Here is a 57,471-nt window from a genome sequence, read left to right on the forward strand (position 1 = left end):
CCATGGCAGGACGAGAGGATCCTGGAAAGCGCCGTGGAGAAAGGTTTCGCCCACGTGAAGCTGAAGATCGGCCGGGACGCGGAAACGGAGGCCGCTTATCTGAAATCCAGCGCCGCGAAATACCCCCAGCTCCGCTGGCGCCTCGATGCCAACGAGGCCTTCGAGCCGGGGGAAGCCGCCGCTTTCCTGCTCGGCCTCCCCGAGGACCTACGCTGGAAGATCGACTTCGTGGAGGATCCTTGTCCCTACTCCACCACCACCTGGCCCGAGCTGCGGCAGCGCTGCAAGGTGCCGCTGGCCGTCGATTGCGAGGCCGCGCCCGTGACCGATGCCGCGCAGGTGATGGTGATCAAGCCGGCGGTCGATGAACCGTGGCTGCTGGCCGAGGCCGCCGCCTCGCGAGGGCAGCAGGTGGTGGTGACCAGCTCCATGGAACATCCGCTCGGGCAATGCTCCGCAGCGTGGGAGGCCGCCAAGCTCAACGTCCAGTTCCCCGGCCTGGTCGGCGTGTGCGGCCTGCAGACCCACCACCTTTTCACTCCCAGCGACTTCGCCGAGCGCCTCGGCCGGTGGTCGCCCGAGTTCAAGCCGCCAGGCGGCACCGGCCTCGGATTCGATGACCTCCTCGAGCGGCTGCCATGGAAGAAGCTCTCTTGATGGATCCCGCGTTCTGGGCCGCCACGACGGCCCACGCGCCGGGCGCGGAGTTTCCGGAGGTCGAGGGCGATCTTCCGGGTCTCGTCTATTTCCAGACCTCAGGATCCACCGGCGAACCGAAATGGATCGGCCTGACCCGCGAGGCGCTGCTGCTCTCCGCGGCGGTCGTCAACCGCCACCTCGGCGTCACCGGCGACGATACCTGGGGCCTGCTCCTGCCGCTCCACCACGTCGGCGGGTTCGGCGTGGTGGCCCGTGCCTTCGAGGCCGGGTGCCGCCTGTCACGGCTGCCCGGAAGGTGGGATCCCGTGACCGCTCTCGACTGGCTGACGCGGGAAAAAATCAGCCACTGCCCGATGGTTCCGGCCCAGGTTCATGACCTCGTGGCCGCCGGCTTGCGGGCGCCCGCGGAGCTGCGGACCATCGTTGTGGGTGGCGGATCGATGAGCGACGAGCTGGGCCGCTCCGCCCGCGGGCTCGGCTGGCCGGTGTTGGCGAGCTACGGCATGACCGAGGCCGGCTCGCAGATCGCGACGCAGTCCTTGGAACAACGACAGCTCCCGTTCCACGCCGCGCCCATTCCTCTGTTGCCCCACTGGCAGGCCTGCGGTGGTCCCGATGACCGGCTGGAGATCGAGGGCGCCGCGCTTTTTTCCGGCATGCTCACCCCGTCCGCTGGCCGCCTGCGCTACCAGCCGCGGGCGCCGGGCCGCTTCGCCACCACCGATCGGGTGCAGCTGGATGGCAGGGAAATCACCGTGCTCGGCCGGTCCGACCGGCGGGTCAAGGTGCTCGGCGAGCTGGTGGACCTCGATTCGATCGAGTCCCGCTTCGAGTCGTCCATTCTCGTCGCGCTGCCGGATCCGCGGCGAGGCTCGCGGCTTGTTCTCGTGACCTCGCTCGCCGCCTCCGGCGAGCAGGTGGCCGCCTTCAACCGGGAGGTCGCCGGGCCGTGGAGGATCGATGCCGTGCTCCACTGTGACGAGCTTCCCCGGACGCCCCTCGGCAAGCCCGACCGGCGGGCCGCCGGCCGGTTGGCCTCCGCGCGCTCGGCCTGCTGACCAGGATCGCCCGAGAGGGCTGGCATCCGCTGTGCTCAAGCGCTTTCCGGTGAACGAAACGACCTCTGAATTTCATTGCCAACGCCTTGCCCCGGGCAATACTTCAGAAGCCTTGAATATTTTGTTCAAACGTTTTTCGCGCCGTTGCGAAATCGCGGTGCCCGGGGGCGGTCCGGGTGGCCGTTCGCCTTCCACCGTCCACTCCTAAACCCCGAAACACCCCTGTTTCAATGATCCAGCCGATCGACGACTCCCAATCCAACCTTTTCGAAGAAATCAAAGGCAAACCGGGAGGCGCGACGCGAAAGGCGAGATCCAGGCGCCAGTCGGAGGCCGTGGAATTCGGGCTCCAGGCACCCTCCCAGGTGGTCAAGAACTTCGTTCTCGATACCAACGTCCTGATCCACGATCCCGGCTGCCTTTCCCGCTTCAAGGAGCACCATCTTTGCATTCCCGTCGACGTGCTGGCCGAGCTGGACCGCTTCAAGTCCGAGCAATCCGAACGCGGTGCCAACGCCCGCCGCGTGCACCGGCGGCTCACGGACCTTTTCTCCAGTTCGGATGCCATCACCACGGGCGTGCCGACCGAGGGCGGAGGCACCGTGCGGATGGTCATCTACGATCCCCTGAGCTGCCCGAAAAACTCGGAGATGCTCAATCACTTCCATCGCGTCTTTCCCGACAAGGAGCGGGTCGATCACCGCATCATGGCCGCCACGCTGCTCCTGATGCAGCATAATACGGCACCCGTCGTACTTGTGACGAAGGACATCAACCTCCAGCTCAAGGCCAGGGCGGTGGGCATCGAGTGCGAGGACTATCTCAACGACAAGGTCGATCCCCGCGAGGTGACGACCTACGACATCCGTCGTATCGAGGTCGATCCCTCCGAGCTTCAGCGCTTCGCCAGCTCGGGCGAGCTGGTGATCCCCCACGAAAGGCGGGTGGAGGTGGTGCTGAACCAGTACGTGCTGCTGGAGGCCGGCGAAAAGCAGACCATGCCCGCACGCCTGGCCAGCGAGGGCCGCTTGGTGCGGCTTCAGGTGCCGGACGCGCTGAAGATTCCCGACGGCGTGGCCCTGAAGCCGATGAACCTCGGCCAGCGTTGCCTCATTGATGCGCTGCTCAATCCCGAGATTTCGCTGGTGACCTGCTATGGCCATGCCGGCACCGGCAAGACGCTGATCGCGGTGGCGGCCGGGCTCCATGAAATGTTCAACCGCAAATACAACGGCCTGACCGTGAGCCGGCCGGTCGTCGCCATGGGCGAGCAGATGGGGTTCCTCCCCGGGACCCTTGAGGAGAAGATGCGGCCGTGGCTGCAGCCGATTCATGACGCCCTGGAGCTGCTGATGTGTCCGCCCTCTCCTTCCGGCCCGCGGCGCAAGCAGAAGCAGGTCGACTCCGGAGCCAAGAAGCCCTACGAGGTGCTGCTGGACCAGGGCATCATCGAGATCGAGGCGCTGGCCTACATTCGCGGCCGTTCGATTCCCAATCGCTTCTTCGTGCTCGATGAGGCGCAGCAGCTCACGCCGCAGGAAGCCAAGACGGTGGTCACCCGCATGTCGCGCGGCTCGAAGCTGGTGATGGTGGGCGACCCGGCCCAGATCGACAATCCGTATGTGGACAGCCGCAGCAACGGTCTCGTCTACACGCGCAACCGGCTCAAAGGGCAGCCTTTTGTGGCGCACGTCCCGCTGAGCCGGGGCGAGCGTTCGGAACTTGCCGAGGCGGGAGCCACGCTGATGTGAGCCGCCCGCTGGCGGTCGCGAGGGCGACGAAACGACACGAGCTTATCGTTTTCCGCAGAAAGAAAAAAAGAGCGGCCTCCCGACAGGAGGCCGCCTTTTGTTTGAGGGCGGGAGAAGATTCAGAGGTTCAAAGGCCGAACTCCTTGCGGTTCTTCGAGATGATGAAGGACGTCACGTCGGCAATCTGCTCGGGAGAGAGCATCTGGCCCCAGGCCTGCATGCGGGCGCCATTGTAGCCGGCGGCGTCGGCGGGGGTGCCCTCGTTGATCAGCTTGAAGATGTCCAGCGGTTCGGAGCCGTATTCCCAGACGCCGTCATCGAGCGGACGACCGGGCAGCGGGATTTTCTGGTCGCCGACCGCCATGGTGGCGCTGAGGTCCGCGGCATGGCAGGCGACGCAGTTGGTGGTGAAAATCGCCTCCCCGGCCGCCACCTTTTCCGGATCGGTGGCCCACTGGTTGATCAGGGTCTCGTTGTCGAGGTTGGCAAGCGTGCTGGCCAAGGCCGCGGACTTGTCGTCCTCAATCTGCTCCAGCCTGGAGGTGATCTTCTGCTGGTCGGTGCGGTAGGTGCCGGTGTGGTAGTAGAGCACCCAGTAGATCACGAACCAGGCGATGGCGAAGTAGAAGGTGAACAGCCACCAGTTGGGCAGCTTCTGGTCGAACTCCTGGATGCCGTCGTACTCGTGCTTGCGAAGGATGACCTCGCCCTTCTTGGAGGCGAAGTCCCCGCGCTTCGGTTCTTCGGATGGGGATGAATCGGACATGTTGGTGGAGGCGGATTAGGGTTTGTTGCCGGGTTGCTCGTCGAGGGGCAGGCTGGAAAGGCGCTCCCGTTCGGTCGGGCGGATCCGGAGGGCGCGGATGGTGCTCACGATGAAGACGGTGAACATGATGCCGAAGGCGATGACGGGCACGATGGTCATCCAGTCATCATAGATGATTCGCTTGAACATGATTGCGGGTCGGTTGGCGATTCCGGGGTGGGATCAGGGCTGGGCAATGGAGGCCGTTTCGCCCTTTCCGGCAGCAGCGGCGCGGACATTGCGATAGGAATCCGGATCCAGCGGCACCGGCTCCTTCTTACCTTCCTTCTCGACAATGCGGTAGGTGCCGAGCTTCTGGACGTAGGCGATCAGGGCGACGACTTCGCGCTCGGCGAGGTAGCCGGCGAGTTCGTCCCCGGACAGGTTTTCGGCGCCCTCGGGAGGCAGCACCTTGGCGGCGGCGAGGCTCTTGGCGATCTCGATGGCCTGGAACTTGGCGTTGTCCTGGATTTCCTCCGGCGACATCGGCGGGTAGGGCACGCCGACCTTGGACTGGATGGCGATCTTGCCCGGCAGCGACTTGATATCGGTCTTTTTCTCGAACAGCCACGGGTAGCATGGCATGTTAGACCCTTCCGAGGTCTGCCGAGGATTCATGAAATGGTTGTAGTGCCACACGTTATCGCGCTTGCCGGAGCGCATGTACTTCGCCCCTTGGACGAGGTCGCCTCCTTCATGGGCGAGATCCGGGCCGGTGCGCTTGGAACCCCACTGGAAAGGATGGTCGTAGAGGGATTCGCCGAGGTGCGAGTAGTCGTCGGTCTTGCCGGCGTGGGAATAGCGCATCACGTCCGGCAGCAGCGTGCGGATCATCTGCGAGTGGCAGTTGTAGCAGCCTTCGGAGACGTAAACATCGCGCCCTGCGAGCTCGAGCGGCGTGTAGAGCTCCTGCAGGCGGCCTTCGACGTTCTTTTCCCGGTTCACGATGAGCGAGGGAATGATCTGCACGGCACCGCCAATGGCGACGGCGAAGAAAACCAGCAGGGTGAAGGGCAGGTAGTTGTGGAGCAGGCGCTCGTGCCAGCTGATCCAGTTCTCCTTGTGCTTCTTGAAGGCGGTGATCGCCTTGATGGACGTCAGCACGGCCAGCACCAGGGCCACCTTGTCGCCGTGCGGCGGCAGGAAGAACCACATGCAGAGGAACACGAGACCGAGGATGATGTAGGACAGCGGGTCGTTGAAGATGGTCTTCGGCAGCGGCATGTCGTCCATTTTTTCCTCGGGAACCGCGACTTCCACGGTGTCGTCCTGAGGCTGGCCGGCGCGGGCGGTCTTCCAGATGTTCACGGCGCAGAGGACGAAGCCGAAGAGGAACAGGCTGCCGCCGATGGAGCGGAGGATGTACTCCGGCTGGATCGCCTTCAGCGTTTCCACGAACTCATACTTGAGGGTGGTGCCGCCTTCCGCGACTTCGCCGAGCATCAGGCCCTGCATCACGCCGGCCGTCCACATGGCGGCCACGTAGAGGAGGATGCCGACCAGGGCGACCCAGAAGTGGAGGTTGGCGAGGGCGACGGACCACAGCTTCGTCTTATAGAGGCGCGGGGCGAGCCAGTAGAACATGCCGGCGGCCATGAGGCCGTTCCAGCCGAGCGCCCCGGAGTGGACGTGGCCGATGGTCCAGTCCGTGTAGTGCGAGAGCTGGTTCACCGCGCGGATCGAGAGCAGCGGGCCTTCAAAGGTCGCCATGCCGTAGAAGGTCACGCCGGCGGCGAAGAACTTGATGACCGGATCGGTGCGGAGCTTGTTCCACGCCCCGCGGAGGGTCAGCAGACCGTTGAGCATGCCGCCCCAGGAGGGCGCCCACAGCATGAGGGAGAAAAGCATGCCGAGCATTTGCAGCCAGCGCGGCAGGGCGGTGTTCAGCAGGTGGTGCGGACCGGCCCAGATGTAGATGAAGACCAGCGACCAGAAGTGAATGATCGACAGGCGGTAACTGTAGACCGGGCGGTTGGCCGCCTTCGGCAAAAAGTAATACATGATCCCGAGGATCGGGGTCGTGAGGAAGAAGGCGACGGCGTTGTGGCCATACCACCACTGCACCAGCGCATCCTGCAAGCCGCCGAAGATCGGGTAGGAGTGGGTGAAGGAGGTGGGCAGCTGGAGGTTGTTGACGATGTAGAGCATCGCCACCGTCACGATGGTCGCGATGTAGAACCAGAGGGCGACGTAAAGGCTGGGCTCGTTGCGCTTCGCCAGCGTCCAGAAGAAATTGACCGCGAAGACAACCCAGATGAGCGCCACGGCGATGTCGATGGGCCAGATCAGCTCGGCGTATTCCTTGCTCTGGGTGAGGCCCAGCGGAAGGGTGACCGCGGCCGCCACGATGATCAGCTGCCAGCCCCAGAGGTGGATTTTCGTCAGCAGATCGGACGCCATGCGCACCTTGCACAGCCGCTGGGTGGAGTAGTAAACGCCGGCGAAGATCATGTTTCCGACGAAGGCGAAGATCACCGCGTTGGTGTGCAGCGGTCGCAGCCGGCCGAAGGTCAGGAACGAGACGCCGTCGGCATGGAAGGCGCCCGCGGTGAGCGCTTCGAGGAACTTGCCGTTCATTTGCCACCAGGAGAGCTGGGTGGCGCAGATGACGCCGACGAGCATGCCGACCAATCCCCAGAGGATTGAAAAGAACATGAACTGCCGGACCGACTTGTCGTCGTAGGTGATGGTGGTGGTGCTGCTGGCGGGGTTGCTCATGATGGGAGCGGGTTTAGTTTTCGTCTTCGAAAGGAAGGAGGCTGTCCCGTTCAGGGGAGGAGTTCCTGGAACGCCGGAACTCGCCGATGAAGCAGACCACGAAGATCCCGGCGAGGCAGGAACTGACGAGGATGGTCAAGGCGATGACGTTCATGGTGGGTCGAATCAGAGCGGCCGGGTGGTCCGGGGTCGCCGCGTGGATTGCGCGAGAATGCGCGGATCCTGCGCCAGGAGTCAGGCTGCCTGGAGGTGGTTGAACCACTCGAGGAAACTATCGGCCACCAGCGGCGCGAGACAGCGGGAGGGGAAGCCCGAGGGATCCAGGATGATGTGGTAGCCCTCGCCGCCGCTCTCCGGCAGGCCCAGGGCTGCCTTGAACCCACGGGGATCCCCGGCCAGCGCGATGAAGGCCCCGGCGTGGTTGATGACGATGTGGCCACGGCGGGCGAGGGCGACGAGCACCTCACCCACGTTCGCCGGATCGCCTGCCGGCGAAACGGTCGGCTCGCCGAGGCCGATCAGGCGGCGCTGGGCGGCATCGGCGGCGATGGTTTCGATCACCGCCGCATCGAGGGCGATCCAGTTTCCCCCTGAGGATTCGTCGAATTCGTTCAGGTGGCGTGCGATGGCGGCGGCGCAGGACGGGCGGGAGAGTTCGCCGGTATCGAGCAGGATGAAGGGGGCTCCCTCGCTGACGTCGGCAAGAAGCCAGTGATGGAAATCGGTGAGAGTGGTGACGGGCATGGACGCGGGTTTCGAGATTGTGCCGGATGCTCGGTTTCCAAGATCGATCGCGCTCCGCGTGGGGTGTGCAAGAGTGCGCGGATTCTGGCGTCCGGCCGCGGGGGCCCGCACTTTTCACCCCCCATCGAATTCAGCGCGGAAAAACTCGCCGGCTTCCTCGCCGTGCTCGGGAGACATCGGCGGCCCGCTGCCGGGCCCGAAGCCGCCGGACCACGAGGCCGTAGTTGCCGGGGGTCCCGCCGCTGAAACCCCTGACTTTCAGAATACGGGCCCGGCGTCTCCCGCCGTGTAGACGAGGGTGAAACGGTCCTGCGTTTTTCAGCGCCGCTGCCAGAGCGTGACCTGCGAGGAGGTCCACTGGAACTTCCTCGCGGTCTCCCGGATGAGGAAGGGCTCGTCGGCGGTTTCGAGCAGCTCGAAGTCCGCGTCGAGCTCCCGGTGGAGCCAGTCGAGAGTCGGGCCATCCGGCCAGTTCTCCATCGGGGTGAACTCGCCGAGCCACGTGCAGGGCGTGGCCAGCATCAGCTCTCCGCCGGGGAAAACGAGGCCCGGCAGCCGGCGGAGCAGCTTGTCGGGATCCGGCAGGCGACACAGGAGGTTGGCGGCGTGGACGCGGTCGAAGCGGCCGAGGTCGTCGCGCAGGTTCATGGCATCGCCCTGCTCGAAGGTGACGCGCGCGGGATGCACGCCGTCCGGCAGGCTCGCCATGAGTTCGGTGGAAACGCGGCCTTCGTCGAGGCGGCGGTAGGGAGCCGGGCCGGATCGGAGCGCTTTGGCGACGTCGATGAAGGCGTGGGAGAAATCGATGCCCAGCACCGAATCGCAAGTACGAGACATCTCGTAGCTCGAACGACCGACGGCACACCCGAGATCCAGGCCGCGGCCGCCGTTTCCGCGGAAGCGGGCGCAGGTCCTGGCGGGGAAACCGAGCGCCTCCCTCATGCCGGCGGGAGCCGAGGGAGGCAGGATTTCCTCCGGGCTTCCGTAGTGGAAGAGGAGGTACTCGGAGACCAGCTTCTCCGATTCGTAGGGGTTGGGAGGCATGATGGCTTGGCGGATGAAATCCGCCGCCACGGATCAGTCCCGGCCTTCGGCGAGGGCGTCCATGATGTAGCGCGACGGGCGGAAGTTCTCGATGATGATCTCCTGCTTGCCGCCGCGGTTCATGCGGACTTCCTTGACGTTGAAGTTGGGCGTCTTGTGGGGCGCGAAGAGGATGTCGTCGTGGGTCGAGTTCTCGTGCTTTTTGAACATCTCCGGCACGATGTCGCCACCGAGGTGGTCATCGCGGCCGGTGGCGAGGTGGCAGGTGCCGAGCACCTTCTCGTCCTGAATGTCGGCGCCGGAAACGGGCAGCACCTGGGTGCCGAAACCGAGCTCGCCGAGGGTGCCGGTCATCGGGTCGTCGGCCAGGCGCGCGTTGTGGGCGTCAATGGTCGCCTGGTCGCCCTCGATCAACTCGGACTTGATGATGTTGCGGTCCTTCACGGTCAGGACGCCGAGCGTGCCGTCCTCGTATTTCATCGGGAAATGGCCGTGGGCGTCGCTGGGCACGAAATACACCTCGCCGGCGGGCAGGTTGGCGACGTCCGGCGCCTTGCCCTTGCACAGGCCGTGGGACTTCTGCGCTTCCTGCTGCGCCAGCCCGAGCCAGGCGGTGAGGATGCGGCCGTCTTCGAGCTCGAAATCGATCTCCACGTCGTCGGCCTTGGTCATGGCAAGCCGGATGCGCTCGGCGTCCGCGGAGACCTCGTCGTAGTTCACCGCGAGGCCCGAGTTGAGAATGATGTCGTTGAGGCCGTGGAGCGTCGCGCCACGGAAGCCGAACTCCTTGCATTTCGCGGTCAGCGGCGCGGTGGCCGACCAGGTGGAGATGCAGAGGATGATGTCATAGTTCGGATAGATGTCGGCATCGAGGGAAAGCTGGTGACCCTGCGTGTCCCAGACTTCGTCCTCGAGATCGAGGTTCGAGCCGTGGGTCGTCTTGTAGGCGAAAAAATCACCGCCGGTCATGCCGAGGGCGTCCATCGCGCCGCCGTGAAGGGCTTGATGGACGGCCTCGTAGGCTTTGTTCTGCACCGGAAACTCCGGCTTGCCGACGAAGGCCATGTCCTTGATCTCGGCGGCCGGGTCATCGAAGTCGGTCAGAATGCACACGCGGCAGCCGGCGGTCGGCTCGAACACGGTGCCGAGGAGGCGGACGACGTCGAAAGGCGGGAACTGGCGGTTTTCCGGGTGAAGGAGGATTTCCTCCGAAAGGTAGTCCGGCAGGGCGGGGCTGGCAGTGCTCATGAGGAGTCAAACTAGAGGTGCGGGAAGGCCACGCAAGCGGAGTTTTGCGCAGATCCTGCCATGTTGGGGGAACGTTGAGGGGAGATGTGGTTTTGCAATTGTGCTGCGAAGTGAAGCCTGCGATGAGCCGGGATGATGAAGCGATACTGGTGGGTGATTCCCGTGTTGGCGGTGGTCGGAGGTTCGATCGGATTGTTGGCCGCGGGAGTGGTGACCTACGTGATGCCGAAGATGTATGAATCAAGGTCGGTGCTGCAGGTGAGACCGGTGCCGATCGGCGGCGTCGCAGGAAGCGTGAACATGGCGACGGAATTCGAAATCATCGACTCGGTGGAAATCCTGGATGAGGTCGCTCGCAGGCTTGATCTGGCGAACCACTGGAACCTGACCGCGGACGAGGTGCGTGAGTTGCTGCGTGACCGGATCGAGCCAAGCCACATCAAAGGCACCGACCTGGTCGAGATCAAGGTGCGGGCATCCAATCCGCAGGATGCGCGGGCTGTCGCAGCGGCGGTGAGCGAGGCTTACCGTACTTGGAAAATGAGCCTGGCAAAGCAGCGTGTCGATGGCCGGCTGGACGAAATGAGGGCCGCTCTCGAGGCTCAGGAGAAAATCGTGGAGGAGAAGCGCCGGGCCCTGGACCGCGAGGGTGGTGATTCCGGATTGGTTCGTCCTCTGAGGAAGAGCTTTGACCCGCCCCAAGCGGGACTCGACGCGGCGCAGGAATTCGAGGCGGCTCAGGAGGAACTGGAGCGCCTCAAGATCGAGCAAATCGGCAAGCAGATGCAGAAGAGAATCTCGGAAGATCCGGTGATCGTTCATGAGGAGCCGGTGGAATCGACCGTTCCCGTGAGCCCGAATGTGGCACTGAACCTGGTGATTGGCACCGTCGCGGGAATGGTGGGTGGGGCGACGCTGGGGGTGCTAATGTCGCTGCTGCTGGATAAACGGCGCGGAGTTGCCTAAAGAGCAAGGCTGCGGCTGCATGTAGTTCCCCCTTCAGGGGGTTGCGGAGCCCGGGCGAAGAACTCTGGCAGCGCAACCCCCTGAAGGGGGAACTACATGCAGCCGGTGGCGCGCTTTTGCGGCGGTTCCGAGGCTTGTGGGGCGCGGAGCCCGGGCGAAGAACTCTGGCAGCGCGGCCCCCTGAAGGGGGAACTACATGCAGCCGGTGGCGCGCTTTTTGGAGATGCTCCGAAGCTTGTGGGGTTGCGGAGCCCGGGCGAAGAACTCTGGCAGCGCAACCCCCTGAAGGGGGAACTACGTGCAGCCGCCAGCGCGCTTTTTGGGGATGCTCGCGGCTTGTGGGGGTCGGAGTCCGGGCAACACCCTTGGGCAGTGCCGCCCCTTGCAGGGCGGACAACCTGCAGCCGGCGGCGGGCTTCAGAGCTTCTCCGCGGCTTCGTTGAGCAGGCGCTCGGTGGTTTCCCAGTCGATGCACTTGTCGGTGATCGACTGGCCGCGGACGAGCTGACCGGGAGGCTGGGGAAATCTCTGGTTGCCGCAGACGAGGTTGCTTTCAAGCATCGCGCCGATGATCGAGGTGTCGCCCCCGGCGCGCTGGCGCACGATGTCCTCAAACACCGCCGGCATCCTGCTGTCGTCCTTGTCGCAGTTGGCGTGGGAGGCATCGATCATGATCGCCGGGGCGAGCTTCGCGGCCTCCAGGGCGGCGCGCGCCTTGGCGACCGAGTCGGCGTCGTAGTTGGGCCCGTTTTCCCCGCCGCGCAGGATGACGTGGCAGCCGGGGTTGCCGGTGGTGGTCACGGCCGAGGCCACGCCCTGCTCCGACACACCGAGAAAAGTCTGCGGCTTGCTCGAGGCCTTGACCGCGTTGATCGCCGCCACCAGGTCGCCGGAGGTGCCATTCTTGAAACCGACCGGCATCGAAAGCCCGGAGGCCATCTGGCGGTGGGTCTGGCTCTCGGTGGTGCGGGCCCCGATCGCCGACCAGCAGATCAGATCGGCGATGTATTGCGGCGTGATCGGATCGAGCAGCTCGGTGGCGGTGGGCAGGCCGAGGTCGATCACCTGGCGCAGGAAAGTCCGGGCCTGCCTCAGCCCTTCGGGGATGTTGTCGGTGCCATCGAGCGCGGGATCCATGATCAGGCCCTTCCAGCCCACGGTGGTCCGCGGTTTCTCGAAATACACGCGCATCACCAGGTAGAGCTTGTCCTTCAGGCGTTCGGCCAGCGCGGCGAGACGTTGGGCGTATTCGTAGCCGGCCTTGGTGTCGTGGATCGAACACGGTCCCACCACCACCATCAGCCGCGGGTCGGAGCCGAACAGGATCGAGTGGATCGATTCCCTCGACGCGGCCACGAAGTCCGCCTGCTTCTCGCTGCGCGGGATTTCCGACAGCAGCAGGGCGGGCGCGGGCAGCGGGATGTTGCGGGCGACGTGGAGGTCGGTGACGCGGGTGCTCATGGGGATGAGCTTGGAGCCGCGGCGGCGGGCAGGCAAGGAGTGAGGAAACGGGAGTGCGTCACCCGCCACGCGCCTCAGTAAAGGAACTTGCCGAACTCGTAGGGCTTGCCGGCATCGGCGGCTTCCATGATGCCGCGGATCACGCGGATGTCGCGGCGGCCCATCTCGCCGGGCACCTTGCTCGCCTCGCCCTTGAGGATGGCCAGCGCCTGGCCGTCGATCTGGAGCGCCTGCTGGTTGACGTGCGGGAAGTCCATCGGGCCCTCCGGCGTGCTGCCCTTCTGGCCGCCGTAGCCGTACACCGGGGAAAGCTCGATCATGCCCTGATCGGTTTCCACCTTGAGCCAATTACCAGACTTTCCGTAGCTCGCCATGCCGGCGGCCTTGCGTCCGCCCTCGAATTCCAGCTCCCACTCGTAGGTTTCCGGGACCTCGGTGAAGATGTCCTTGCGCTCGGTGCTGTGGTTCGCCGTCACGCGCAGCGGCCGCGCCTGGGCGGAGTAGAGCTGGCCCTGCACGCAGTAGACGCCGAGGTCGTAGAGCGCGCCCTGGATGCCGAGTTCCTTGCCGATGCGCCACTTGTTGAGCCCGGTGAAGTTCGTCATCCGCGAGGCGTTGGTGGCGGAGATCGATTTCCAGTCGCCGAATTCCTTCGTTTTCATCGCCTCAATGAGCCGCAGGTTGTAGGGCTCCCAGTGCAGGCGGTAGCCGATCTGCAGGGTCACGTCGTTCTTCTCCGCGGCCTCGATCATGCGGGTGCAGTCCTCGACCGTCGGGGCCATCGGTTTCTCGGAAATGACGTGCTTCCCCGCCTTCGCGGCGCGGATGGAAAACTCGTCGTGCAGGCCGGTCGGCGTGACGACATACACGATGTCGATGTCCTTGTTGTCGGCGATCTCGTCGAAGTTGTCGTAGTTGTAAACGTTGCCATCGGGGATGGCATATTTCTCCTGCCAGGTCGGGACTTTCTCCGGCGAGCCGGTGACGATGCCGGTGAGCCGGGCGTGCTTCGTTTCCTGCAAGGCGGGCGCGAGCTGGTGGGTGGCGTAGTCGCCCAGGCCGAGCAGAGCGATGCCGAGCTTGCGGTCGCCCGACTCCTGGGCACGGAGCGGAAGATAAGGCGCGAGCGCGGTGGCGGCTCCGAGGCGGGCGAAGGTGCGGCGGGAGATCGAGGTCATGGGAAAAAGCGGGGTTCGGGAGATGCAAACGGCCCAAGGTAGCCCGATCTTCCTCACGGGAAAGCAGTTCTTGGGAAAGTCCGTGGTCAAAAAAGGAGCGGCGTGCCTGCGGCCGCCGACCCTCCGAGCCCGCCTCCCTCGCGAAGCCGGCACCACCACGGGTCTGTGAAGCTCAAGAATTTCCGTCCTCAGTAGCGGGTAGCGGGTAGCGGGTAGCGGGTAGCGGGTAGCGGGTAGCGGGTAGTGGGTAGTGGGTAGCGGGTAGTGGGTAGTGGGTAGCGGGTAGCGGGTAGCGGTGAGCAGTGAGCAGCGACCACGGACCAAGGACCAAGGACCAAGGACCAAGGACCACGGACCACGGACCAAGCACCCAGCACCAAGCACCAAGCACCAAGCACCAAGCACCAAGCACCAAGCACCAAGCACCAAGCACCAAGCACCAAGCACCACTTTCTCCTTGGCCGCACCGGGGTGGTTCCGTGAGGGTCGGCCCATGCGGTTTGCGGTCCTGGGGAGCGGCAGCGGAGGCAATGCCACGGTCATCGAGGCCGGCGGCGTGCGCGTGCTGGTCGATGCCGGGCTTTCCGCCAAACAGATCTGCCTGCGGCTGAAGGCCGTCGGGATCGCGCCGGAGTCGCTCGACGCCATCCTGCTGACCCACGAGCACGGCGACCACGTGCGCGGCCTGCGGGTGCTCATGAAGGCCCTCCGCACGCCCGTCTATGCCACCGCCTCGACCTCCCACGTGGTGCGCGAGGGGCTGGACGGGATCCGCTGGAAGATTTTCGAAAGCGGCGGCCGGTTCGCCATCGGCGGGCTGGAGGTGGAGAGCTTCGCGGTGCCGCACGACGCGGTCGAGCCCGTCGGCTACGTCTTTCGCGCGGCGGAGCGCTCCTTCGGGCTGGTCAGCGATACCGGCCACATCACGGAAATGATGCTCCGCCGGCTGCGCGGCGTGGAGAGCCTGTTCGTCGAGGCGAACTACGATGACGCCCTGCTCGAGGCCGACCTGAAGCGCCCGTGGAGCACCAAGCAGCGGATCTCCTCGAAGCACGGCCACCTGTCGAATGCCCAGGTGGCGGAGTTCGTCGGCGGGCTGGTGGCGGATGGCCTGAAGCGGGTCGTGCTCGGCCACCTCAGCCGCGATTGCAACACGCCCGAGACGGCCATTTCCGCGCTGGCGGCCTGCGGGCTGCCGGTCTGCTGCGCCGGCCAGGACGAGCCCTGCGGCTGGCACGAGGAAATGCCGGCCTGCGGCATCGAGTTCGCGGCCGACGAGCTGTTCGGCGGGCTGCCGGCGGCCTGACTTCCGGAGCCGGCGGCCTCCTTATTGGCGATAGGGAGCCAGCGCGGCGTAACCGTCTCCGGTGAGTTCCAGGATATAGCCAGTCGGCATGAAGAACGCCTTCACCTGGCGCTCGCGGGCGATCCGGATGTTCTTGGATTGGAGAAACGCGCGCACCGTCCGGTAATGACTGTCTCCGAGAGAAGTCTTGTTTCCGCCCGCCGTGGTGGAGGGGAGCATCACGAACAAGGTGCCCCCGTTCGGTGTCGCAGCGATTTTGTATTCGGTCTCACCGATCCGATACTTCTGAGTGGGCTGGTTGATGAAGCGGTTGTATCCCCGCGTGAAACCGAGCTGCTGGATCGGTTGCGGAGGGCTGAGAGGAAGGTCGGCGAGCCGCTCGGGAGAGGATCCGCTGGCTTTTGCGTAGCCGGTTGCCGGTGCCGGGGTGGATGCCCGCCCGCCTGAGCCCGCCTTTTTGTCCAGCTCGGCCATGATGCTTTCAGCGGCGAGCACGGCCGCCGCCCGATACCCCTCGCGAATGCTGGCGGGATTCGCCGCGAACTCGTCGAGGGTCTTCTGGAAGTTCGGACTGGCGGCCGCGATCGAGCCGTAGGCGGAGGCGCCGCCGGTGGATGCGAGCCTCCATGAACCGTAGATCGAAGGGCTGACCAGCACCTCGGATCCGCGTTTGCCGCAGCGGACGAAGCCGTGGCGGGTGATGGTGACCTCGATCCGGTTCGGAGAAACGGATTTCACCCGTGGTCCGAAAAACGGGTGCTTTTTGAGGCGTGGTTCCACCTCCTTGGTCACCAGGGTCCCGACGTTCCCCGGGACGGACTTCGCCACGCGGTCGAATGCCGCGGCATACTTCTTCTCGAAGTTCGACTGCTGCACCGCGTTGACGCCTTCCGCCAGCAGGGAAACCCCGGCATTGACGCCGGCTCCGGTGGAAAATCCCGCACCGGGCATCACCACCAGCGGTGCCTGGGCTCCTTCGTGACCGCGCGGCTTTTGATAAGCATCCGCTTTCACCACGGGTCCTGCCACGGCGATGCTGCCAAGCGCTGCCTTCTGTGAGTCAGACCATTTCGAGGAGTTCGTGCAAGACACCCCACTCAAAAGCACGACGACCGTGAGCCATTTCATGCATGTCTCATCGCATGAGCGGCAAAGCGGTCAAGGCCGTGAAACGTCAGTCATTCGCCGGGCCGAACTTGCCAGCGAGGCCAAGTTAGAAAGAGAGAGAGGAGGGGGCGGCGCGTGCGATGATCCATGGACTCACCGGGGAAAAGGTGAGTGTCAGGCATCACAGGCCGAGCGCATTCCATCTCTCCCACCCCATCCCGCCGCATCAAATGCGAGATGCACCATTTCATGCTTTCCAGCTCCGCAGTGGATGTTAGATGTTCTACGTATAGGAGAAGGGAATGGATTTCCACACCACCACGCTCGGATCCCGCAGGGCCTCCCGCATCACGCGGGCGGCACCCCTGGCACCTCCGGACCCCTCGTCGCCCCACCCGACCCCCCCTCGTGCCTGCACGAACCCTCGGCCGCCGCGCCGACTCCGCCCTCGTGCCTGCACGAGCCCCCCAACGCCCCGCCGACCGCACCCTCGTGCCTGCACGGACCCATGGTGCGCCCTCCGACGGCACCCTCGTGCGCCCCAAACGCCCCGCTGGACGCCAAAACGGCCCGGAATCCCCGAGCGTGGCACGCATTTCCGCCCCCGGACGCCCCGCCACCCGACCCCACCGACTCCTCTCTCCCCCCCTGACTCAGCAACATCGAACCACCAACATCATGCCATTCCGCAGACTACCTGACTCCGTCGCCACCTCCCGCGCCGCCCTTGAGACCGCCCGGCAGAAATACCTCGCCACCGCCGCGCCCCAGCGCCTCCTCACCGAGGCGCAGTTCGCGGACCACCTCGATCCCGCCACGCCCGCCGCCGGAGCGCCCGGCAGCACCCTCTACCGCCTCATCAAGGAAGCCGGGGAAGCCACCGCCGCCCTCGCCGCCCAGACCCCCGTCACCCGCGAGACCGAGCAGGCGCGCGCCTCCCTCGGCCTCCATATCTCCCACTTCATCCAGAACCTCAACAACGCCATCCTCCGCGGCGATCTCCCCTCGGAAACCCGCACCCTCTTCCAGCTCCCCCTCGAGGACGAGCGCGTCCCCCTCCTCGTCACCGATGCCGACCTGCTGCTCTGGTCCGATCACATCGCCGCCGGCGAAAACGCCCGCGCCCTCGCCGGAGGTGAGCCCCTCACCTGGCCCAGCGCCGCCCGCATCGCCCAGCTCCGCGATCAGCTCAGCCAGCTCATCGATACCCAATCCACCGCCAAGGACCTGACCGATGCCGAGCAGACCGACGTCCAGCTCCTCATGCCCGCCGTCACCGCCGCCATCAAAGACCTCTGGGACACCATCGAGTTCAACCTCCGCCACGAGCCCGATGCCCCCAGTCTCCGCCGCCGGGCCCGCGAATGGGGAGTCCACTACGCCACCCGCCCCGGCGAAGCACCCGACCCCGACGGACCTCAAGAACCCGACGGACCTCAAGAACCCGCCGTCTCCTGAGGCAAGAAAACCGCCCCTCCTCCCGAGCGCCCGTCCCGCGCCCGGCGAAGGGGGGGCCAAACGATCCCGCCTCCCCGGCGAAAGGTAGCGGAGGGAAAGGGACCAGGATGGATGGGATGGATGGGATGATGGATGGGATGATGGATGGGATGATGGATGGGATGGTTTCTTTATGGGATGGAGAGGACGAAGCCACTCGTATGTCTGACAGACCCGAATGGCGCGGAATGAAGCTCCGATGCGGCCCCGATGCGGCTCCGATGCGGCTCCGATGCGACTCCGATGCGGCTTCTTCCGTCCCGAAGGGACTTGGGAGATTAGCCGGTGGTGACAACCACCGGACCCCAACGGCCCAAGAAATTCAGCCCCGGCAGGGGCATCGGAAAGGGGTGCATCGCCAACGGTTTCCCTCCCCCCTCCCGGGCCTTGGGAGATGATGGAACGCGTTTCTTCCGCCACCGGCACATCTCCAGCGCCCCTCAGGAGTTATGAAAAGCCACCGAACATCCCGTGCCACTCCTGGCAGACCCGAATGGCGCGGAATGAACCTCCGATGCGACTCCGATGCGACTCCGATGCGACTCCGATGCGACTCCGATGCGACTCCGATGCGGCCCCGATGCGACTCCGATGCGGCCCCGATGCGGCCCCGATGCGGCTTCTTCCGTCCCGAAGGGACTTGGGAGATTAGCCGGTGGTGACAACCACCGGACCCCAACGGCCCAAGAAATTCAGCCCCGGCAGGGGCATCGGAAGGGGGGTGCATCGCCAACGGTTTCCGCCACCGCTTCGGGCTTGGTTGATGATGGAACGCTTTCCTTACGCCCCCGGCTAACGTCCAGAGCCCCGGGGTCATGAAAAACCACCGAAAATCGCTTGAGTCCCGTGCCATTCAGGTCCGAGGGGATTCGCGGTCTGACGACGGCATCATTCAGCGAGCAGGTGTGGCACGGGTGGGCGGGTGCCAGCGTGAAATCAGGGTTGGACTGGAGGTCGCTGGGTCGCGGGTCGTGAGGGCCTCGGAGCATCCGGAATGAGGAGGTGGGCTGCGGTGGCCCTGCCCGGCGGTCGATGCCCGCCGCCCCGATGCCGCCGTGCCCGCATTTTCCTTACTCTTTCTCGCTCCAAACACCTGGATGAAGACATAGAACGCCGGGTGAAGATGAGGCCGAAGAAGGTGACGCCGATCATGCCGGCGCACGTTTCTCGGCTTCGATTTCCACTGGAAACGAAGCCGGCGCCACCGTCGGCACGTCCGCGTGAGACGGACGACCAGCAAGAAGAAGTTCCGCGCGACCCTGCGCGACCAGGTCGCGACGCTGTCCCGCAAGCTGCAAGGGCACTGGAAGGACTTGATCGGCAACTCGGTGCGGCTGTGGCAACTGCTGCATCACGTCCGGCGCTTGGCCTTCAAATGGTGGAACCGCCGCAGCCAGCGGCGCAGCTTCACCTGGGCGGAGTTTGCCGAGGCATGGGAGCGGTGGAAGATGCCGCGGCCGAAGATCGTGGAACCCCCATTGCCCTGAAGCTGGCGGGAGGCTCGACAAGTCGAGAGAGCATGAGTAAACGATGAAGTCCGAAACAGAAACCAACGGCGTCGCGGAATCGAAGCGCGTCCATCCGAGGAGCCCGGTGCGGTCATTCCGCACGCCGGGATCTGCGAGGGGGGCGCCGGATGACCGGCGTCCCTACCTCAATGACAGGAAATGAAGAAGCCGATCGCCATTGTCGTAGCGCTGATGATTCTGACGATGATCATCGGTTTCGAGCGTATCGGCAGGGTTCTGCAGTTCGTGATATCGGACGGCCGCACCGAGCGGGTGAGGAGGTCCGGAGTGAGTGCCGAGGAGGAGATCAGGGATTCGCGGGCCACCGATTCCGCAACATTTCGAGAGGCCGACCGGAGTTTCTCAACGGATCACTCTCAAACTTCGGAGTTGCCCGATTCAATGAAGGAACAGGTTACCCGGGGCAGCAACCATTCAAGGAGCAACCATATCGGGATTGATGTCACCGGTCGACTTTCCCCGTTTCACTACATCCGATCATCCGAGATTACAGGGACTACCGAGATCACCTCCGCTGAGATCCAGCTGCTCCAACAAGCGGTGAGAATTCTAGGAGATGGACTGGAGCCCAGTGCGCTCATCCTCGATGCAGATGCCCTCACAACATCGGACATACCATTTTCTCTCGTAGTGCGGGAAGAATTCGACCTGACTGACCAAGCCAAGCAAATATACGAGCGGCTTCAGGCAGAGGGCTGGGTATCGCCGAACACCGGAGAAGCCGAGAAAGTCGACCAAGTTGGAGCAGCCGAGCGTTGACGGAGGTCTTGTCGCGCAGCGGTTTGTCTGGCAGGGACTCGATTGAAAACAGGGCTGGCCGCCGCAGCTACCCGGGACGGCTGAGTGCCGAACGACTCCATTTGGCGGGACCGCAAGCCTGAGCCATTGAGCGAGAACCTATCCGGCTACGGGTTACGGAGAATGACTGACGAGCACCGGGTGGTCTCCAAGGTGGCGTGAGGGAAATGGGCCAGGATGGATGGGCTTTTTCAGGATGGAGTGGATGAAGCCACCCGCATGGCTCAGACCCCATCGCTCGCTCTTCATATGGGCGGCATTTTCCCTTCATCATCCGGTTCATCCCTCAAATCCCATCCATCCTGATCCCGCGCTCCCGGATGCCCGAGTGGGAGGAGATGGTCGGTGGTGGCCGAGAGGGAGAAGGGTAGCCGCGGAAGACGAGTCGGGGCCGCCGGGTCTGCGGAACGTGGGCGTCCCGCCTTCGATGAGGGGAGGCTTGCCACGGGGGCTTGGTTGGCGAGATTGGGGACGTGGCGGATGCGCGCGAGGACCGATGGACGTTGGCGGAGTTGATCGACTTCGAGGCGGCGGTGTCGGCGTGGGATGGGAAGAGACCGCGGCGGGTGGCGAAGAAGTCGCGGGCGGCGGCGATGAAGTCGTGGTTCGTGGAGCAGGAAACGGCGGGTGTCGGACGGCGGTTTCTGGGCGCGCTGGGCGGGATCGGGTTTCTGCTGATGGTGCTGCTGGCCACCTCCGGCGCGGGTGCGGTGTGGGGCGTGCTGGACCTGGAAACGAAAGGGGTGAACGTGGTCTGGATGCTCGGCGTGACGCTGGTGGTGCCGTGGCTTTTCATGCTGCTGGCGATCCTGCTGTGGCTGATGCGCGGGCGGATCCCCGGCGGCGGCGTGGTGGCATGGATTGCGGAGCGGATGTCGCTGAGGTTTCTCAACCAGGAGACGCGCGAAGCGATCGAGCGGGTCCGGCGCAGCGGCGAGCTGGCGCGGGTGATCGGGTGGCGGCTTGCGTCGCTCACGCAGAGGGTCGCGGCTTCGTTCCACGCGGGGGCGATCGCCGGGCTGGCGACGATGGTGCTGGTCAAGCGGGTCGGGTTTTTCTGGGAATCGACGACCCAGGTGGCGATGCGCGGATTTCTCGAGGATGCGGTGGAAGTACTATCGTTGCCGTGGAAATGGGCGCTGCCGGAGCTGGTGCCGGACGTGGCGGCCTCGGAGGTGACGCGCGGCTGGATGGAGGGGGGGCTCGGCTGGTGGCCGTTCTCGATGCTGGTCCTGCTGGTGTGGGGGGTATTTCCCCGGCTGGTGCTCTCGACGTGGGCGCGGGTGAACGAGGCGCGGGCGCTGAAAAGCCTGACTTTTCAAGCACCGGCACATCGCAAGCTGTGGCGGGCGATGACCGAGGTGACGCGAGGCGAGGAGCCGAAGGGACCGGTCGACGGCGCCTTGGTGATCGCCCTCGGCGCGGAGCCGGAGCATGAGGCGCTGCGGCCGTTCTTGCTGCGCAAGCTGCGGGTGAATCCGACCGGCTGGGAAACTCTGGGCGTGATGGACGAAGGCCGCGAGGAGGCGGCGCGGGCCGCGCTGGCGAAGGCGCCGGCGGGGATCGTGCTGGTGGCGGAGGCGTGGTCGCTGGCGCCACGGCTGCTCGAGAAGGCGCTGGCGGAAATCGGCCGGGTGGCGGAGGGGCGCCGGGTGGCGCTGGTGGTGGGAAATCCCGAGCCCGGCGGCATGAAGGAGCCGACCGAGGCGGAGCGGGTGGAATGGGAGCGCTTCATCGATGGCCGCAAGGCTGGCGAAGCGCCGGAGCTGTGGTTTTTTGAGGCACCATGAACGACGACTGGTGGAACCCCGAGATCCCGTCCTTCGTGGTGGTTGGCCGCGTCAACGCGGGCAAGACCTCGACGCTGGCGACGCTGCTGGAGGTGGACAACGACGCGGTGCTGCGCATTTCGGCGACGCCGGGGGAAACCACGGGCGTGCAGGCGCTGCCGGTGGAGTACGACGGCGAGGAGTGGGTCCGTTTCCTCGACACGCCGGGTTTCCAGCAGCCGGTGGAGGCGATGCGCGAGATCGAAAAGATCGCCGGCGACCGCGTGCCGGGGCCGGACGATGTGAAGGAGTTCGTGGAGACCTGCGGCGCGCATTTTCCCGACGAGGTGCGGCTGCTCGAACCGGTGGTTCGCGGCGCGGGGATCCTGTATGTGGTGGATCCCACGAAGCCGCTGCGCGACTCGTTCCTGGCGGAGATCGAGATCCTGCGCTGGAGCGGCCGCCCGCGGCTGGCCTTGATGAACCCGCAGGAGCAGGGCGGCGGCTACGAGACTGAGTGGCGCGAGCGGCTGGGCACGGCCTTCAACCTGACGCGGACCTTCGACGCCCATGCGGCGAGGTACGATGAACGTCGTAAGTTGATGCTGGCGCTGCTGCAGATCGAGGAGCGGCACGCGGAGCGGATCGAGCGGGTCCTGCAGGCGATGGATGCGGAATGGGACCAGCGGCGCGAGGACGCGGCGGAGGCCCTGGTGGATTTCCTGGAAAAGGCGCTGACGCTGCGCGCTCGCGATGGCCTGGACGAGCGCGACCTGGGCGTGCCGGCCCGGCGCGAGCGCAAGATGGAGGCGCTGGTGGAGGAGTATTTCACGAAGCTGGCGAAGCTGGAGCGCGAGTGCCTCGACCGCTGGCTGAAGACGTACCGGCACCACCTGCTGCAGGCGGACATCGATCCGGTGCGGCATCGCGGGCTGGACCTGGAGCAGGAGGAGACGTGGCGGAAGTTCGGCCTGAACCGGTGGCAGCTCGCCGCGGCGGGGGCCGGCATCGGCGCGGCGGCGGGCGCGGCTTTCGATCTCGGCGTGGGCGTGCACAGTCTGGGTGCCGGGACGGTGATCGGGGCGCTGGGCGGCGGGGCGGCGGCCTTTTTGAAAGGCGGGGCGCTGCCGGAGCTGAAGGTGAGCGGGCTGGGCAAGCTGGGCTTCAAGTCGGGTGAGGGCCGTACTTTGGTGGTCGGTCCGCCGAGCAGTCCGAACTTTCCGTGGGTGTTGCTCGACTCGATGCTGGTGCGCTACGCGAGCATCCTCGAGCGGGCGCACGGGCGTCGCGACGCGGCGAAGATCCAGGTGGCGGAGGGCGACAGCCGGGTGCGGGAGTTTCCGCGCGAGCGGCGGAGCTTGTTGCAGAAGTGGTTCACCTCGTGCCTGAAGGGGAAGGTGGATCGGGGCCTGGAGCCGGAGGTTTTCGCCGCGGTGGTGGAGGCGCTGGGCGAGTAGAGGGGATAGGGGAGCCGGGTGATCGCTGCGGATCGGGCGGTCGAGCCCGAGTGGCCCGGAGGGGCGATGGAGATTAGCCGGTGCGGGTTTCAGGACGAATACGTCGAGATGTTGACGCGGCGCGGGGTGAAATCCGATGAGCGGTATCTCGGGTGATTCGGGTTCCGCCGCCCCTCCGGGGCGGGGTCTGGCGCTCGTGGAGTTCCGGTGGCTTGCGCCACCGACTGATTTCCGATGCCCCTTTTGGGGCGTGAGCGTCCGAGTGGCTGCTGAGGTGCGTGTCGATTCGGATCAACTTTCGGGGCCTCCGCACCGATCAGCTACCATAGAGGGCGTCGATGAGGCTGGTGGCGCGGTGGCCGGGCATGACGCTGAGCTCCATCTGGTTCATCACGTAGGCGAAGCTGAGGCCGTTTTCAGGATCGGCGAAGGCGTGGCTGCCGCCCGCGCCGGGGTGTCCGAAGGCCTTGGTGGCCGGGCCGTAGAGGTGGCGGTGCTTGCGGCCGATGTCGTCGAGCGGATCGAGCTGGCAGCCGCAGGAAAAGGCGGTCGGCTTGAGCAGGACGAGATCGTCGCCATCGACGATGCGGGTGGCGAGGGCGGCGCGGATGCTTTCACTGAACGGCCCGGGGATGCGGCCGGAGATGATCTGATAGAACTTCGCCAGCGCCGAGGCGGTGCCGATACCGCCCATGGCGGGGAAGCCCGCGGACCAGGCTTTCGGGTCGTTCATTTCCCGCACCGAACGGACATCCTTCGGTGAAGCGAAGGCGCGGTGGGTGAGACTGCCCTGGTCCTGGAACGCCTGGTAAAAGCCTTCCTTGAAGTCGGCGGGCGAGGCTTTTCCCGGATAGAGGGTGGCGACGCGGCGGTGCTGGCTGTGCGGCAGGCCGATCCAGAAATCGAGGTCGAGCGGGCGGGCGACGCGGGATGTCCAGAACCAGGCGAGCGGGCCGCCGGTGAGGCGTCGGACGGGTTCGTCCATGAGCGCGCCGAAGGTCCGCGGGTGGTAGCCATGGCCCTCGCCCGGCACCCAGGCGGGGGTCTGCGCCTCGATTGCGGCGACGATTTCCTCGTGCTTCCACAAGCTGGCGCGCTGGTCGAGGGCGGCGAGTCCGCACTGGTGCGAGAGCAGCTCGGCGAAGGTCGCGGTGGGGAGGGGGAAGCCTGGCCAGACTTCGCCGACGGGGGTGTCCGGGCCGAGGCCGTGCTGATCCAGTGCCAGCAGGAGGGTGGCGGCGGCGGGTGCCTTGGTGGCGGAGTAGACGGGAACCAGCGTGCGGGTGGTCCAGGGTCGACGGCGCTCGGCCTCGAACCATCCGCCGGCCTCGGAGATGATTTCCTCGCCCTCGATCCATACGGAAACGGAAGCTCCGAGCTCGCCGCGGGACTCGAAATTCTCCGCGAACTCGCTGAGGAGGGCTCCGAATCCTGCGGGTGAAATCATGGCGCGCCGAGGCTTCAGGCGGCGGAGGGAGACTGCAATATCCAATATTCAACAAGGCGCACCCCGGGACCCTGCCGGGCCTAGGGCAGCTGGCCGAGGGTGGCGAGGTCCTCGTCTTTTTCCGCCATCTGCCGGAACTGGCCGTCCATCTGGAACGCGCGGCGGAGGTGCGAGCGCGCGGGGCCCTTCTCGCCGAGGACGGCGTGGTAGCAGGCGATGTTGTAGTGGAAAAGCGGGTCCTCAATGAGGCAGGTCGGGCCGGTCATGAGCCAGTTGCGCGCGGCGGCGGTGTCGCCCGTCTCGTGCAGGCAGTAGGCGGCGTGGATGAAAAACCGGGGCTCCTTCGGCTCGCGCAGGCAGAGCAATCGACCCGTGTCGGCGCCGGCGTTCCAGTGGCCGGCCTTCATTTCGGCAACGAGTTTCAGCTCCAGTGCCTGGCGGCGCATGCGCTCGCTGCCATCGAGCCGGGACAACTCGGCGAGGGCTTCCTCGGGCGAACCGAGTTCCAGCCAGCCGAGGGCGGACGTCAGGATCCGGACGAACTCCATCGGTCGCAAACTACCCGACGCGCCGGGTCAGGGCAAACCTTCGTTCGCGGGGCAGGATGGATGCGATTCATGCGGACGGCAGCCATGCACTCGGATAGCTCACGTGCCATAAGGCCAGCCCGTGGGGGGGCGCGATCAGGCCGGACCTGGCTTCGGGGGGGAGTTTTTCCGGTTCGAGAAGGCGCGCGACGTCGGAGGGGCCCCCTTTCCCCGTGCCGACCTGGACGAGCAGGCCGACGAGGGCACGGCACATTTTGTAGAGGAAACGATCGCCCTCGAGGGTGATGTGCAGCGCGGGTCCGTCGCCTTGGAAACCGAGTCGGCGCAGGGTGGTGATGGGGTTCTTGAGCTCGCCGGGGCAGGTGACGGTGAAGGCGCGGAAATCGTGAGTGCCGGTGAGCTGCGCGGCGGCGGCGCGCATGGCGGCGAGGTCGAGCTGCTGCGGGACGTGCCAGCTGTCATGGCGGCGCAACGGGTGGTGCGCGGGATGGTTCCAGAGGGTGTAGCTGTAGGTCTTGCCGGTGGCGTCGTGGCGGGCGTGGAAGGCATCGGAAACGGACTCGGCGCGGGTGACGCGGATGTCGGCAGGGAGGAAATGGTTGAGGGCGACGGGGAGCCGGGCGGGCGGGACCGGCATTTGCCTGGACTCGAAATGCGCCGGCATGTCGTGGGCGTGGACGCCGGTGTCGGTGCGGCTGGCACCCTCGACGCGGATGTTTTCCCGCAGGATCCCGAACAGGGCCCGCTCGACCTGGTCCTGCACGCCGCGGCCGCTGGGCTGCGATTGCCAGCCGTGGTAGCCGGTGCCGTCGTAGGCGAGGTGGAGGAGGGTTTTCATGGGGTCCGGGTGGGTTTTTTGAACCACGGATTTCGGGATTTTGGGATCGATGTTCACCCTTGCTACCGGCTGCTTGCTACCTGCTACTCGCCCCATGCGCTTGCGGGTGAAGGCGACGCCGAATGCGAAGAAGAGCGAGGTGCTCGGCTGGGAGGAGGACCCGACCGCGGGCCGGGTGCTGCGGGTGAGGATCGCGGCGCCGCCGGTGGAGGGGAAGGCGAATGCGGCGCTGGAGAAGTTCCTGGCGCAGTGGCTGGGCGTTTCCCGCTCGCAAGTGCGGCTGGAGAAGGGCGGGACGAGCCGGGTGAAGTGCTTCGAGGTGCCGGATGAGGTGGCGGAGAAGTTGGAACGCGCCGGCTGAAGCCAGCGCTCCGATCACGCGCGGCTCAGGGTCATCACGCACTCGAGGTGGCGGGTGTGAGGGAAAAGGTCGAAGGGCTGCACTTTTTCCAGCTGGAAACCGCCGGCTTGGAGCAGGGCGAGATCGCGCACCTGGGTGGCGGGGTTGCAGGAAACATAGACCACGCGGGCGGGACGGAAGGCGATGAGCTGGTCGATGAATTCCTGCGAGCAGCCTTTGCGCGGCGGGTCGATGAGGATGGCCGTCTGGTCGGCGGGGAACTCGATGCCGTCGAAGATCGCCTCGGCCGAGGCAGCGAGGAAGGTGGCGTTGGTGATGCCGTTCTGCTGCGCGTTGCGGCGTGCCCAGTCGGCGGAGGTCTCGCTGACCTCGACGCCGGCGACTTTTTCGAAATGCGGCGCGAGCGTCAGCGCGAACAGGCCGGAGCCGCAGTAGGCATCGACTAGGAATCTAGTATTTCCCTTCCGCGCCTCGGCGGCGGCGTAGCCGGTGAAGTCGGGGAGGAGGTAGGGGTTGTTCTGGAAGAAATCGCCGGCGAGGAAGTCGAAGGAGAGCTCGCCGACGTGTTCGGTGGCGACGGCGTTGGGGTTGGTCTCGACGCGGCCTTCGGTGGCGCGCAGGAGCAGCGTGGCGCCGCGCTTGAAGGTCTTGGCGCGGCGGCGGGCGTCGTCGCGGACGGCGGGGAGGGCGGCGTTGATTTCCTCCATGGCGATCGGGCACTGCGGGACGTCGATCTGGCCGGAGCGGCGGGCGTTGGGGAGGAAGCCGATGGCATCGATCACGCCGTTGCGCGGCTTGGCGAAGTGGGGGGTGATCTTGGAGCGGTAGTTCCAGATCCGCGGCGAAGGATGGCAGGGCTCGACCGGGTGATCGATGCCGGCCATGTGCTTCAGCAGCTCGCCGACCTGACGGGTTTTCCAGGCGAGCTGGGCCTCGTAGGTGAGATGCTGGTATTGGCAGCCGCCGCACTCGCCGAAAAGCGGGCAGCCGGGCTGGGCGCGGTCGGCGGAGGGCTCTAGAACTTCGAGCGGGTCGGCGCGGGAGTGGTTCTTGTCGTTTCGGAAAATCCGGGCGCGGACCTTCTCGCCGGGCAGGGTGAAGGGGACGAAGACGACCCATTTTTCTCCGTGATCGGGCAGCGGGACGCGGGCGATGCCGTCGCCGAGGTTGGTGAGGGACTCGATTTCGAGTTCGAGTTCCTGGTGATACTCGAAGGGATGGGCGTGGAATTTTTTCGGCGGGCGCGGCATGGAGGAAGTGGGAGGGAACAACGAAACGGTCGAAAGGGACGAAATTTGAAGAGGTGGGGAACCCGCGCTGGATCAGTCGTCGGTTTCGCCGGTTTCGTGGTTCTGAAATCAGGGCAGCTTGAAGTTCGGGCACTGCTCGAGGAACCGGCGGGGGTTCTCGAAGAGCACGCGATCGACCGCGGCGGCATCGTGGCCGCGGCGCTTCATGGCAAGCCCGCATTTCGCGACGGCGAGCGGGTCGGAGACGCCCCAATCGCAGGCGGAGTTCAGCCACAGGCGCTCGCTTTCGTGGGTCTCGAGAATGTCGATGGCGCGGTCGGGCGTGCACTTGCTCTCGGGGTAGAGCGTCATGCCGGCCCAGTAGCCGGCGTCGAGGACGAGGTCGACGGTGTGCTCCTCGACGTGGTCGATGATGACTTTGCCGCGGTCGAGCTGCGGGTAGTCGGCCAGCGCGTCGAGGATGAGGCGCGTGCCCTTGAGCTTGTCCTCGAGGTGGGGCGTGTGGATGAGGATGGCGAGGTCGCGCTCGGCGGCGAGCCGGACGTGCTCGTGGAAGATGGCCAGCTCGTTGCGGGTGTTTTTGTTCAGGCCGATCTCACCGATGCCGAGCACGGTCGGTGCGTCGAGGAACTCGGGGATGATGGCCATCACCTCGCGCGCGAAGCCGGCGTCCTCGGCCTCCTTCGGGTTGATGCAAAGCCAGCAGAAATGCGGAATCCCGAACTTGGCGGCGCGCTTCGGTTCGTAATCGGTGAGCTGGCGGTAGTAGTCGTAAAAACCTTGCGGCGACGAACGGTCGAAGCCGGCCCAGAAGGCGGGCTCGCAGATCGCCTCGCAGCCGGCCAGGGCGAGCTTTTGGTAGTCGTCGGTGGTCCGACTGACCATGTGGGCGTGGGGTTCGATGTATCTCATGGCGACTTCGGACGGTCAGACGACGGGCATCAGACTTGAGGGGCGCCAAAGGCACCCTGGATGGTGGCGGCTTCGATGGGCTCCGGTGTTTGATCGGAGAGGGCTTCGAGGACGGCGCGGGCGCGGTTGGGTTTTTCCGAAAGGAGGATCGGCAGGGCCTCGCGGAAGGCGGCGAGGCGGAAATCGGGCTCGCCCTCGTGGCGCTCGATCCGGTCGAGAAAGGCGGCGAGGTCGATGAGCTTGCAGCGCGCGTCCATGAACTGGAGGTCGAGGAGGTCTCGCTTCGTCGGCATGGCCGGACTCTGGCGCGGGAAAGGCCGGATGCCCAATGAGAAACACGGCAGCAGGGGAAGCTCCCGGCTTTTCCGAAGGGGCGGGGCGAGGGCCGCCGGGCCTTGGTAGTTAGGAGATTCGGCTTGCAAGCAAGGGCTTTCCGCATTACGCCCACGGCGATCAGTCATCCGGCAACCGAACGGAGTGGGTGGAATACCCACTCTTTTTCGTCTCCGGATCACGCTTTTCGACGCCTCCAGCAGCCATGACCAACGACATCGTCGCTCTCATCGACTACTACGAGAAGGAAAAGGGCATCGACCGCGATAAGGTCGTGGCCGCGCTCGAGTATGCCTTCATTTCCGCCTACCGGAAGATGGTTCCCGGTGCCGACGCCATCGAGACGCTGCGGGCGGACGTCAACACGAAGAAAGGCGAGACGAAGATTTTCGCGACCCTGAACGTGGTCACCGACGAGGACTACGCGGACAAGTTCAACGAGGTCCCGATGAAGCTGGCCAGCCAGCGCAATCCCGACGCCCAGCCGGGCGACGAGATGGAGTTCAACGTGACGCCGAAGGACTTCGGCCGGATCGCCGTCCAGACCGCCAAGCAGACCATGATGCAGCGTCTGCGCCAGGCCGAGAAGGAGATGATCTACGAGGAGTTCAAGGATCGCGCCGGCGACATCGTCTCCGGCACCGTTCGTCGCTTCGATCGCAACGATGTGCTCATCGACCTCGGCAAGTTCGAGGGCGTCATGCCCTCGCGCGAGCGGGTCCAGACGGAGGAATACAACATCGGCGACCGCATCCGCCTCTACGTCGTGGCCGTGGAAAACGAAGGCCGCGGCCCCGAGATCATCCTTTCCCGCAGCCATCCGAACTTCGTGCGCCGCCTGTTCGAGGCGGAGGTGAACGAGATTTCCGATCACACCGTGGAAATCCGCGGCATCGCCCGCGAGGCCGGCTACCGCACCAAGGTCGCCGTTTGGAGCAATGACCCGAAGGTCGATCCCGTCGGAGCCTGCGTCGGCATGAAGGGCGCCCGCGTGAAAAACATCGTCCGCGAACTCAACAACGAGAAGGTCGACATCATCCGCTGGAGCGAAGACCCCGAGGAATTCGTCCGCGAGGCGCTCAAGCCCGCGCTTCTCCGCACGGTCAAGATCGACGAGGGCGCGCGCCAGGTGATGGTCACGGTGGATGAGGAAGACCTCAGCAAGGCCATCGGCCGCCGCGGTCAGAACGCCCGCCTTTCCTCCCGCCTGATGGGCTGGGACGTGCAGGTCCGCAAGGACGAGAGCAAGAAGGAGGAGTTCGAAGCCAAGGTCGGCGCCGCCGCGCACTCGGTGGCCGAGCAGCTGGGCATCGATGACGACCTCGCCGACAAGCTTTTCCGCGCCGGCGGCACCTCGGTCGATATGGTGGTCGATATGCCGGTTGAATACATCGTCCCGATGCTCGAAGTTACTCCCGCGCGGGCGAAGGAGATCCTGATCCGTGCTCACGAGGCCGCCGGGCGCCCGGTGCCCGCCGAGCTGTCGAGGGCTGACGCCGCTCCGACCGAAACCGCCGAGGAGGTGGTGGAAGTGCCGGCTGCCGACGACACTGAAACCGAGACCACCGAGGGCTGACCTGGTCACGCCCGACCGCATCCAAGAATTCCGTTTTGCCTTTAAGAACGACCGAAAGCCACCGAATGCCTGACGAAAGCGAAAGCAAAAAACCAAAGCGCAACAAACCCGTTCTCGATCTGATCGACGAGAAAAAGGGACAGTCGCGCCGTGAACGGCAGCGCGCCGAGGCTTCGCAGAAGAAAACCGTCGAGGACGCGAAAAAGGAGGCTTACGACCCGTTCGCCGAGGAGAAGAAACCGAAGGTCCGCAAAACCGAGCAGTCGGGGAAAGCGGTGCTGCCTTCGATTTCCAAGCTGCTGGAGGAAGAGGACCCGGCAATGGTGAAGATCCCGGCCGCCAAGCCGGCCGAGCCGCCCACGCCGCCGCCGGCGGACCCCGGATCCATGCCCCAAGGCGAGCCCGGTGACGACAAGGTGATCAGCGTCAAGCCGCCGATCATCGTCAGCGACCTTGCCGCCATGATGGGCCTGAAGCCCTTCCAACTGCTGGCCGACCTCATCAAGCTGCAGGTTTTCGTGGCTCCGCACCAAGCGATCGAGCCGGACATCGCCGCGCAGGTCTGTGAGCAGCACGGCTTCACCTTCGAGCGCGAAAAGCGGGAGAAGGGCGGCGGCGTCCACAAGCAAGAGGAGGTCATCGCCGAACCCGAGGCCCCGGCCGACGAGCCCGAAGACCAGCTCAAGCTTCGGCCGCCGATCATCACGATCATGGGCCACGTCGATCACGGCAAAACGACCCTGCTCGACCGCATCCGCGACTCGCGCATTACGGCCAGCGAGGCTGGCGGCATCACCCAGCACATCGGTGCCTACAAGATCGAGCACGATGGCAAGCCGGTGACCTTCCTCGATACGCCGGGCCACGCGATCTTCTCCGCCATGCGCGCCCGCGGCGCCGACATCACCGACATCGTGGTGCTCGTGGTGGCCGCCAACGATGGCCTGATGCCGCAGACGCTCGAGGCCATCGACCACGCCAAGAAGGCGAACAAGACGGTCATCGTCGCCATCAACAAGTGCGACCTCGAGTCCGCCAATCCCATGCACGTCAAGACGCAGCTCGCCGAACGCGGGTTGCAGACGACCGACTTCGGCGGCGACGTCGAGTGTCTGGAAATCTCCGCCCTCAAGGGCACCGGAGTGGATGACCTGCTCGACCTCCTTGCGCTGCAAGCCGAAGTGCTGGAGCTCAAGGCCAATCCCAAGGGCCACGCCCGTGCCTCCATCATCGAGGCAAAATACCAGCAGGGCCGTGGAGCGGTGGCTTCGGTCATCGTCGAGTCCGGCACCCTGAAGACCGGCAAACCTTTCATCTGCGGCCCCTTCGCCGGCAAGGTGAAGGCGCTGATCAACGATCGCGGAGAAACCATCAAGGAAGCCACCCCCGGCACCCCGGTGGAAGTCATCGGTTTCGAGGAACTGCCCCGCGTCGGCGACTCGCTGGTCGAAATGGAGAGCGATCGGGATGCCAAGAAGCTCGCTGCCGAGCGCCAGGACGAATTGCGCGCCGAGCGCCTGAAGGTTCCGCAGAAGAGCCGCATGGAGGACCTTCTGGCCCACGCCAACGAAGGCAGCTCCAAGGCGGTGCTTCGTTTGATCCTCAAGACCGACGTGCAGGGCTCGGTCGAAGCGATCCGCAACGCCGTGATGGACATCGAGTCCGACAAGGTCGATGTCAACTTCCTCTCCGCCGCCGCCGGGCCGATCACCGAGGGCGACATCCAGCTCGCCAGTTCGTCGGATGCGGTCGTGATCGGCTTCAACGTCAAGACCGAAGCCAAGGCCGCCAGGATGTCGAAGGCCGAGGGCGTGCAGATCAAACTCTACTCGGTCGTCTACGAACTGATCGATCAGGTTCGCGAGGCCATGCTCGGCCTGCTCGAACCGGAGACCCGCGAGAAGATCATGGGCCACGCCGAGGTGAAGCAGGTGTTCAAGGTCCTCAAGGGCAAGGCCGCCGGCTGCTACGTCAAGGACGGCAAGGTGCACCGCAAAGCTCATGCGCGGGTCATCCGCGATGGCGTGCCGATCTTCGACGGCAAGATGTCCACCTTGCGCCGCTTCCAGGACGAGGTGCAGGAGGTCAAGAACGGCATCGAGTGCGGCATCCGCCTCGGCGAATTCAACGAGTACCTCGAAGGCGACATCATCGAGTGCTACGAACTCGAAAAGATCGCGCAGACGCTCTGAAGGGACACAAGACGGGAAGACACAAGACACAAGACTTGAGTCTCGCCCGCGATCACCAAGGTGCCTCCGCCCCTTTTCCAGTCTTGAGTCTTGTGTCTTGAAGTCTTTCGTCTTGTCCCCATGTCCCTCCGCCTGACCCGAGTCAACGAGCTGCTGAAGCGCGAGATCGGCACTGTGATCCAGCGCGATTACGAGTGGCACGGCGCGCTGGTGACGGTGAGCGGCGTCGAAGTCACGCAGGACCTGAAGGAAGGCAAGGTGTGGATCAGCGTTCTCGGCGGAAACGTCACCAAGGTGATGGAAAAACTCGCCGTCGAGCGGGGTGCGATCCAGAAGAAGGTGATGAAGCGGGTGGTGCTGAAATCCACGCCGGTGCTGAGCTTCCGCCACGACGCTTCCGCCGAGCGCGGCGTGGAAATCGTCAACCTGCTGGAAGAGGTCGACAAGCTCCCCAAGGCACCGGAAGGCGACGAGGAGGAATGACGGTCATGCTGCGTTGACCCCCGCGGAACGGGGCGTTAGGGCTGGGGAATGAATTCCAGCCTCCTTGCAACCGCGCTGGGCCCGCTCCCGATGCTGGTGGCCTACTGGGTGGCGGTGATTTTTTTCGGCAAATCGAGGAAGGATCCGGCATGGGCCTGCATGATGGTGGGCGTGGTGATGACCACCCTTTCGATCTTCGGCTGGCCGGTGCTGATCTACGTGATGGACCGGGGGGGAGGCCCTCGGCCTTGGATCATCGGGCTCGCCCAGGGAGTCTCGATGCTTGGAAGTCTCCTCCTCGCCGCCGGAATCGCCATGCGGGCGGTGAAGCTTTCCCGCGGATCGGACCGGGTGAGGGAGCTGGAACTCATCATCGAGGCACAGAACGACGAGCTGGCGCGGCAGCAACGGGGAGCGTGACAGCTGGCTTCGGGATTGCCGGGCGGCGGGCACCGGCTACGGTCCGGGCATGCCGATCGCTGATTTCGCCAATGCCTACGTATGCGACCTCCACGCCTACGAGCCGGGCAAACCGATTGATGAAACCGCGCGCGAGCTGGGGCTCGATCCGGCGACCATCATCAAGCTGGCCTCGAACGAAAATCCGCTCGGCCCCTCGCCCAAGGCGAAGGCTGCGATGCTCGGGGCGATCGATGGCATCCACATCTACCCTGACGGCGGCGGCTACCGGTTGCGCGAGGCCATCGCCCGGCGGCAGGGTCTGGAAATCGACAACATCGTTCTCGGCAACGGCTCCAACGAGATCATCGAGCTGCTCTGCCATTCGTTTCTCAATCCACAGGCGGAGCTGATCGCGGCCGAACACGCGTTCGTGGTCTACCAGCTGATGGCCACCTTGTTCGGCGCCAGGTATGTGGAGGTGCCGGATCCGGGATTCGTCCACGACCTCGATGCCATGGCGGATGCCATCACGCCGGACACGCGGCTCGTGTTCATCGCCAATCCGAACAACCCGACCGGGACGATGGTCGAGGAAAGCGCCATCGACCGCTTCATGGAGCGCGTGCCGGAGCATGTCGTCGTCTGCTTCGACGAGGCCTACTTCGAGTTCGTCGAGGACGCGCCGGACACGCTCAAATATGTGCGGGAAAACCGCAACGTCTGCGTGTTGCGGACCTGCTCGAAGATTCACGGCCTCGCCGGTCTGCGGATCGGCTACGGGCTGGCTTCGGAGAAAGTGGCGCGGATCCTCCAGAAGGCGCGCCAGCCCTTCAACGCGAACGCCATGGCCCAGGCGGCCGCGCTGGCCGCGCTGGCGGACGACGAGCACGTGAAGAAGACCCGCGAGCTGAACCAGGCCGGCCTCGAATTCTGGCAGGGAGCCTTCGAGGAACGCGGGCTCCGCTACGTCCCGAGCCGGGCCAATTTCGTGCTCGTCGAGGTGGGCGATGGCGACGCCTTGTTTCGTGAAATGCTGGCCCGGGGGGTGATCGTCCGCGCCATGCGCAGCTACAAGCTGCCGGAGTGGGTCAGGATTTCCACCGGCACCCGGGAGCAAAACCAGCGGGGGCTGGCGATGTTCGATGAAGCCCTCGCGGCGATCCGAGGAACCGCGGAGACGCCGGCTTGAGATGGTCGTTCGTATAAGTTAAACTTCTTTTCGCATGCCGAACGACACCCCACCTCCCGGTCAGCGCGAGTTCCGCTGCGACCACTGCCACGGCAAGATCCACATTCCGGTGGACTTCCCGCCGACCACCGGCCCCTGCCCGCACTGCGGTCAGGTCATCACCTCTCCTGCTCCCGTCCCGGCCGCGCCGCCTCCACCGGCCAAACCGGCCGTGGAAGCCGCGCCCGCGGTGGCTGCCGCGCCGCCGGCGCCAGCCGCGGAGACCCCGGTGAAAGCTTCGCCGCCGGAGGCCGAAGCGACTCCGACGATGGCATCCGAGGAGCTGCCGGAGCGGACGGACAAGAAGGCGCCCGCTCCGAAGCGCGGCAACCGAAGTCTTTTGATCGGCGCCACCGTGATCCTTTTCCTGCTCCTTGCCGGGCTCGTCCTGACCTGGTTTCTGATCAACCCGTCGACCGCGAAGCAGGGCGAGCCCTCCTTCGCGGTCACGCCGGAGAAGCAGGAGGAATACTACCTCGAAAAGGGCTGGGAAGACGATGCCCGCCAGGTGCTTGGCAATTTCCTCGCGGCGGATACCCCGGTCGAGCGTGCCAAGTATGCGATCCGGGGCGACGAATTGCTGCCGGAAATGGAGAAGTTCTATGCCGGGCAGAAAATCGACGACTCCGACACGCCGGTCGAGGCGTTCTCGGTTTTTCCCCTGACGATCGACGACCGCAAGCGCGGGATCTTCATGTTGGTTTACGACCAGCCGCCGGCTTTCGAGATGAGCGAGTTCTTCGTCCCCGTGGTGCCCCTGGCGGTGCAGTACAAGGTGAAGGAGCCGGACTTGCTGGTGGCGGCCTTGGGGCGGGCGACGAATTTTGCCTCGCAGCCGCTCAAGGTGCAGGCCGTCTTCAAGCGCACGGACAGCGGTTTGAAGGTCGATTGGGAAACCTTCGTGCAGACGAAATACCGGCGGTTCCGTGAGTTTCTCGAGCTGCCCCAGTCCGGCCACAGCGAGGTGTTCCGCGTGATCGTGACCGAAACCGTGCCGGAGAACCGCGAGGTGCCCGCCGGACACCGGGTCTACCTGGTGGTCGATCCGGCCTACCGCAACGACGACCTGGCGCGCGTCATGGTGCCGGTGGATTCCGAGATCGGGCGCGCGCTTTCGATCCTGAACTGGCGCGGGACCAATGGAGGCCGGGCCACCTCCCGCACGGCGACGCTGGAACTCGGCTGGTCGGAGGACGAAGCGCCGCAGCTCGAGATCGAGCGCTTCATTTGCTGGGAGTTTCTCGGGGTGGGGGGCGAAGCCCTGCCCGGCGGAGGTGCGAGAAATGGTGGAAAGTGACACCATCGCGGCGCTCGCCACTCCCGGTGGCACCGGAGCCGTGGCCTTGATCCGGGTCTCCGGTCCGAAGGCGTGGGAGGTGGTGGAAACCGCCTGCGGCCGGGATTTCGGCGAAGCCCGCAGGGCGGTGCTGCGGAGTGTCCGCGACGAGGCGGGCCAGGTGATCGACCAGACGCTCGTCACGCCGTTTCGCGGCCCGGCGAGCTTCACGGGCGAGGATACCGTGGAGGTGGCGACCCATGGCGGCCGGCTGGTGACGCGCCGCGTGCTGGAGCGCCTGCTCAACTGTGGGGCGCGACCGGCGCGGCCCGGCGAATTCACCGAGCGGGCCTTCTTTCATGGCAAGCTTGATCTGACCCAGGCTGAGGCGGTGATGGACCTCATCTCGGCGCAGAGCGACCTCGCCCTGCGTGCCGCGCATGAGCAGCTGGAAGGCCGCCTCGGGCGACGCACCGAGGGACTGCGCGATGAATTGCTGGGGGTGGTGGCCCAGGTCGAGGCGTGGATCGATTTTCCCGAGGACGACATCGATCCCGAGACCGGCGCCGCGCTCGATGCACGGCTGGAGGCGGTGGCCGGGGGCATCCGCACGCTGCTGGCCACGGCCGACCAAGGCCGCATCCTGCGCGAGGGCCTGCGCACCGTGATCTGCGGGCTGCCGAACGCCGGCAAGTCGAGCCTGCTCAACCAGCTCCTCGGCGAGGAGCGGGCGATTGTCAGCCACACCGCGGGCACCACGCGGGATACCATCGAGGAAGCGTTGGTGGTGGATGGCGTGCCGCTGCGGCTGGTCGATACCGCCGGGCTGCGCCTGGCAGGCGATGAGATCGAGGAGGAAGGCATCCGGCGGACGCGGCGCGAGGCCGGCCGCGCGGACCTTTTGATCGTGGTGGCCGATGCCAGCCTGCCACCCCAGGAAGCGTGGCCGGACGCCCTCCCCGCGGTGACCCGCGAGCTGCGCGTGCTCAACAAGGTCGATCTCGGCGAGCACCCCGGCTGGGCCGACTTCGAGGCGGACCGGATTTCCTGCAGCGATGGCTCGGGCATCGCGCGGCTGCGCACCCACATCCGCGAAATGGCGGAACTCGGCGAGGCGGATTGGGGCGAGCACGCGGTGGCGATCAACGCCCGTCATCGCGGCTGCCTGCGGATCGCCGCCGATGCGCTGGAGCGCGGCCGCGAGGCGCTGGCTTCCGGCATGGCGGCGGAAATGGCGGCCATGGAGCTGCGCGAGGCGCTCGAGGCCTTGGGCGAAATTGCCGGACGGGTGGACACCGAGGAGATTCTGGGCGAGATCTTCAGCCGCTTTTGCATCGGGAAATGAACATCGTGGTGCTGACCGGCGCCGGGATCTCCGCCGAATCGGGCATCCCCGTGTTCCGCGGGGCCGACGGTCTGTGGGAAGGCCACCGGGTCGAGGATGTCGCCACCCCGGAGGGCTTCGCGCGCGATCCCCAGCGCGTTCACGAATTCTACAACCGCCGCCGCGCGAAACTGCTCGAGGTCGAGCCCAATGCCGCCCACCGGGCGCTCGGCCGGCTGGCCCTCGGCTGGCGGCGGGGCCAGGTCACGGTGGTGACCCAGAACATCGACGACCTCCACGAGCGCGGCGGCTCGCCGGAGGTGATTCACATGCACGGCGAGCTGCTCAAGGCCCGCTGCACCCACTGCGGCGTGGTCACCGCCTGCCGGGAGGATCTTTCACGGGCCTCGATCTGCGCAAGCTGCGGCGGCATCGACTGCCTGCGCCCACATGTCGTCTGGTTCGGGGAAATCCCGTTTCACCTGGGCCGCATCGAGCGCGAACTGGATCGCGCGGACCTGTTCGTGGCGATCGGGACTTCCGGCCGGGTCTATCCGGCGGCGGGCTTCGTCAGCGCCGCCCGCGCCGCGGGCGCCCGCACGCTGGAAATCAATCTCGAACCCGGCGGCACCTCGCCCGACTTCATGGAGCATCGCTCGGGCGCGGCGGGCACGCTGGTGCCGGAGTGGGTGGAGGAGCTTCTCGCCCACGGCGGCGCATGATTCCCTTGAAATCCACCGTCAGCTGCCAAAGCTTCCGCACCATCATGAGGCCTCTCCACGTTCCATTCCTCCTGCTGCTTGGAGCGCTCGCCCATGGGGCCTCGATCCAGCGCGCCAGCCCGGTGAGCGATGCCACGCTGATCGCCGATCTCGCCAGCGAGTCCTATCCCGTCCGCGTGACCGCCACCCGCGAGCTTTGGGAGCGCGGAAAGGAAGTGCTGCCGATGCTCGAAAACGCGGCCCGCAGCATCAATCCCGAGTCTGCCGCCCGGGCCCGCGACCTGATTCGCAAGATCCGCATCGGCCTCACGACGGACAGCCAGCCGCGCCTCATCGGTCTGATCGAGGCCTACGACCAGGCGAGCCCGGCGGAGCGGCGCAAGATCGTGACCACCATCCGGCGGGACGGTGCCTATCTCCCGCTCCTCAAGCTCTATGCGCTCGAGGGCGACGAGGCGACGCTGCGGGCGATCGCGCCGGAGATGCAGGGTGTGGCGATCGCCGCCGCCCGCCAGCTGATGATGAATGGCAAACCGGAGCCGGAGGAGGTGAAAAAAATCCTCGAACTGGGCCGCGTGGAGCCCGACCAGCTGATGGCGCTGGCCGATTTCCACCGGGTCCATGGCAGCCTCGAAAAGGAACTCAAGCGGGCCCGTGCGAACCGCCGCGAGTCGGGATACCTGTGGCGTTCCTACCTGCTCGCCGCCGCCGGGCGGCCGGCCGAGGCCGCGAAGGAAGCGGAGGCCGGCGGTTATCCGGAAGCGGCCGCCCGCTGGCAATTGCTCGCCGGCGATCCTGTGCCATGGCTGGTCCGGGCGGAGACCCCCGTCCACCAAATCGTCCCGGAGGCCCTCGAATCCTACCGCGAGGCCGTCCGCGGGCTGTGGGAGGGAAAACCGGTCCCGCAAAACCTGGTGAGCGGGCTTTCCGACGGTGTCACCGGCAACCTCGACGACGAAAGCTGGCACACGGTGGCGATCCTTTACGCCCTCGGAGCCCGCCAGGAGGGCGACGAGGCCTACCGGAAGCTCACCCCCACCCAGGCGTTCGTCTACTTCGACAACTCGGAACGGATCGATGACGCACTGCGGCTGCTCTCGATCAATCCCCGCAAGCCGGACTTCGCCGGTTGGGTCGGGGCGCGGTTCGAAAAAATGATCGACGACCCGGATGACTCCGACGTGGCCCGCGATGAGTTGAAAATCATCGGCAGCTTCATGGAGCGGCGCGGCCTGATCGATCTGACCACCGAGTTGTTCGTGCCCGGCCTGATCCGGCTCTCGGATCGGGACCCGGAGTGGTACTGCGAGCTGCTGGCCGGATTTTTCATGCCCGATCTGGAAGAGGGAAGCGGCCCGATCACGGAGGCGGTCCTGCGCGCGGCCGCTACCTTCGCCGAGGGCGACGAAGGCCGCCTGTCCATGATCCGGGCCTCGCTGCTGGGCGAGGACCCCATGGCGGTGGAGACATGGAGTCTGATCGACAGGCAGATGCCGGCCGCCTCCTTGATCGATCGATTGCGCCTATCCGCCACCTTGCTGGGCAAGGTGCCGGACTCCCGTGGCGAGGCCAAGGGCTGGTGGGACCGCCAGCTGGCCGATCTGCCCGAGGCGGGCGACCGAAACGACATCCTGCGCTGGACGTTGATGCTTCGGCTGACCATGGCCGTGCCGGATGCGCGGCGCTTCCTCGAAGTCGATCGGATCTGTGAACAGGCCGGAATCAAGCCCGGGGCGGGGGACGAGCTGCTGGAGGACGTCCAGCTCGATGGCATGCGCCTCCAGTGCTATGAGCTGACCGGGCAGTGGGAGAAGGTGCTGGAAAGCTATCGCTCCCACTTCGAATCGACGCCCGATTCGGTTTTGCAACTGGCCCTCATCGCAAGCGCCTGTCGCAAGACCGGGGACCTGGACGAGGCCCGGCGGCTCGAGCGGCGGATGTCCGAGCTGGTGCTTGGCGAGTCCCACCTGATGGTCCAGATCGGCACCATTTATGCCCGCGAGGGCGAACTGGAGATCGCGCGCGAATGGCGCCGGCGGGCGGCGATGATGGCGGTTCAGGACGATGCCTTCATCGAAACCTGCGATGATCTCGACGATGAGGCCAAATACGAGGGAGACTGGAAACTGTCCGCCTCCATCGGTGAGGCCGTCATGTTCTATGCCGTCATGAAGGGCGACATGGCCTTCCGGGACCCGGCGATCCTGCTCCGTGGCCGCGCGGCGATCGAGGTCTCCCGTGGGCTGGCGGAAATCGATGCCGGACATCGTGAACAAGGCATCGCCCACCTCAAGCGCTGGGAGGATGTGGTCTATGATGATCCGGCGATGGCCGACCATTTTTTCGCCGCCTTCCGCAAACGCGGCCTTCAAACGCTGCACGACGAGTGGTTTGGACGGGCTTGGAAGCGCTATCACTCCGTTCTCGCGGATTACCCGGACAGCGTGAACACCCTCAACTCCGCCGCCTGGATCGCCGCCCGCGCCTGCCGGAAACTCGATGACGCGGAGCGCTCCAGCAGCCGCGCCGTCCAGCTCGACCCGGACAACTGGATGTATCTCGACACCCAGGCGGAAGTCTGGTTTGCCCGCCATGACCGGGAACAGGCGGTCAAGTGGTCCGACCGGTCGGCCTCGAAGTTCAATTACATCACCGACGTGGCGGAGCTGTTCCGCCAGAATCAACGCTTTCACGAAGGACCCTTTCCTCCGCCCTGATTCCGGGCTTGCCCGTGGGCGGCGGGTCGGGGCATATCGCGGTGCACCACCACCGGAGGGGTGGCAGAGTGGTCGAATGCGCCGGTCTTGAAAACCGGAGACGGGAAACTGTCCGTGGGTTCGAATCCCACCCCCTCCGCCATCACCGCTTCACGGTGTCCGGACCGGCTCGATTTCTTCGGCCGTGAACCGGATGCCGGCGTGGTAGGCCTCGCCATCACGACTGGTTCCAAGCAGGGCGCTGCCGCCGGATTTGAGCCGCCAGAGGTGCGAGCCGAGGAAGGCTCCGTCGCCAAGGTCGGCCATTTTCGGATAGTCGGCGCCTTGCAGGGGCTCGCCGTGGAGTTCGGTCAGCAGCGCGATCATTTCCTGCCACGTCTCATGCAGCTTGCCCGCGTAGGTCCCCGCTCCGCAGTCCTCGGTCTGGAGAATGATCTCGCTGAGCTTTCCCTTTCCGTCCCAGTCGAAAAACAGCAAGCAGGAGAGCCCGCCCACCTTCTCCCGGGTCCGGAAGGCGCCGTTGAGCCCGATGCGGGCAAGGAAAGTCGCGTCCACGGTCGGCTCCACCAAGCGGCTCTTCAAAAGCTTGGCCCGGACCTGGTCGCGGTCGTCGCCAAAACGGAGCGTGTCGAAGGTGGCACCGGGAGGCGGCAGGTCGGGCTCGGCTTGGGCCGCGATCCAAGCCCGGTCGTCGGGGTGGAGCCGGGTTTTGGCCACAGTGAACTCCTTACCGTCGGTGCGGCGGATGGTCACCTCGGTGTCGTTCTGGGTGATCAACTCTCCTTCGAAGGTGGCATCGGAGTCCGCGCTCTTCCAGATCCGGGGCTCGGCCTGAAGGGTGAGAATGGCGAGAAAAGGCGTGAGGAAATGGAGGAATCTCATGGAAGGGGAGCGGGCCATGCCGGACGGACGCAAGGTCATGCCGGGAAGAAACCTTCCACGGGTCCGGGAGTTTCGCCAGCGCGGGAATTTGTCCGTCGGGGGAAGAATTGTGACGCCGAAGTTGCCGCGTTTTTTCCCAAGCACCCGGATGCCTGGGCCAAAAAAATCCCGACAGCGGGCGCTGTCGGGATTATGGAAAACCTGGATGGCCGCGGCTTCAGTAGCGCTGGGTGCGGCTGTGGCGGTAGTAAACCTCGAAGCCGAGATCCGGCGGGAACTCCGACAGGCCGTCGTGCGGGTTCATCTCGATGCGGTTGTCGGTGCCGCAGCGCTCATAGGGCGGCTTGAAGGTGCCGCGGTAGGTCGGGCAGGTGAAGGTGAACAGCTCGTAGAAGCCATAGCCGAGGCGGCGGAGGGCGCGATGGCCGCCATCGACCGCACCGTAGGACCAGCCAGCCTTGCGGCCGTAGTCATCGGTCTTGCGGACGATTTGCTCGGGGATCTCCATGAAGCCGTAGAGGATGTTACCAAGGGCGCGGCCGAGCTTACGGGTCGAGGTGTAGGTCGAGCCCGGAGGTGCTTGAATGTCGGCGGACGCCATGCCGGTCAGGGCAAGGGCGACGGAGGCGAGTACAAGGAGTTTTTTCATCTGCTGGAGAAAGTCTTGGACAGGCGGCCGCGGGTTGGCAACGGGAAAGTTCGTTTTCACGGCCCGGAATTCGGCCTTGAGGAAAAAAGTCCGCGCAAAATCGTGGCCACCTCGCGGGCCGAGTGATGGCGCAGGAATTCTTCGTGGCGACCGGAGACGCTGTAGATTTCAAAGGGAACCGGCGGCTTCCAGCCGAGGTTCGGATCGCGCGGCAGCCAGCCCTCGTCGAGGGCGCGGATCAGGACCAGCCGCTCGGCCGCAGGCAGGCGGGGGGTGTGGCGGTGGAGCGCCTCCCAGTGCCGGATCGCCCGCTCCTGCGAATCGTCGTCGAGCACATCGAGATCGAGGACGCCGCGGAGGTCGGGGATGGATTTGTCGCGGTGGACCAGCCGGTCGACCTTGGAGGAGGCGGCGCGTTGCTTCATTTTCAGCCGCCGCATCATGGTTGCGGGATCGCGACGGAAAAGGCTGCCGAGGCGCGTCGGCAGGCGTTTCAGGATCCGCTGCCAGTTCGACCAGCGGCGCCACCACTGGCTCCCGCCGTTGGCGCTGGGCGGGCTGGCCTCGAGCAGGGCCAGCAGCTCGATGGTCTCGCCGGCTTCGGTGAGCTGCGCGGCGATCTCGGCGGCGACATTTCCGCCGAAACAGAAGCCCGCGAGGCGGTAGGGTCCGTGGGGCTGGACCGAGCGGATGCTCTGGACGTGCGCGGCGGCGAGGTCTGACAGCGTGGAAAAGGTCTTGGTGCCCTCGGCGATGCCGTAGGAATTCGTGATGTCGGCCAGCATCCGCGCGGTTTCCCGATAGGGCAGCAGGCCCATGCCGCCATCGACCAGCGTGTGCACCCAGAACAGCGGCGTGCCGCCGGTCTGCTGGGTCAGCGGAATGGCGCGTGGGCGGGCGAGGTCGGTGGCGGCGTCGGTGCGCAGGCGCTCGGCCATGCCGGCGGGCGTGGGGCGGTCGAACAGCCAGTCGAGCGGGATCTGCAGGCCGGTGCGCTCGCCGGCGGCGGTGGCCAGGCGGGCGGCGAGCAGCGAGTGGCCGCCGAGGGCGAAAAAGTCGTCGTCGGGTGCGACCTGCGGCAGGCCGAGGATCTCCGCCCACATGGCGGTCAGCTCCTGCACCAGCGGGTCGGTGGAAAGGGCGGCATCGTGGGTTTCCGACTGCGGCAGGGGCCGGGCGGCGAGGGCTTTGCGGTCGATCTTGCCGCTGGCGGTGAGCGGGAAGCTGTCGATCGGCACCAGCGGCGCGGGCACCATGTAGTCGGGCAGGCGCGACTTGAGGTGGTCGGAAAGCGCCTTCGGTTCGAGCCCGGCGGCGGAGCGGAACCAGCCGACCAGGCGGTCGCCGACCAGCGCGGTGGCGGCTTCCTCGACTTCCGGGTGGGAAAGCAGGGCGGTGTCGATTTCGCCCAACTCGACGCGGAACCCGCGGACCTTAACCTGCGAGTCGGTGCGGCCGAGGCACTCGATGTTTCCATCCGGCAGCCACTTGGCGAGGTCGCCGGTGCGGTAGAGGCGTTCGCCGTCGAGCGTGACGAAGCGGTCGGCGGTCAGCTCGTCGCGCTGCCAGTAGCCGGTGGCGAGGCCGTCGCCGCCGATCAGCAGCTCTCCCGGGACGCCGGGCGGGGTCGGGCGGTTTTCCGGGGAAAGGATGCGGATGGAAGTGTTGGCGATCGGGCGGCCGATGCTGATGGCCTGCGGGTCGTGCGGGACCGGCCAGATCGTCGACCAGATGGTGGTCTCGGTGGGGCCGTACAGGTTCCAAAGCTCGGCGCAGAGCGGGCGGAGCTTTTGGGCGAGCGGCAGGTCGAGGGCTTCGCCGCCGCAGAGCAGGCGGAGCTTTTTCGAGCCCTGCCAACCGGCGTCGAGGAGCATCCGCCAAGTGGCCGGGGTGGCCTGCATGAGGTCGGGATCGCTGGTTTCGAAACGTTTCCGCAGTGCGGAGGCGTCGCGGGCGGTCTTGCTATCTACGAGGTCCACCGTAGCGCCGACGACGAGCGGCAGGAAAAGCTCCAGCCCGGAGATGTCGAAGGACACGGTGGTCACGGCGAGCAGCGTTTCTCCGGCGGTCATGCCGGGTGCGTCGGCCATGGTGAGGAGGAAATTCGCCAGCGCGCCGTGCGGGATGACGACGCCCTTCGGCTTCCCGGTGGAGCCGGAGGTGTAGAGGATGTAGGCGGGATCGGCCGGGGAAACGGTGGCGTTTTCGCCGGGGATGGACTGGAAGAGGACTTCGGTCAGCTCGATGGGCTCGTGGCCGGCGGGCAGGCGGTTCTTGTAGCCCGGCGAGACGAGGACGCGGATCGGTGCCTGGTCGTCGAGGATGAGGGCGAGGCGGTCGGCCGGGTTGTTGGGGTCGAGCGGGAGGTAGGCGGCGCCGCATTTCCAGATGGCGAGCAGCGCGCAGGGGAGGTCGGGCGTGCGGTCGAGCATCAGCGCGACGCGGTCGCCGGGGGCGATGCCGAGATTTCGCAGCGAGGCGGCGAGGGCGTCGGAGCGATGGCCGAGGTCGGCAAACGAGAGCGATTTCTCCGGCGTGCGGAAGGCGCTGGTGTCGGGGAAACGGGTGATGCTGTCGGCGACCAGCGCGGGCGTGGTTTTCGCCGGGTAGTCGGGATGGCGCGGGCCCCAGGCAATGTCGTCGAGCTGGCGGCGGTCGTTTTCCGAGAGAGCATCGAGCGCACGGGCGTCGGTCTCCGGGGCCTCGCAGGCGCTGCGGAGGAGGGCGACGAAACGGTCGAGCATCGCGCGGGCGGTGTCCTCGCGGAACAGGTCGCTGCGGTATTCGAGGATGAGCTGGGTGCGGTCGGGCAGGCGGAAGCTGACCAGCGCGAGGTCGAACTGCACCGCGCCGCGGTGAATGAGCTGCGGGGCGACGCTGAGGCCGCCTGCCCAGCGCTCGGCGAGCGGCAGTTCCTGGTGGTCGAACATCACCTGCGCGATCGGTGCGCGGTCGCGGCTGCGCTCGGGTTTCACCGCCTCGATGATCTTTTCGAAGGGAGCTTCCTGGTTCTTCTGCATGCCGAGCGCGGCGGTGCGGACGTGGTCGATGAGGTCGAGGAAACGGTCGCCCTCGCCGAGCGTAAGCCGCAGCGGCAGGGTGTTGACGAGGGTGCCGACGAGGTCGCCGGCGATCGCGTGGTGGCGGTTGGCGACCGGCACGGCCGAAACGATGTCGTCCCCGCCACCGTGGGCGCGGAGGGTGAGCATCCAGGCCGCGAAGCGGATCATGAAAGGCGTCACGCGACGCTCGCGGGCGAGGCGATCGATGGCGGCATCCAGCTCGGCCGGGAGGTCGAGCAAGACCGCACTGCCACGCGACGAGGCGCGCGGCGGGCGGGCGAAATCGGTGGCGATCTCGAGCTTGCCGGAGTGGCCGTCGAGCTGGCGTTTCCAGTAGTCGATCTGGGCGTCGGCCGCGCCGGCGTCGATGCGCTGACGCTGCCAGGCGGCGTAGTCGATGAAATCCGGGCCCGCGGGGAGCGGCGGGGCTTCGCTGCCGCTACGGTAGGCCTCGTAGTTCGCGGCGAGCTGGCGGACGATGATCCGCGTCGACCAGCCATCGGCGACGATGTGGTGCGCGCACAGCCCGAGCACGTGCGACTCCGGCCCGCGGGCGACGAGCGCGGTGCGGACGGGCGCGTCTTTCGCCAGGTCGAAGGGTTTCGCGGCGAACTCGCGGAGGGCTTTTTCGGGCTCCCCCTCGAGAATCTCGAGCCCCGACGGCGGCGTGTCGGAAACGCTCATGCCCGACTCCGCGTGGCGCGTGCGCAGGATCGGATGGGCGGCTAACACGCGCAGGTAGGCTTTTTCCAAAGCCTCGCGGTCGAGCGGGCCGCTCAGCTCCAGCGTGCCGAAGACGTGATACGCGGCGCTGTCCGGCGCGAGGCGGTGCAGGAAACCCATGCGCTCCTGCGAGTGGCTGACGAGTCCGCTGGCGAGGCCGGAGCCGCGCGCGATCTTGATCGCGGCACCGGGTTGCCGGCGGTCGATCTCGGCCGCCAGCTCGCCGAAGTTGGCGGCGTTGAAGAGGTCGGCGTGGTCGAGCTCGACGCCGCTCGCCTGTTGGATGTAGGCGGCGATGCGGGTGGCCTCGATCGAGCTGACGCCGAAGGTGGCGAGGTCATCCCACGGCTGCGCGCCCTCGCGGCCGGTGGCGCGATGGATGGCATCGAGCAGCGTGTCGAGCGACGACTTCGGCTCGGCGGTCGCCGGCGTTTCGGCAGAGCCGTCGTCGAACACCAGCGGCAGGGAGCCCTCGGAAAACGCGGCCCGCACGGCGTGGCGCTGGATTTTCCCGCTGGTCGTGCGCGGCAGCAGACCGGGGCGGACGAGCAGCATGCGGCGGATCGGCACGCCGGCTTGCTGCGAGACCTCGGCGCGGACGCGGACGCAGAAGGCGGCGGGGTCGGCATCGAGGTCGCGGGCCTCGGCGGCGAGCGCGACGGTTTCGCCCTGCGGCGTCTCGATGGCAAAGGCGGCGACGGCGGCGAGGCGCGGCTCGACGGACGACGCGGCGGTTTCGAGGTCTTCGGGCGCGAGGTTGACGCCATCGAGGATGATCAGGTCCTTGATGCGGCCGACGACGTAAAGGTGGCCGTCTTCGAGAAATCCGCGGTCGCCGGTGCGCAGCCAGCCATCGACGAAAGTCGCCGCCGTTTCCTCCGGTCGCTGCCAGTAGCCGGCGGCCACCGAACCGGAAGAGACTTCGATTTCCCCCGTCTCGCCCTCGGCCAACTCGGCGCGGGTTTCGGGATCGACGATCCGCAGCTTCGCGTCGCCCAGCGGCGTCCCGCACGACACCTGCGACGGATCTTTTTTCGAAGTACGCCAGGCATAGTCGTGGCGCGGCGGGTGGGTGGTGACGACCAGCGTGGCCTCGGCCAGTCCGTAGCCGGGGCAGAAGGCGCGGGGGTCGAAACCGCAGGGCTCGAAGCGCTTGGCGAAGCGCTGCAGCGTGTCGAGCCGGACTCGCTCGGCGCCGCTCGGGGCGAAGCGCCACGATGACAGGTCGAGCTGCCGCAGGTCGTCATCGCTGACCGCGCGCAGGCACCACTCGTAGGCGAAGTTCGGCCCGCCGGACATGTCCGCGCCGAAGCGCTGGATCGCCCGCAGCCAGCGCGCCGGGCGCTGCACGAAGTGGTCCGGCGAGAACCAGGTGAGCGGCACGCCGGAGCGCAGGGAGTGGAGGATTTTCAGCACCAGGCCCATGTCGTGGTAGGGCGGCAGCCAGCTGAGCAGCGACCTCAGCCCGAGCGGCGCGAGGTGGGCGTGGGTGCGATCGAGGTGGGCGGCGAGCGTCGAGTGGTGGAGCGCCACGCCCTTCGGCGACGAGGTCGATCCGGACGTGTATTGCAGCAGGCAGGGCAGGCTTTCCCCGACGTCCGGGGAAAAGGTGGCCCCGCTGGCGGCGAGCGGAGCGGGATCGAGGAAATCGAGCCCGTCGAGCCGGCGTTTCGGGAGTTCCCCGAGGCAAAGCGTGGCCCCGCAGTCGTGGCGGACCGCTTCGAGCCGGGCGCGGTGGCGGCTGCCGCGCGGCGGGTAGGCGGGCACCGCGATCGCGCCCGCCAGCCAGGCGCCGAAGAGCGAATGCAGAAATCCCGGGCCCGGCGCGGCGGTGATCAGCACCGGCTCGCCCGCGGCCCCGCGCTCGGCCAGCCCGGCGGCGACGCCTTGCGACCCGGCGAGGAGCTGCGACCAGGTGAGCAGGATTTCCTCCGCTTCGCCATCGGCGAGAAAGCGGTAGGCGAGGGCGTCCGGCGACTCCTCAGCCCGATGCAGGAGGTAGTCGGGCAAAGCTCCAGCAACGACGCCCGCGGGGGTGTCGCAAGTGGTGGGAGGAGGAGGCATCGGGTGACAGCCCGCGGTCCGTTAGGCCGCGGCTGCGCGGATCCTGCCCGATCGCCCGGTGGGGTGGCAATCCCGCATTGGTTCAGGCGGGCGGGCCGGCTGCTTTCACCGGATTCATTCGAGATGCCCCGCTTCCTTGAGGTAGCTACGCATTTGCTGTGCGTGGGTGGAGTCGAGCAGGCGCATCAGGTCGAGCCCGGGTTCCAAGTTGCTGCGGTAAGCGATGTTGCTTTGGTTGAGGGCGCGGTCGAATGTCTCGACATCGAGTTGGTTGAGCTTGGCGGCGATGATTTCCCGGATCTTCTGGGTGTCGCGGTCAGGGAGTTGGAAGGTCTCCTCGTCGATGAGCCCTGCCCAGCATAGGTCCGGCGAATACTGCTGGGTATTCAGGGCGTAGTCGACGGCGTGCTCCAGATCCCGCTCCGCCCAGGTTTTGAAGGGAGGAGAAAGATTGAGGGCGGTAATTGGGGGAGGGGAAGGACTTTGCGGGTCTCTGAGTTGCCGCCGGTAGTTGTCCATGGCCTGCAGAAGACCGGCAAAGTCATAGCCCTGCGGGTAGTCTGGGCGGAGATTGGAGTTCCCAATTTCCCCGATGGGAAGCTGTCCGAGGCGTTCGACGAGACGCTCAGGCGGGCCGTCGACATAGGCCTGGAGCTCGGAGGTGATCACCCGCAGCAGTCCGTCCGCGTAGAGGTGCCATTCGCCCTTGAGCTTCTCCATTTCACAGAAGAAATCATAGGCGACAGTGGGTTGCTCGTGCAGAGAGCTGGTGATGTAGACGTAGGCGAGGGTTTTTTGGTCGGGATCGGTCAAACGACGGGCCCAGTCCATGGCAGCCTCGGTGTCCTGATCGACCCAGTCCTGGATCAGCTTCGCGAAAGCGGCGGTGTCGCGTCCTTCGAGCGGGTCTTCCATGGCTGCTTCGACCATGCTTTGATCGACGGTTCGGAAAGTTCGCTCGAATCGACTTGGAAAGCGGTGGCCCTCTTCCTCGGCGCGCGGTCGGGATCGATCGGAGGCTTTCGCAGAAGCGGCGTCGGGCAGCGTGGACTCGTCGGCTTCGGGTGTCGTGCTGGATTTCAGGAGCCAGATGAGGGCACCGGTGAGGAGAAACACCGAGAGGCCGAGGGTAATTGACCAGCGGGTGGTGGCTTGCATGGGGTTTCCGAAAAGAAATTCACTCCATGGTTTCGCTGAAATCAGGAGCGGGTGGAACACAAAAAAGGCCGGACGTCCTGAGACGCCCGGCCTTGGGAGAGATGATTTCGCGTGCCGCGCGGCTTACAGCGAGATGCCGCTGGCCGAGGTGACGCCGGGGATTTGACGGATCTTTTCCATCTGGTCGGCCTCGCAGGGGGCGTCCAGCTCGATGACCGAGATGGCGTTCTTGGCGGCCTTGTCGCGGGCGAGGGAAAAGTTGGCGATGTTCTGGCCGAACTCGCCGAGCAGGGTGCCGACGGCGCCGACGATGCCCGGGCGGTCATCGTTGCGGACGATCAGGAGGTGGCCCTCGATCGGGACGTCCACGAACAGGCGGTTGATTTCCACGATCCGCGGGCTGCGGCCGATGATGGTGCCGGCGACGCGGAACTTCTCGTCACCCTTGCGCAGCTCGGCGACGAGCAGGTCGCTGAACTCGGTCTGGGCGTTGATGGTCGACTCGACGAGGTCGAGCCCCATCGACTTGGCGACGGCCGGGGCGTTCACCAGATTGACCTGGCCGTCCGGGCGCGAGCGCTCGAGCAGGCGGTAGAGGGCGGTGCGGGAAACGAGCCCGGTGTCCTTGCTGGCGAGATCGCCGTGGTAGGAAACCCGGAGCGAGTCGGGGTTTTCCGGGCCGAGCTTGGCGAGCACCTTGCCGAGGGCGCCGGCGAGGTCGAGATAGCTGCCGAGAGCCTTAAGCGCGGCCGCGTCGAGCGAGGGCATGTTGATCGCGTTGCGGATCTCGCCGGTGCTCAGGAAGTCGCGGATCTGGATGGCGACCTCGATGCCGACGTTTTCCTGGGCCTCGTTAGTCGAGGCGCCGAGGTGCGGGGTGAAAGCGACGTGCTTGCCGAGGCTGAAGAGCGGGTGGTCGGCGGCGGGCGGTTCGTTTTCGAAAACATCGAGCGCGCAGCCGGCGATGTGGCCGGAGTCGATGGCGGCCTTGAGCGCGGCTTCATCGATGAGCCCGCCGCGGGCGCAGTTGACGACGATCGCGCCGGGGTTCATGAGCGCCAGGCGGTCGGCGTTCATGATGTGCTTGGTGTCGTCGGTAAGCGGGACGTGGAGCGTAACCACGTCGGCGCCCTTCAGCGCGGCATCGGGCGACTCGGCAAGGGTGACCTTGAGCTCGCGGGCGCGGCTTTCGGTGAGGAAGGGGTCGAAGGCGACGACTTCCATGTTGAAGGCCTGGGCGCGCTTGGCGAACTCGGTGCCGATACGACCCATGCCGATGACGGCGAGGCGCTTGCCGTTGAGTTCGATGCCCTGAAAGGCCTTGCGGGCGGCCTTGAAGTCGCCGGCCAGCACGCCGGCGTGGGCCGGGGCGATGTTGCGGGCGCAGGAGAGCATCAGCGTGAAGGCGTGCTCGGCGGTCGAGATGGTGTTGCCGGTGGGCGTGTTCATCACGATCACCCCATGGTCGGTGGCGGCCTGGCGGTCGATGTTGTCGACCCCAACGCCGGCGCGGCCGACGGCCTTGAGTTTTTTCGCCGCGGCGAGGACCTCGGCGGTCACCTTGGTCTGGGAACGGACGACGAGGGCGTCGTAGTCGCCGATGATCTTGAGAAGTTCTTCCGGCGGGAGGCCGGTGTTGACATCGACATCGATCCCCGGGGCGGCGGCGAGGGCCTCCACTCCCTTTTCTGAAATCGGGTCTGAAACGAGCACGCGAAAGTTATCCATGGCGCGGCGCTCATACGGACAGCGCCGCCCGTACGCAAGCGTCCCGCCGAAGGATTTCGCCTTCCGCGGGAACGCATTAGCACAACCAACATCTAGAGATGTGCCACCGCCCGGTGTCCGCTTCAGCCTCGATCTCGGGTTTTCAACAAGGGACCGGGGTCCCCTTCAGGAAAAGCGAAAAGCCGGAACGGTGGCAACTACATGCAATAAACGTCGTAAATACAATGCGACTGCATCATCGAATCCGCAACGTCTTTTCCGAGCCGCCTGAGAATTTACGAAGTTTCGCGCAGAAGGGTCTTCAGATTGACGAATTCGTGGATCCCGGCGCGCCCCAGCTCGCGGCCCCATCCGCTGTCCTTGGTGCCGCCGAAGGGCAGCCGGGGATCGGACACCACCTGGGTGTTGATGGCCACGGTTCCCGCCTTGAGCTGCCGGGCGGTGCGGCGGGCGAGGTCGAGGTCTTCGGAAAACACGGCCGCGCCGAGGCCGAAGGACGTGGCGTTGGCGAGTTCGACGCCGTCGGTGGCGCCGTTGACCCGCACCACGGCGGCGACCGGGCCGAAGGTTTCCTCCTCGAACAGCGGCGTGCCGCGGCGCACGCCGGCGACCAGGGTGGCGGGATACCAGGCGCCCTCACGGTCGGGGATCTCTCCGCCCATGATGAGCTTGGCGGTGTTGTCGCCCAAGGAGCGCTGGACCTGGTCATGCAAAGCATCGCGCAAATCCTCGCGCGCCAGCGGACCAAGCTTGGTGCCGGGATCGAGGGGGTCGGCCATCTCATAGGCGGCGAGCTCGGCTCGCAGGCGGTCGACGAATTCGTCATGCACCGGCGCGGCGACCAGCAGACGCTTGGCGGCGATGCAGCTTTGGCCGTTGTTGATCATGCGAGCCGCGGCGCAAGTGGCGGCGGCATGGTCGAGGTCGGCATCCTCGAGCACGAGGTAGGGATCGCTGCCGCCGAGTTCGAGGACGCACTTTTTCAAATGCTCGCCGCAGGCCGAGGCGAGCTTGCGACCGGCGCGGGTCGAGCCGGTGAAGGTCACGGCGGCCACGCGGTCGTCGGCAATGAGGTCTTTCACCTGCGATCCGGGGACCTCGACGTGGGCCAGCAGCCGGTCGCTGCCGGTGGCGTCGGCAATCAGCCGGTCGATGGCCGCGGCGCAGCCGGGGACGTTGGAGGCGTGCTTGAGCAGGATGCGATTTCCCGCCGCCAGCGCGGGCGCAGCGAAACGGAAGGTCTGCCACAAGGGGAAGTTCCACGGCATCACGGCGAGCACGAGGCCGAGCGGGGCGCGGGTGACGAGCGACTCGGCGCGGTCGGTGTCGATCGTTTCATCGGCCAGGAAATCCACGGCGTGGTCGGCGTAGTAGCGGCAGACCCAGGCGCATTTTTCGGCCTCCGAGCGGCCTTGGGTGACGGGTTTGCCCATCTCCTTGGCCATCAGCATGGCCAGCGGTCCGGCCTCGGACTCGAGGCGGTCGGCGATCGCCCGCAGCCAGCCGACCCGCTCGTCGAGGCCGCCATGGCACGAGTCAGGAACGGGATCGGAGAGGCGGTGGAAGGCGGCTTGGGTCATGGCGTTCATGAGCCACGATGGACCCGGTTGGCGGTCCATGCCAACGGCGATCCCGCTTTAAACCGGATCCGCCGAGCGTTCGCGGGCTTCGATTTCCATCGGCGCGGCGGCATAGCCGAACACGAGGCACTCCTCGAGGTATCGGCGCATGAAGGCCCGGTGGCCGCCGAGCCGCTGATACTGGAGGGTGTGGACCAGCTCGTGACGGAGCAGTCGGGGATCGAGCGACAGGGCGCAGATCCCTCGACCGAGGCACATGCCGCCGGCAGCCATCACGGGAAAGCCGGCCGCGCGGGCGGCGCGGGCCATCGAGCGCGGGATGGGCAGCGGGACCTCATCGGCCACCTCCACCCGGATGTCCTCCGGACGCTCGATGCCGAGGATGCGCGCGAAAGCCAAAGCCTCAGCAGGCAAGGGGATCCCGCGGTGGAGAATGCGGGCCTGCCGACGGCGGGACCAGAGCGCGGCCACCGGAGCGAGAGCCCGGGCGATGAGGATGAGGGGCGCGACCATGAAAAATGCGGGAACGGTAGCAAATTCCGCCGAGTCAACAAAAGAATCGATTCCTATAAAGGCAGCATCGACTGTATACCTGACGGGCGGAAGCGAAGACGGGTCGAGGGTCCCCGCGCGAGAGATTGCAGCTTGACGGGAGTGGGGCGCCTTGGTCCATTGTTTGACTTGAATTGGCTTGTTTTCGTGCGGAACCCAGAACCCCGGAAGCGAGTCGATTTAAACAAAAACCCAACAAAACATGAAAAACCCAAGACCGCGGATCGGTTGCGATCCGGTGCGAACGTATACAATTCTTGCGGGGTCGCTGCTGGCCCTTTCACACCTCGCCACGGCTGGCATGGTCGGCCAATGGCTCGGTGACAGCTACACCGAGGGCGAGACCTGGGTTTCCGAGATCGGAGACATCCCAGCGCCCTTGGTGGCGGGTTTGCCTTTGGAGGCGACCGACAATTTCAATGGCCACAAGTCGGTGGATTTCGCCGCAGCCGACTACTTCACGGTGACCGGAGTCAACAATCCACTCGGGGGTGCGACCGCGATGACGATCGTGGCTGCCTGGATCCCGGCGACCGCCGGAGCCACCGGCGATAATTTCTGGAACTCCTCCGGCATCGTGACGATGGAGCAGGGGGGATCGGTGGCCGACTGGGCGCTGGGTTGGAATGGGACCCGGGTCAACGCCGGCACCGGTGCGCCCGATCACACCATCTTCAGCGGCGACTATGCCCTGGACCAGCTTCAGGTGGTGGTCTTCACTTGGAACAACGCGGGCGAGCAACGCCTTTTCGTCAACGGGGTGAATGTCGCCGAGGACCTGAGCGCGGGCACGGCGGCACGCAATGCGGCGGATGTGTCCTTCGGTCGGATTCCGACCGAACTCGGCCACGCCGGGCTGAGCGGGCAGATTGGTGAAATCCAGATGTATGACACCGACGAGTCCGCGAATGTGGCGACGATCACCAATGCCTTGCTGGCCAAGTATGCGGAGGACCCTCTGCTGGAATCGGCCAAGGCGGTTTCGCCGACGCAGTTCGAGTTCCGCATTCAAAGCACGGCGGGATTTTCCGTCGATCCCGCGGGGGAATTCCTGCTGGAACTCTATCCACTGGCGGGTGATCCCATTCTCCCCGATCCGTCGGAGATCATCGTGACCGAAGACAACGGCACGGTGGTGGTGACCTTGGATGCCGCGATGCAGGCCTCGGAGGACTATCTGTATTATCTGGATGTGCCCAGGATCGGGGGAGGTCCGCCGGCCCAATTCCAGGGTAACATCCTCAGTCACCGCCTGCCTTTCGACCTGACGGGAGAGCCCGGCACGCTCGGCACGTGGGGGATCCGCGAATGGACGATCGCCGGCACCCAGAACATCGCGGACGCGATCAAAGTGGTGGTCGGGACGACGCCGACCGACAACCCGCCGGTCAGTGGCACGGCGCCGGTCTTCAATCACATCGATGCCGACACCAACGGAGTGACCGCGACGGGGAACTTCAACAACGACCTGCCAATCCTGACGGACACGCCGGGAACGGACGATGATTTCGTGGTGGTCGGCCAGACCCAGGTCTCAGTGCCGGCACCCGGCGTCTACACCTTCTCGGTGCACAGCGACGACGGCTTCGCGATGCGCATTTCCGGGACGGGAGGCGGACGCTTCATCGCCAAGGGTGGAGATGGCGCGATCGATCCCGTGGACCCGCAAACCCTGTTCCGCGACGGGGGCACGGGGGACTCGAACACCCGCGGAACCTATGAGTTCGATGCCGCGGGCACGTATGATATCCTTTATCTCGGCTGGGACGGCGGATCCGGTGGGTTCTACGAGCTTGCGTGGACCGAAGGCACCTATTCCCGCGACATGCTGACCAATACCTGGCAACTCGTGGGCAGCCCCGATGACCCGGGAGTTCCGGAGTTCCGCGAGCGCTTCATCACCGACATCCCCGGACCCTCGGGCACCGATGGGAATTTCGGAGTCCGTACCTATCTCCAGGCCAGCAACGATGGCACCTTGGTGGGCAATTTCGGTGCGGCGATGACCTTCCTCTCCTCCACCGCGCGCACGCCGGCGGATGTGGACGGCCTGACGGTCGATTCCCAGGAGCCGTATCTCAATCACCGGGATCCGGAAGGCGGAGGCCCCCTTGGGCTGGTCGGTGGCGACCTTCCTTTCCCCGCGAACACGACCGTGGCCGAGGACAACGTGGTGACAGTCGCCAAGGGGCGCATCAATATCACCAGTGCCGGCGACTACACGTTCGCCTATGCGGGCGACGACGGATTCCTCCTGCGCTTGAAGGGCGTCGATGGCCTTGCGGATCCGGAGTTCCACATGGCCTCGGGCGCAGGCTACTTCCAAATGTCCAACCTCAATGAGTTTTACAACGATGGGGTGGGGGCCTTCACAGGTCGGGGAGTCGTGTCCCTGGAGGTGGGTTCATATGACCTGGAATTCGTTCACCAGGAGGGTGGCGGTTGGTTCTACTATGAGGTTGCCGCCGCCGCGGGCATCTGGCTGGACGACACAACGCCTCCTGATGGCTTCCAACTGGTGGGCTACCAAGCCCCGGGGACGGTGATCATTCCGGGCATCGCCGAACCAGGTTGGACGGTCGAGAGTTCCTTGCCGAATGCCGGCACCTTCGACTTTACCATCGCCGGTGCCGAGGCGCGGATCGATGCGACGCTGGCGATGGAGCCCGTGCCTGCCAATGCCGTTTCCACGTGGGATTACCTGGATTTCCGCGATCCCGAGGACGGGCCGGACGGATCCTTCACTCCAACGAATCCGTGGCCGCTCAACACCGCCTCAGCGGATGATAACTACGCCATGCGCGCGACGGGGATCCTCGAGATCACCCAGGCGGGCATCTACAATCTGGGATTCCAAGGGGATGACGGAGGTTACCTCTACATCTACGGGCACAATGGCACGTCCGATCCGGACATCAGTTCCATCCTGACCACCAATTATCCAGCGATCGCCACCATTGCCCCGGCACCGGGAAGCACGGCGAACAACGGTATCTCGGTGGAAACCGGGACGGGAGACAGCCGCACGATTGTCAGCGTTCCCCTGGAGGTGGGACAGTATGAGCTGCAGACGCTAGTGTATGAAGGTAATGGAGGTTCGTGGTGGGAGGTGATCGGGGGCGGTGACGCCGACCGCACCTTCAACTTCCCGTTGCTTACCAAAAATGGAGCGGCCACGGTGACCACCACCAGCGGGATCTCTCTGGTGACCCAGGGCGGGGTCGTGAATCCGTCGCCGGACTTCCGGATCTCCTCGTTCGAGCTGACGGGAAATCCGGTCACCGACGTGAGTTTCAACTTCGCCTCGGTCTCGGGAGAATCCTACACGATTGAAGCTTCGACCGATCTGCAGACCTGGGTCCCCGTGCAAACGAACGTGACCGCCTCGGGGGGATCGACTTCGGTCAACGTCGACCTGACCGGCTTTACGGAATTCAACGGGCAGACGCGGGTCTTTTTCCGCGTGGTGCTCAATGAGTGACGGCTCCTTTCCAGGTTGCTGAATCGCCAGCGCCGCCGGAGGAATTCCGGCGGCGCTTTTTCGTCGTCCCGTAGCGCCGGCGGGATGCGAAAGATTTTGCAGACAAACCGGGGCCCGCGCGGCATTTTCAACGTGAATGAGGAGGAACCGAGCCCGTGAGTGGAAACAGTGGATGGCCGCCAACGGCCACCGGCTGTTGGCCTTCGCGCGGACCTGGGCTCCTTGTCAGGCGGACGCCGAGGACTTGGTGCAGGAGGCCGTGATGCGATTGTGGACGGTGCAGGAGGAAAAATCGAACGGCGGTCCGCCGGACTTGCCGCTGGCATTTTCCACCATCCGCTTCGCCGGGCTGAACCGGCATCGCACCGAGACCCGGCGGCGGAAGCGCGAGGAGTCGGTGCTCTACCTGAATGATTTCGACGATGTCTGGCTCGATCCCGCGCTGGAGGATGACGAGGAGGCGATGCTGCTGCGCGACGAGGTGGCGAAGCTGAGCGACAAGCTGCGCGAGGTGGTGACGATGAAGATCTGGGGCGGGCTGACCTTTGCCGAGATTTCCGAGGCGTTGGCGATTTCGCCGAACACGGCGGCTTCCCGCTATCGATATGCGCTGGAACAGCTGGCGCAGCGGATGCAGCAACGAACCAAGGAGGTGAACCATGGCTGAGGGCGATCGCATCGAGCAAATGCTCCGGGAATCGTTGGTGCCGCGGGGATTCACCGACCGCGGGGCGCGGGAAATGAACGCCCTGATCGATGGCCTGGCCGGGCTGGAGGCCGAGGCACCGGGGCGGCCATGGGGGAAAATTTCCGGGATCGCCGCAACGATCATGGGTGCGGTGGCGGTGGGCTGGCTGGCGCTTCCCCGGCCGCCGGCGCCCCGCGTG

At 65.9% G+C, this 57,471-nt stretch carries 46 protein-coding genes and 1 tRNA gene (2 of these 47 running past the window's edge); 24 read left to right on the plus strand and 23 right to left on the minus strand.

Features of this window, described 5'->3' with window-relative positions; all coding sequences use genetic code 11:
- The 3 genes from ABXH26_RS10135 to ABXH26_RS10145 form a co-directional block, all read left to right on the plus strand.
- A protein-coding gene (locus ABXH26_RS10135) for an enolase C-terminal domain-like protein (protein WP_353566948.1) crosses the window boundary here: on the plus strand, positions 1–657 show its 3' portion. Its footprint begins 303 nt before the window's first position; the window shows 657 of its 960 coding nt (coding positions 304–960); the start codon falls outside the window, past its left edge; it ends in the stop codon at positions 655–657.
- Positions 639–1,718: an AMP-binding protein gene (locus tag ABXH26_RS10140; RefSeq protein ID WP_353566949.1), complete on the plus strand. Its 1,080-nt coding sequence runs from the start codon at positions 639–641 to the stop codon at positions 1,716–1,718. The genes ABXH26_RS10135 and ABXH26_RS10140 overlap by 19 nt, the downstream gene beginning before the upstream one ends.
- Before the next feature lie 230 nt (positions 1,719–1,948).
- Entirely contained in the window at positions 1,949–3,469 is a 1,521-nt protein-coding gene (locus ABXH26_RS10145; protein ID WP_353566950.1) for a PhoH family protein, read from the plus strand.
- A gap of 127 nt (positions 3,470–3,596) precedes the next feature.
- On the opposite strand, the gene ABXH26_RS10150 is transcribed toward ABXH26_RS10145, so the two are convergent.
- The 7 genes from ABXH26_RS10150 to ABXH26_RS10180 form a co-directional block, all read right to left on the minus strand.
- Positions 3,597–4,235, minus strand: a complete 639-nt coding sequence (locus ABXH26_RS10150; protein WP_353566951.1) for a cbb3-type cytochrome c oxidase N-terminal domain-containing protein — start codon at positions 4,233–4,235, stop codon at positions 3,597–3,599.
- 15 nt (positions 4,236–4,250) lie between these two features.
- Complete coding sequence (locus ABXH26_RS10155) at positions 4,251–4,424, minus strand: hypothetical protein (protein WP_353566952.1); 174 nt, start codon at positions 4,422–4,424, stop codon at positions 4,251–4,253.
- Between the two features lie 33 nt (positions 4,425–4,457).
- Positions 4,458–6,992, minus strand: a complete 2,535-nt coding sequence (ccoN, locus tag ABXH26_RS10160; RefSeq protein WP_353566953.1) for a cytochrome-c oxidase, cbb3-type subunit I — start codon at positions 6,990–6,992, stop codon at positions 4,458–4,460.
- Positions 6,993–7,005: 13 nt separating this feature from the next.
- Positions 7,006–7,146, minus strand: a complete 141-nt coding sequence (locus ABXH26_RS10165; protein ID WP_353566954.1) for a hypothetical protein — start codon at positions 7,144–7,146, stop codon at positions 7,006–7,008.
- 80 nt (positions 7,147–7,226) lie between these two features.
- Positions 7,227–7,736: a hypothetical protein gene (locus ABXH26_RS10170; RefSeq protein WP_353566955.1), complete on the minus strand. Its 510-nt coding sequence runs from the start codon at positions 7,734–7,736 to the stop codon at positions 7,227–7,229.
- 318 nt (positions 7,737–8,054) lie between these two features.
- The gene (locus ABXH26_RS10175; protein ID WP_353566956.1) at positions 8,055–8,780 is read right to left on the minus strand and encodes a putative 4-mercaptohistidine N1-methyltransferase; all 726 of its coding nucleotides are present in this window, start codon (positions 8,778–8,780) and stop codon (positions 8,055–8,057) included.
- A 33-nt stretch (positions 8,781–8,813) separates the two neighbouring features.
- On the minus strand, positions 8,814–10,028 hold the full coding sequence (locus ABXH26_RS10180; protein WP_353566957.1) for a M29 family metallopeptidase: 1,215 nt from the start codon (positions 10,026–10,028) through the stop codon (positions 8,814–8,816).
- Positions 10,029–10,160: 132 nt separating this feature from the next.
- Between ABXH26_RS10180 and ABXH26_RS10185 the strand changes: the two genes are divergently transcribed.
- Positions 10,161–10,994: a GumC domain-containing protein gene (locus tag ABXH26_RS10185; protein WP_353566958.1), complete on the plus strand. Its 834-nt coding sequence runs from the start codon at positions 10,161–10,163 to the stop codon at positions 10,992–10,994.
- Between the two features lie 417 nt (positions 10,995–11,411).
- Here the strand turns inward: ABXH26_RS10185 and ABXH26_RS10190 are convergent, their stop codons facing one another.
- Both ABXH26_RS10190 and ABXH26_RS10195 read right to left on the minus strand, forming a co-directional pair.
- Entirely contained in the window at positions 11,412–12,455 is a 1,044-nt protein-coding gene (locus ABXH26_RS10190) for a 3-deoxy-7-phosphoheptulonate synthase (RefSeq protein WP_353566959.1), read from the minus strand.
- 74 nt (positions 12,456–12,529) lie between these two features.
- Positions 12,530–13,633 carry a Gfo/Idh/MocA family protein gene (locus ABXH26_RS10195; protein WP_353566960.1) on the minus strand — a complete coding sequence of 368 codons (1,104 nt, stop codon included), beginning with the start codon at positions 13,631–13,633 and terminating at the stop codon, positions 12,530–12,532.
- A gap of 493 nt (positions 13,634–14,126) precedes the next feature.
- Here ABXH26_RS10195 and ABXH26_RS10200 point away from each other — a divergent pair, with 493 nt between their 5' ends.
- Entirely contained in the window at positions 14,127–14,939 is an 813-nt protein-coding gene (locus ABXH26_RS10200) for an MBL fold metallo-hydrolase (RefSeq protein ID WP_353566961.1), read from the plus strand.
- A gap of 21 nt (positions 14,940–14,960) precedes the next feature.
- Here the strand turns inward: ABXH26_RS10200 and ABXH26_RS10205 are convergent, their stop codons facing one another.
- Positions 14,961–15,968: a hypothetical protein gene (locus ABXH26_RS10205; RefSeq protein WP_353566962.1), complete on the minus strand. Its 1,008-nt coding sequence runs from the start codon at positions 15,966–15,968 to the stop codon at positions 14,961–14,963.
- A 756-nt stretch (positions 15,969–16,724) separates the two neighbouring features.
- Here ABXH26_RS10205 and ABXH26_RS10210 point away from each other — a divergent pair.
- The 5 genes from ABXH26_RS10210 to ABXH26_RS10230 all read left to right on the plus strand — a co-directional run bounded on the left by ABXH26_RS10210 (position 16,725) and on the right by ABXH26_RS10230 (position 23,096).
- Positions 16,725–17,504: a hypothetical protein gene (locus ABXH26_RS10210; RefSeq protein ID WP_353566963.1), complete on the plus strand. Its 780-nt coding sequence runs from the start codon at positions 16,725–16,727 to the stop codon at positions 17,502–17,504.
- Between the two features lie 1,259 nt (positions 17,505–18,763).
- Positions 18,764–19,030: a hypothetical protein gene (locus ABXH26_RS10215; RefSeq protein ID WP_353566964.1), complete on the plus strand. Its 267-nt coding sequence runs from the start codon at positions 18,764–18,766 to the stop codon at positions 19,028–19,030.
- Positions 19,031–19,210: 180 nt separating this feature from the next.
- Entirely contained in the window at positions 19,211–19,831 is a 621-nt protein-coding gene (locus tag ABXH26_RS10220) for a hypothetical protein (protein ID WP_353566965.1), read from the plus strand.
- 512 nt (positions 19,832–20,343) lie between these two features.
- The gene (locus ABXH26_RS10225; protein ID WP_353566966.1) at positions 20,344–21,660 is read left to right on the plus strand and encodes a DUF2868 domain-containing protein; all 1,317 of its coding nucleotides are present in this window, start codon (positions 20,344–20,346) and stop codon (positions 21,658–21,660) included.
- Complete coding sequence (locus ABXH26_RS10230) at positions 21,657–23,096, plus strand: GTPase/DUF3482 domain-containing protein (RefSeq protein ID WP_353566967.1); 1,440 nt, start codon at positions 21,657–21,659, stop codon at positions 23,094–23,096. Before ABXH26_RS10225 ends, ABXH26_RS10230 begins: the two co-directional genes overlap by 4 nt.
- A gap of 316 nt (positions 23,097–23,412) precedes the next feature.
- On the opposite strand, the gene ABXH26_RS10235 is transcribed toward ABXH26_RS10230, so the two are convergent.
- The 3 genes from ABXH26_RS10235 to truA all read right to left on the minus strand — a co-directional run bounded on the left by ABXH26_RS10235 (position 23,413) and on the right by truA (position 25,929).
- A complete protein-coding gene (locus ABXH26_RS10235) occupies positions 23,413–24,543 on the minus strand; it encodes a serine hydrolase domain-containing protein (protein ID WP_353566968.1) in 1,131 nt (376 codons plus the stop codon).
- 80 nt (positions 24,544–24,623) lie between these two features.
- A complete protein-coding gene (locus tag ABXH26_RS10240; protein ID WP_353566969.1) occupies positions 24,624–25,091 on the minus strand; it encodes a tetratricopeptide repeat protein in 468 nt (155 codons plus the stop codon).
- Between the two features lie 67 nt (positions 25,092–25,158).
- On the minus strand, positions 25,159–25,929 hold the full coding sequence (gene truA, locus ABXH26_RS10245) for a tRNA pseudouridine(38-40) synthase TruA (RefSeq protein ID WP_353566970.1): 771 nt from the start codon (positions 25,927–25,929) through the stop codon (positions 25,159–25,161).
- Between the two features lie 94 nt (positions 25,930–26,023).
- Between truA and ABXH26_RS10250 the strand changes: the two genes are divergently transcribed.
- Complete coding sequence (locus ABXH26_RS10250; RefSeq protein ID WP_353566971.1) at positions 26,024–26,290, plus strand: DUF167 domain-containing protein; 267 nt, start codon at positions 26,024–26,026, stop codon at positions 26,288–26,290.
- Between the two features lie 14 nt (positions 26,291–26,304).
- On the opposite strand, the gene ABXH26_RS10255 is transcribed toward ABXH26_RS10250, so the two are convergent.
- The 3 genes from ABXH26_RS10255 to ABXH26_RS10265 all read right to left on the minus strand — a co-directional run bounded on the left by ABXH26_RS10255 (position 26,305) and on the right by ABXH26_RS10265 (position 28,745).
- Positions 26,305–27,540, minus strand: a complete 1,236-nt coding sequence (locus ABXH26_RS10255; protein ID WP_353566972.1) for a class I SAM-dependent RNA methyltransferase — start codon at positions 27,538–27,540, stop codon at positions 26,305–26,307.
- A gap of 108 nt (positions 27,541–27,648) precedes the next feature.
- Complete coding sequence (locus ABXH26_RS10260) at positions 27,649–28,452, minus strand: TatD family hydrolase (RefSeq protein WP_353566973.1); 804 nt, start codon at positions 28,450–28,452, stop codon at positions 27,649–27,651.
- A 29-nt stretch (positions 28,453–28,481) separates the two neighbouring features.
- Positions 28,482–28,745 carry a hypothetical protein gene (locus ABXH26_RS10265; protein ID WP_353566974.1) on the minus strand — a complete coding sequence of 88 codons (264 nt, stop codon included), beginning with the start codon at positions 28,743–28,745 and terminating at the stop codon, positions 28,482–28,484.
- A 245-nt stretch (positions 28,746–28,990) separates the two neighbouring features.
- Here ABXH26_RS10265 and nusA point away from each other — a divergent pair, with 245 nt between their 5' ends.
- From nusA to ABXH26_RS10315, 10 genes are all read left to right on the plus strand, one after another.
- Positions 28,991–30,361, plus strand: coding sequence for a transcription termination factor NusA (nusA, locus tag ABXH26_RS10270; RefSeq protein ID WP_353566975.1), 1,371 nt, complete (start codon positions 28,991–28,993; stop codon positions 30,359–30,361).
- A 65-nt stretch (positions 30,362–30,426) separates the two neighbouring features.
- Positions 30,427–32,553 carry a translation initiation factor IF-2 gene (infB, locus tag ABXH26_RS10275; RefSeq protein ID WP_353566976.1) on the plus strand — a complete coding sequence of 709 codons (2,127 nt, stop codon included), beginning with the start codon at positions 30,427–30,429 and terminating at the stop codon, positions 32,551–32,553.
- Positions 32,554–32,673: 120 nt separating this feature from the next.
- Positions 32,674–33,036, plus strand: coding sequence for a 30S ribosome-binding factor RbfA (rbfA, locus tag ABXH26_RS10280; RefSeq protein WP_353566977.1), 363 nt, complete (start codon positions 32,674–32,676; stop codon positions 33,034–33,036).
- Positions 33,037–33,084: 48 nt separating this feature from the next.
- Positions 33,085–33,456: a hypothetical protein gene (locus ABXH26_RS10285; RefSeq protein WP_353566978.1), complete on the plus strand. Its 372-nt coding sequence runs from the start codon at positions 33,085–33,087 to the stop codon at positions 33,454–33,456.
- Between the two features lie 49 nt (positions 33,457–33,505).
- Entirely contained in the window at positions 33,506–34,627 is a 1,122-nt protein-coding gene (gene hisC / locus ABXH26_RS10290; RefSeq protein ID WP_353566979.1) for a histidinol-phosphate transaminase, read from the plus strand.
- 34 nt (positions 34,628–34,661) lie between these two features.
- Positions 34,662–35,963, plus strand: a complete 1,302-nt coding sequence (locus tag ABXH26_RS10295; protein WP_353566980.1) for a zinc ribbon-containing protein — start codon at positions 34,662–34,664, stop codon at positions 35,961–35,963.
- Positions 35,950–37,287, plus strand: coding sequence for a tRNA uridine-5-carboxymethylaminomethyl(34) synthesis GTPase MnmE (gene mnmE / locus ABXH26_RS10300; protein WP_353566981.1), 1,338 nt, complete (start codon positions 35,950–35,952; stop codon positions 37,285–37,287). Before ABXH26_RS10295 ends, mnmE begins: the two co-directional genes overlap by 14 nt.
- Positions 37,284–37,988 carry an NAD-dependent deacylase gene (locus ABXH26_RS10305; protein WP_353566982.1) on the plus strand — a complete coding sequence of 235 codons (705 nt, stop codon included), beginning with the start codon at positions 37,284–37,286 and terminating at the stop codon, positions 37,986–37,988. The genes mnmE and ABXH26_RS10305 overlap by 4 nt, the downstream gene beginning before the upstream one ends.
- Before the next feature lie 44 nt (positions 37,989–38,032).
- Positions 38,033–40,705, plus strand: a complete 2,673-nt coding sequence (locus ABXH26_RS10310) for a tetratricopeptide repeat protein (RefSeq protein WP_353566983.1) — start codon at positions 38,033–38,035, stop codon at positions 40,703–40,705.
- A gap of 54 nt (positions 40,706–40,759) precedes the next feature.
- A tRNA-Ser gene (locus ABXH26_RS10315) sits at positions 40,760–40,847 on the plus strand.
- 8 nt (positions 40,848–40,855) lie between these two features.
- Here the strand turns inward: ABXH26_RS10315 and ABXH26_RS10320 are convergent.
- The 7 genes from ABXH26_RS10320 to ABXH26_RS10350 all read right to left on the minus strand — a co-directional run bounded on the left by ABXH26_RS10320 (position 40,856) and on the right by ABXH26_RS10350 (position 53,064).
- Positions 40,856–41,587 (minus strand): hypothetical protein, encoded by a 732-nt coding sequence (locus ABXH26_RS10320; protein ID WP_353566984.1) that lies wholly within the window; start codon positions 41,585–41,587, stop codon positions 40,856–40,858.
- A gap of 217 nt (positions 41,588–41,804) precedes the next feature.
- The gene (locus ABXH26_RS10325; RefSeq protein ID WP_353566985.1) at positions 41,805–42,236 is read right to left on the minus strand and encodes an exosortase system-associated protein, TIGR04073 family; all 432 of its coding nucleotides are present in this window, start codon (positions 42,234–42,236) and stop codon (positions 41,805–41,807) included.
- 56 nt (positions 42,237–42,292) lie between these two features.
- Positions 42,293–48,031, minus strand: a complete 5,739-nt coding sequence (locus ABXH26_RS10330) for an amino acid adenylation domain-containing protein (RefSeq protein WP_353566986.1) — start codon at positions 48,029–48,031, stop codon at positions 42,293–42,295.
- A 168-nt stretch (positions 48,032–48,199) separates the two neighbouring features.
- Positions 48,200–49,243: a hypothetical protein gene (locus tag ABXH26_RS10335; protein ID WP_353566987.1), complete on the minus strand. Its 1,044-nt coding sequence runs from the start codon at positions 49,241–49,243 to the stop codon at positions 48,200–48,202.
- 123 nt (positions 49,244–49,366) lie between these two features.
- Positions 49,367–50,971, minus strand: coding sequence for a phosphoglycerate dehydrogenase (serA, locus tag ABXH26_RS10340; RefSeq protein WP_353566988.1), 1,605 nt, complete (start codon positions 50,969–50,971; stop codon positions 49,367–49,369).
- A 275-nt stretch (positions 50,972–51,246) separates the two neighbouring features.
- Positions 51,247–52,560, minus strand: a complete 1,314-nt coding sequence (locus ABXH26_RS10345; protein WP_353566989.1) for an NAD-dependent succinate-semialdehyde dehydrogenase — start codon at positions 52,558–52,560, stop codon at positions 51,247–51,249.
- Positions 52,561–52,608: 48 nt separating this feature from the next.
- Positions 52,609–53,064 (minus strand): hypothetical protein, encoded by a 456-nt coding sequence (locus ABXH26_RS10350; protein ID WP_353566990.1) that lies wholly within the window; start codon positions 53,062–53,064, stop codon positions 52,609–52,611.
- 241 nt (positions 53,065–53,305) lie between these two features.
- Between ABXH26_RS10350 and ABXH26_RS10355 the strand changes: the two genes are divergently transcribed.
- The 3 genes from ABXH26_RS10355 to ABXH26_RS10365 all read left to right on the plus strand — a co-directional run.
- On the plus strand, positions 53,306–56,584 hold the full coding sequence (locus ABXH26_RS10355) for a hypothetical protein (protein ID WP_353566991.1): 3,279 nt from the start codon (positions 53,306–53,308) through the stop codon (positions 56,582–56,584).
- 136 nt (positions 56,585–56,720) lie between these two features.
- Positions 56,721–57,251 (plus strand): RNA polymerase sigma factor, encoded by a 531-nt coding sequence (locus tag ABXH26_RS10360; RefSeq protein ID WP_353566992.1) that lies wholly within the window; start codon positions 56,721–56,723, stop codon positions 57,249–57,251.
- A protein-coding gene (locus ABXH26_RS10365; protein WP_353566993.1) for a hypothetical protein crosses the window boundary here: on the plus strand, positions 57,244–57,471 show its 5' portion. It continues 231 nt past the right edge of the window; only the first 228 of its 459 coding nucleotides appear in the window; its start codon is at positions 57,244–57,246; the stop codon falls past the right edge of the window. Before ABXH26_RS10360 ends, ABXH26_RS10365 begins: the two co-directional genes overlap by 8 nt.

The organism is Haloferula sargassicola (assembly GCF_040362925.1).
GTDB lineage: Bacteria > Verrucomicrobiota > Verrucomicrobiia > Verrucomicrobiales > Akkermansiaceae > Haloferula > Haloferula sargassicola.

Coding starts and splice junctions, on each gene's coding strand:
- ABXH26_RS10145 (WP_353566950.1), top strand. CDS start 1,949: ATGATCCAGCCGATCGACGACTCCCAATCCAACCTTTTCGAAGAAATC.
- ABXH26_RS10285 (WP_353566978.1), top strand. CDS start 33,085: ATGAATTCCAGCCTCCTTGCAACCGCGCTGGGCCCGCTCCCGATGCTG.
- ABXH26_RS10260 (WP_353566973.1), bottom strand. CDS start 28,452: ATGAGATACATCGAACCCCACGCCCACATGGTCAGTCGGACCACCGAC.
- ABXH26_RS10175 (WP_353566956.1), bottom strand. CDS start 8,780: ATGCCTCCCAACCCCTACGAATCGGAGAAGCTGGTCTCCGAGTACCTC.
- ABXH26_RS10345 (WP_353566989.1), bottom strand. CDS start 52,560: ATGAACGCCATGACCCAAGCCGCCTTCCACCGCCTCTCCGATCCCGTT.
- ABXH26_RS10170 (WP_353566955.1), bottom strand. CDS start 7,736: ATGCCCGTCACCACTCTCACCGATTTCCATCACTGGCTTCTTGCCGAC.
- ABXH26_RS10360 (WP_353566992.1), top strand. CDS start 56,721: ATGAGGAGGAACCGAGCCCGTGAGTGGAAACAGTGGATGGCCGCCAAC.
- infB (WP_353566976.1), top strand. CDS start 30,427: ATGCCTGACGAAAGCGAAAGCAAAAAACCAAAGCGCAACAAACCCGTT.
- ABXH26_RS10240 (WP_353566969.1), bottom strand. CDS start 25,091: ATGGAGTTCGTCCGGATCCTGACGTCCGCCCTCGGCTGGCTGGAACTC.
- ABXH26_RS10250 (WP_353566971.1), top strand. CDS start 26,024: ATGCGCTTGCGGGTGAAGGCGACGCCGAATGCGAAGAAGAGCGAGGTG.
- hisC (WP_353566979.1), top strand. CDS start 33,506: ATGCCGATCGCTGATTTCGCCAATGCCTACGTATGCGACCTCCACGCC.
- ABXH26_RS10320 (WP_353566984.1), bottom strand. CDS start 41,587: ATGAGATTCCTCCATTTCCTCACGCCTTTTCTCGCCATTCTCACCCTT.
- truA (WP_353566970.1), bottom strand. CDS start 25,929: ATGAAAACCCTCCTCCACCTCGCCTACGACGGCACCGGCTACCACGGC.
- ABXH26_RS10265 (WP_353566974.1), bottom strand. CDS start 28,745: ATGCCGACGAAGCGAGACCTCCTCGACCTCCAGTTCATGGACGCGCGC.
- ABXH26_RS10185 (WP_353566958.1), top strand. CDS start 10,161: ATGATGAAGCGATACTGGTGGGTGATTCCCGTGTTGGCGGTGGTCGGA.
- ABXH26_RS10310 (WP_353566983.1), top strand. CDS start 38,033: ATGAGGCCTCTCCACGTTCCATTCCTCCTGCTGCTTGGAGCGCTCGCC.
- ABXH26_RS10335 (WP_353566987.1), bottom strand. CDS start 49,243: ATGCAAGCCACCACCCGCTGGTCAATTACCCTCGGCCTCTCGGTGTTT.
- ABXH26_RS10295 (WP_353566980.1), top strand. CDS start 34,662: ATGCCGAACGACACCCCACCTCCCGGTCAGCGCGAGTTCCGCTGCGAC.
- ABXH26_RS10210 (WP_353566963.1), top strand. CDS start 16,725: ATGCCATTCCGCAGACTACCTGACTCCGTCGCCACCTCCCGCGCCGCC.
- ABXH26_RS10355 (WP_353566991.1), top strand. CDS start 53,306: ATGAAAAACCCAAGACCGCGGATCGGTTGCGATCCGGTGCGAACGTAT.
- ABXH26_RS10220 (WP_353566965.1), top strand. CDS start 19,211: ATGAAGAAGCCGATCGCCATTGTCGTAGCGCTGATGATTCTGACGATG.
- ABXH26_RS10155 (WP_353566952.1), bottom strand. CDS start 4,424: ATGTTCAAGCGAATCATCTATGATGACTGGATGACCATCGTGCCCGTC.
- mnmE (WP_353566981.1), top strand. CDS start 35,950: ATGGTGGAAAGTGACACCATCGCGGCGCTCGCCACTCCCGGTGGCACC.
- nusA (WP_353566975.1), top strand. CDS start 28,991: ATGACCAACGACATCGTCGCTCTCATCGACTACTACGAGAAGGAAAAG.
- ABXH26_RS10325 (WP_353566985.1), bottom strand. CDS start 42,236: ATGAAAAAACTCCTTGTACTCGCCTCCGTCGCCCTTGCCCTGACCGGC.
- ABXH26_RS10305 (WP_353566982.1), top strand. CDS start 37,284: ATGAACATCGTGGTGCTGACCGGCGCCGGGATCTCCGCCGAATCGGGC.
- ABXH26_RS10190 (WP_353566959.1), bottom strand. CDS start 12,455: ATGAGCACCCGCGTCACCGACCTCCACGTCGCCCGCAACATCCCGCTG.
- ABXH26_RS10165 (WP_353566954.1), bottom strand. CDS start 7,146: ATGAACGTCATCGCCTTGACCATCCTCGTCAGTTCCTGCCTCGCCGGG.
- ABXH26_RS10255 (WP_353566972.1), bottom strand. CDS start 27,540: ATGCCGCGCCCGCCGAAAAAATTCCACGCCCATCCCTTCGAGTATCAC.
- ABXH26_RS10180 (WP_353566957.1), bottom strand. CDS start 10,028: ATGAGCACTGCCAGCCCCGCCCTGCCGGACTACCTTTCGGAGGAAATC.
- ABXH26_RS10150 (WP_353566951.1), bottom strand. CDS start 4,235: ATGTCCGATTCATCCCCATCCGAAGAACCGAAGCGCGGGGACTTCGCC.
- ABXH26_RS10235 (WP_353566968.1), bottom strand. CDS start 24,543: ATGATTTCACCCGCAGGATTCGGAGCCCTCCTCAGCGAGTTCGCGGAG.
- ABXH26_RS10230 (WP_353566967.1), top strand. CDS start 21,657: ATGAACGACGACTGGTGGAACCCCGAGATCCCGTCCTTCGTGGTGGTT.
- serA (WP_353566988.1), bottom strand. CDS start 50,971: ATGGATAACTTTCGCGTGCTCGTTTCAGACCCGATTTCAGAAAAGGGA.
- ABXH26_RS10350 (WP_353566990.1), bottom strand. CDS start 53,064: ATGGTCGCGCCCCTCATCCTCATCGCCCGGGCTCTCGCTCCGGTGGCC.
- ABXH26_RS10200 (WP_353566961.1), top strand. CDS start 14,127: ATGCGGTTTGCGGTCCTGGGGAGCGGCAGCGGAGGCAATGCCACGGTC.
- rbfA (WP_353566977.1), top strand. CDS start 32,674: ATGTCCCTCCGCCTGACCCGAGTCAACGAGCTGCTGAAGCGCGAGATC.
- ABXH26_RS10140 (WP_353566949.1), top strand. CDS start 639: ATGGAAGAAGCTCTCTTGATGGATCCCGCGTTCTGGGCCGCCACGACG.
- ABXH26_RS10195 (WP_353566960.1), bottom strand. CDS start 13,633: ATGACCTCGATCTCCCGCCGCACCTTCGCCCGCCTCGGAGCCGCCACC.
- ccoN (WP_353566953.1), bottom strand. CDS start 6,992: ATGAGCAACCCCGCCAGCAGCACCACCACCATCACCTACGACGACAAG.